The sequence below is a fragment of the Kineosporia sp. NBRC 101677 genome (assembly GCF_030269265.1).
In the GTDB taxonomy this organism is placed as follows: domain Bacteria; phylum Actinomycetota; class Actinomycetes; order Actinomycetales; family Kineosporiaceae; genus Kineosporia; species Kineosporia rhizophila.
Genome location: NZ_BSTA01000004.1, coordinates 618,306 through 675,976 on the forward strand (window position 1 = coordinate 618,306; position 57,671 = coordinate 675,976).

The following is a 57,671-nucleotide window of genomic DNA, read 5'->3' on the forward strand; positions in this document are numbered from 1 at the left end:
GTCGGTGTCGAACGAGCGCACGTCGCTGATCCGGTCGCCGACCAGGATCGTGCCCACGATGCCCGCCTCACCGCGCAGCGGGACCAGCACCGCGTCGCGCAGGTCGCGGTCGGCCAGCAGGGCGCGATGGCTGCGGTCGCCCCGGGGGATCAGCAGCGGGCCGCCGCTGTTGACCACCCCGGCCCAGCTCGGGTCGTTGGCCGCGGGCTCGCCCAGCCGGGCCCGGCGCAGCTTGTCGTTGGAGCCCCGGCTGTCGATCCGCAGGGGCTGGTGCCCGGCCTCGGAGGAGACGAAGACGATCTCGGCGTAGTCGGCCCGCAGCACCTCACGGGCGTGCTGGAGCACCCCGGTGAGGATCTCGTTGACCTCGGGCGTGCTGCTCACCGCGTGGCTGAACCGGTAGAGCCGCTCCAGGCTGAGGTGGCGCTCGGACAGGCTGGAGTAGCTGCGGTAGACCACCAGCAGCAGCACCATCGAGATCAGCAGGGGCACCGCGGCCTGGCTGCTGGCCGCCAGGGCGTGCACGGCGACCAGGGCGATGCAGGTGACCAGGGCCGAGGTGGCGGCCCCGCGCCCGGCCTCGACCAGGAAGTCACGGCGCTTGGTCTCACCGTCGACCACGGCGATCACCACGGTGACGGCCAGGGCCGAGAGCAGCCCGCCGCACACGGTGGCGACCAGGGCGGCGATCCAGGCCCGGTAGTCGATCGCCACGTCGCCGCCGCGGATCAGGTTGAACAGCATCAGGGCGAGCACCGACTCGGCGAACACCATGGAGGCGTTGAAGAACACCTTGACCGGGCCCTGCCGGCGCCAGAGGACCAGGGCGACCAGCACCCCGACCAGGCGCCCGGCCAGGAAGCCGCCGGGGGAGGCGAAGAACAGGCCGAGCACGGTGGCGATCTCGTTCATCGAGATGGCGCGGACCTGCCGGTGCCCGTTGACCTGCACCATCTGGACCACGATCTCGCAGGCCGCGGCCAGCGCGGCCACGCTGTACCAGTCCAGCCGCAGCAGCTCGCCGCGCCCGCCCACCTCCTGGGTGACCGGGCACAGCCAGACCAGCGCGCCGAACGCCACCAGGGTCAGGCTGACCCCGACGATACGCAGCGAGGTCGCCCGCGGCCGGGCCGGAGGGACACGTCGTGACTCCGAGCGACCCGGGCCCGCCAGGAGCGCGAGCGGGGACAGCTCGGTGAACCGGATGCCGAGGACCGCCATCCGTCACCCCCTGCGGTCGGGGGCGGCGGGCCCGGTCCGAGCGGGATTCGGTTCACCCTCGCCGGCCGGCCCGGTCTCCCGGACGCCTGCCATCAGCCCGCAGCCGGCATGTCGCCGGACCCAGAAAACAGTGCTTGAACTGTGAACATCCCCGTCCCCCGGTGATCACGCCCCTGTGATTCGGAGCGTAGCTGAACCGCCGATGCGCCAAGAGCGGAAGTCCGGACGAACCTGTGTCCGACACCTTACCCATAGTCATATTGCCCCCTGGAGATGTCGGCCACATTCCGTGGTCTCCGGAAGGCGCTGGGAAGCCGGGTCGTGCGGGAGGCCGGGCAGGGGGCTGACGCAAAGTAAGGGAAATTCGTGGGACAGGGTGTGACCTACGTCCTGTTCGAGTGACTTGGGGGAGGAGGTCGGGCCGACGAGAGGTGTTAGCTGAAGCACTTATGGGTGCAGAAACTGGTGCATGCAGGCTCTGCCTCCTGCCCGCCCCGTGCCCTGCACACCCTGCTCAGTGCTGACCCGCTTTCTCCGAGCGTGGTCCTGCTCACTCGCAGCCCCGGTGGGCGGTGTGACCTGCGACCCTCAGCGCCGCCGTAATCGCGGGGACGGAGCCGGTCAGCAATGGCGGTCGCCAGCTCCGATCACCGGCGCCCAGGCGATCTCCCCACACCCGCGCGCCTCTCCGCACTGGTCCTTCCGGGTGTCTCTCCTGCGGCCCCGGCCGGACGAGCCACCGCAGCCGATCTGCCCCCAGCGGCCCAGCGCAGCGTGCCTTCCTCGGCGGTGCAGATCCAGGCCGGTCCGTGTCTAGCCGCGAGAGACGAGCGCCACCGCAGTTCCGACCGGCCCTTATCGGTGACGCGTGGCCTGGCCCGGATGCCCAAGGCCGAGCGGCCGATTGCCCTTGCATGACCCCCGCCTGCCCAACCGTTGTGAGGCGGTGCGGATCGCCCGCCCCTCCGGGTTGCCCCGGTCCGACCAGCGCACTCCTGCACCTTGCCAACCGCTCATGGCGACGCCCCAGCGGCCGGGCTCGGTCCCGTCTGTCTCCCCGGCCCTGGTCCTGCTCGCCTCTTCCTGGCCCCTGCACACCTGCTTTCCCCACCCTCCGACCCCATGCGCCAAGGGCCACGCGGCGTGCGGATTTGGGCCCGCGGTCACCTACCGCTAATGTTCTCCGTGGGCAGCCGCCCAAGCGGTAGATCCGCCTCCTCGGAGAGGATCTAACACTCGGGCGGTTACCCCCATGGGGTATGGTGTAATTGGCAGCACGACTGATTCTGGTTCAGTTAGTCTAGGTTCGAGTCCTGGTACCCCAGCTCGGTAAGGTGGTCTCAAGGTGAGCATTTCGCTCACCGGCCGGACAAACCAGCCGATTCGATAGACAGCCGGGAGATCGGCTAGAATCGAATAGCTGACCTGGTCAGCAAGCAACAAGGCCCCGTTGTGTAGTGGCCTAGCACGTCGCCCTCTCAAGGCGGTAGCGCGGGTTCGAATCCCGTCGGGGCTACACCGAGATACGGCCCTCGACCACTTCTGGTCGAGGGCCGTAGTCATGTCCGGTAATCTCACGCCGGCCTGCGAGAACCCCTTTGGATGCTCGGGGGTGGGAGCACCATGCGGGAGCACCAGTGGAATCGACGGAGGGAAAGTTCATGACGGCGCAGATCGGCCAGATGGTCCGGGAGTTGCTGGCAGGCGATCTGAACGCCTACCCCGAGCGGATCAAGGCGCTGGACGAGCCCGGCTGGAACGCCTTCGGTGAGATCGTCGGCGCGGCCTTCTACCGTGCGGTCGCCCAGCTGCTCACCCCGCAGACCGACGTGTCCGCCTTCGTCGCCGCCGCTGCTGCCCCCTACGCGCAGACCCCGGTCGCGATCGACCCGGCCGCGGCCGAGGCCCTGGTGCGGTCCGTGCTCGGCGACGACGCGACCGTGGGTCAGGTGCTCGAGCAGCTCGACGAGCCCGACCTGGCCCGCATCGAGCTGGTCCTGCTGCGCCGCCTGATCGAGGACGGCAACGGCGCCATCAAGATCGACGCGCTGGTCACCTCGGCCCAGGACGAGGCCGCCGAGTTCAGCGGCGAGGCCGGAGCCTCCTGAACCCTTCTCGCACCTTCGAGCCCGTCTTCCGCAGTGGGGAAGACGGGCTCGAAGGTTTGCGGGACGAAGAGCCGCCTGGGCAGGCGGTCGCGGGCCTCGAACCAAGAGCCCCGTCACCGGGCGGTCCCGAGCCTGAAACGACCCGTTCCAGCTCAGGACCGGCTCAGGGGCAGGTCGTTCAGCAGCCCGCAATGGGCCTGCGCGAGGTGTACATCGCGTACACCTGGTACGCGGTGTACCCGATGTACACATCGTCGACCCGGGCTTGGCCGGCCCCCCGGGATCGGTGGCGGAAAAGTAAAAAAGCGCCCGATGACGGCCCGGACCTGCCGCAGACGCCATTCGCCGCGGCCCTGTGCGTCCAGGCCGTCTGAGATAGGTGACTGATCCAGAGGCAGGTCAGACAGACCATCTACGGCGACCGACGCACAAATTCCTGCTCCCCAGCCTTTCCGCGGCTGCCGAGACGGGCCGCTGAGACGGGCCGCTGAGACCGGCTGCCCGAGCCGGCAAAGGGAACCTGGCTGCGGAGGCCGGCCCGGGAACCGGCTAGGGCAACCGGGCTGCGGAGGCCAGCCCGGAAGCCGGCCAGAGGAACCGGGGTACGGAGGTCAGTCGGGAAACCGGCCAGAGGAACCGGGGTGCGGAGGCCGGCCAGGGAAACCGGGCTGCGGACGCCGGCAAGGGAAGGCGGCCAGGGAAACCGGTCAGGGAAACCGGGCTGCGGAGGCCAGCCAGGGCAACCCGGTTGCGGAGGCCGGCCAGGGAATCGGGCTGGGGACGCCGGCCAGGGAACCGGGCCAGGGGAACGCGGCTGCGGAGGCTGGCCAGGGGAATCGGGCTGCGGAGGCTGGCCAGGGGAACTGGGCCAGGGGAACGCGGCTGTGGAGGCTGGCCAGGGGAACTGGGTTGTGGGCGCGGGCCAAGGAACCGGGCCAGGGGAACGCGGCTGTGGAGGCTGGCCAGGGGAACTGGGTTGTGGGCGCGCGCCAGGGAACCGGGCCAGGGGAACGCGGCTGTGGAGGCTGGCCAGGGGAACTGGGTTGTGGGCGCGGGCCAAGGAACCGGGCCAGGGGAACGCGGCTGTGGAGGCTGGCCAGGGAAACCGGGTTGTGGGCGCCCGCCGGGGGGCAGGCCAGGGAAACCGGGCTGTCGGCTCCTGTCATGGAAACCGTCCAAGGGAACCCGGCTGTGGACGTCGGCCAGGGAACCCGGGTATGGACGCCAACCAGAGAAACCGAGACGTGGGCGCCTGCCATGGAAACGGCCAGGGGAACCGGGCTGTGGATGTCGGCCAGGGAAACCGGGCTGTGAACGCCAGCCAGGGCAACCGGTCAGGGAAACTTGGTGGCTGAGGCCGGCGAGGGGAAACCTGGTGCGGAGGCTGGTCAGGGAGACCTGGTGGCTGAGGCCAGGCAGGGGAACCGGCTGCGGAGGCTGGTCAGAGAAACCCGGTGGGCGAGGTCGGGCAGGGAAACCTGGTGGGCGAGACTGGCCAGGGAAACCCGGCCACCGAAGTCCACAAACGCCGTCTTCCGTGAGACCGACTGCCGCTCAAAGGTGACCGCCGGGCGCACGAACCTGGCCCCCAACTCAGTTCACGCAGCCAGCGGTACCCGGCCCGCTACGTCCTTCAATTCACCGTGACCCAGCGGTGAATCAGGCCTGGACCTGACCTCGGCGCAGCACCTCGGTGAGCCGGCCGGCGGCCGCGACCACGGCGGTGGCGTGCTGACGACCCGGCTGACGGGTGAAACGTTCGATCGGGCCGGAGATCGAGACGGCGGCCACCACCCGGCCGGACGGGCCGCGGACCGGCGCGGACACGGAGGCGACGCCGGGTTCGCGTTCGGCGATGCTCTGCGCCCAGCCCCGGCGACGTACCGCCGAAAGGGTGCTGGCGGTGAACTTGGCGCCGTTCAGCCCGCGGTGCAGGCGGTCCGGCTCCTCCCAGGCCAGCAGGGTCTGGGCGGCGGAACCGGCGTGCATCGACAGGGCCGAGCCGACCGGGATCGAATCGCGCAGCCCGACCGGCCTTTCCGCCGCGGCCACGCAGATGCGCTGGTCGCCCTGACGGCGGAACAGCTGGGCGCTCTCGCCGGTGTGGTCGCGCAGGGCGGCCAGGACCGGCCCGGCGGCGGCCAGCAGCCGGTCCTCCCCGGCCGCGGCGGCCAGTTCGCCCAGCCGGGGCCCGAGCACGAAACGGCCCTGCAGGTCACGGCTGACCAGCCGGTGGTGCTCGAGCGCGACCGCCAGGCGGTGCGCGGTGGGCCGGGCCAGACCGGTCGCGGTGACCAGCTGGGCCAGCGTGGCGGGACCCGCCTCGAGGGCGTCGAGCAGCACGGCTGCCTTGTCCAGGACGCCGACTCCGCTACTCTTGTCCATGGAGCGATACTGTCGTCTCACGAAGCGAGACGCAAGTCCGGCCAGCACCGGGCCCGGGAGAACCGGGATCGCACCGGCGGGCACTGTTCAGGTGCCCGCCGCAATCGCAACGGGCACCGAACCCGGATGGAGGCTGATCAACGTGGGCCGCACGCTGGCGGAGAAGGTTTGGCAGGCGCACGTCGTGCGCGCGGGCGAGAACGGCGAGCCCGACCTGCTCTACATCGACCTCCACCTGCTCCACGAGGTCACCAGCCCGCAGGCGTTCGACGGCCTGCGGATGGCCGGGCGCGGGGTCCGCCGCCTCGACCTCACCATCGCCACCGAGGACCACAACACCCCGACCCTGAACATCGACCGGCCGATCGCCGACCCGGTCAGCCGCACCCAGATCGAGACGCTGCGCCGCAACTGCGCCGAGTTCGGTGTCCGGCTGCACCCGCTGGGTGACATCGACCAGGGCATCGTGCACGTGGTCGGGCCCCAGCTCGGGCTGACCCAGCCGGGTATGACCGTGGTCTGCGGCGATTCGCACACCTCGACCCACGGCGCCTTCGGGGCCCTGGCTTTCGGTATCGGCACCAGCGAGGTGGAGCACGTCCTGGCCACCCAGACCCTGCCGCTGAAGCCGTTCAGGACCATGGCGATCAACGTGGACGGCGATCTGCCCGCCGGAACCAGTGCCAAGGACATCATTCTCGCGGTGATCGCGAAGATCGGCACCGGCGGTGGCCAGGGCTACGTCCTGGAGTACCGCGGTTCGGCTATCCGGGCGCTGTCCATGGAGGCCCGGATGACGATCTGCAACATGTCCATCGAAGCGGGCGCCCGGGCGGGCATGATCGCCCCCGACGAGACCACCTTCGAGTACGTGAAGGGCCGCCGGCACGCCCCCGAGGGCGAGGACTGGGACGCGGCGGTCGAGTACTGGCGCACCTTGCACACCGACGACGACGCCACCTTCGACACCGAGGTGTACCTGTCCGCACCCGACCTGGAGCCCTTCGTCACCTGGGGCACGAATCCCGGTCAGGGCTCTCCGCTCTCGGCGAACGTGCCGGACCCGGCCCAGATCGCCGACCCGGACGAGCGCGGCGCCGCCGAGCGGGCCCTGGCCTACATGGACCTGACCGCGGGCACCCCGCTGCGTGAGATCGCCGTCGACACGGTGTTCATCGGCTCGTGCACCAACGGCCGGATCGAGGACCTGCGGACCGCCGCGGCCGTGCTCCAGGGCCGGCAGAAGGCGGAGTCGGTGCGGGTTCTGGTCGTGCCCGGCTCGGCCCGGGTCCGGCTGCAGGCCGAGTCCGAGGGGCTGGACAAGGTGTTCACCGAGTTCGGCGCCGAGTGGCGGCAGGCGGGCTGCTCGATGTGCCTGGGCATGAACCCGGACCAGCTGGCCCCGGGCGAGCGCAGCGCCTCGACGTCGAACCGTAACTTCGAGGGCCGCCAGGGCAAGGGCGGCCGTACGCACCTGGTCTCGCCCGCGGTGGCCGCCGCCACCGCGGTCCGGGGCACGTTGTCTTCTCCGGCGGACCTGACCTCTCCCGGGTTCGAGGTCGCCTCCCAGGAGGGCGCTTCCGCCGCCCGGTGAACCTCGGCAGCTGACGCCCACCCCTCAAGACCTCACAGCTAAGGAACAGCGAAACCATGGAGAAGTTCAGCACCCACACCGGTATCGGGGTCCCGCTGCGCCGCTCGAACGTGGACACCGACCAGATCATCCCGGCGGTGTACCTCAAGCGGGTGACGCGCAGCGGGTTCGAGGACGGTCTGTTCTCCGCCTGGCGCCAGGACCCGGAGTTCGTCCTGAACCAGGACGCCTACAAGGCCGGTTCGGTGCTCGTGGCGGGCCCCGACTTCGGCACCGGGTCCTCCCGTGAGCACGCCGTCTGGGCCCTCAACGACTACGGCTTCCGGGTCGTCCTGTCGTCCCGCTTCGCCGACATCTTCCGGGGGAACTCCGGAAAGGCGGGCCTGCTCACCGGGATCGTCGAGCAGGCCGGGATCGAGAAGCTGTGGGCGGCGCTGGAAAGCCGCCCGGGCACTGAGGTGACGGTCGACCTGGAGGCCCGGACCGCCGTCTGCGGCGACCTGACGGTGCCGTTCGAGGTCGACGACTACACCCGCTGGCGGCTTCTGGAGGGCCTGGACGACATCGGGCTGACCCTCCGGCACGTCGAGGACGTGACTGCTTTCGAGTCGAATCGGCCACACTTCCTGCCGCGCACCCTGCCGGCCCGCTGAGGACCTCCTCGGCCGCAACCGGAATCATCATTCATTGCCGTAATTGATTGTGCGGTAATGATTCTCGAGAAACTCGGCGGTCCTTGCCGACTCCCGGAAGGGGGTCGGGAAGGGCCGCCGAGGGCCGTTTACAGGGCGCTTTTGCGTTGAGACACAACGACAAAACCTCACTCTGTATTGGATTTATAGGCCGGATTGCGTTTACCTTCATCTTCGACAGCGGGCATCCGTCTCGCTTCCATGTACCGGAGGATGAAGTGAACAAGGCAGATATCGTCGAGATTCTCCAGGAGCGCCTGGGTGGCCGTCAGGCCGCGGCCGACGCGCTGGACGCCGTGATCGACACGATCACCCGCGCCGTGGTCCGCGGCGAGAAGGTGACCATCAGCGGTTTCGGTTCCTTCGAGAAGGCCGTCCGCAACGCGCGCACCGGCCGTAACCCGCGCACCGGCGAGAAGGTCCGCATCAAGAAGACGTCCGTCCCGCGTTTCCGCGCCGGCACGTCCTTCAAGGCCTACGTGGCCGAGCCGCGCACCCTGCCGAAGCCGGTTGCCGGTTCCACCCGCGCCGCCACCACCCGTGGTGTCGCCGCTGCCGCCAAGGCCGCTGCCCCGAGCCGCGCCACCAAGGCTGCCGCCACCAAGACCACCGCCGCCAAGACCACGGCCGCGAAGAAGACCGCCACCAAGGCCACTCCGGCCAAGACCACGGCGGCCACCACCCGCACCACGGCGGCGAAGAAGACCACCACCGCCACCAAGGCCACCCCGGCGAAGACCACCACGGCCGCGAAGAAGACCGCGACCAAGGCTCCCGCCGCGCGCAAGACCACGGCCACGAAGACGGCTGCCACCCCGGCGAAGACCACCGCCGCCAAGACCACCGCGGCGAAGACCACCACCGCGCGCAAGACGGCCGCCAAGAAGACGGCGACCACGGCCAGCCGCACGGCGACCAAGGCCACCCCGGCCCCGACCGCCGCCAAGCGCACCACCACGCGTCGTCGCACCACCAGCGCCTGAGCACCACCACCCCTCCACCCGTGGCGGGCGTCCCGATCGGTCGGGACGCCCGCCACGGGGCTGTTTTGGGGGCCGACGGCACTGCCGCGCCACTGCCCCTTCAGGAAGCCGTGAGCAGCGCCGACAACTGACAGGTGAGCTTTTGTACGGCCCGGAATTGGTACCTGGCCCGACGTGGGCCACGATGTCTTCCATGAACGACGTACTCACCGTGCACGGCGGCACCCCGCTGGTCGGCAGCATCCAGGTCCGGGGTGCCAAGAACCTGGTTTCCAAGGCCATGGTGGCCGCGCTCCTCGGTGACGAACCGAGCGTGCTGCGTAACGTCCCGCAGATCCGCGACGTCGGTGTCGTGAGCGGTCTGCTCGAACTCCACGGCGTTCAGGTCGAGGAGATTCCCGGCCCCGAGGGCGAGCTCCGGCTGGACCCGAGCAATGTCATTCAGGCGCACGTCGCCGACATCGACGCCCATGCCGGTTCCAGCCGTATCCCCATTCTTTTCTGCGGCCCTCTGCTTCACCGGCTGGGCGAGGCATTCATTCCCGATCTCGGTGGGTGCCGGATCGGTGACCGTCCGATCAATTACCACATGGATGTGCTCCGGCAATTCGGTGCGGTGGTCGAGAAGGAGCCGAACGGAATCGCCATCCGGGCGCCCCAGCGGCTCAAGGGCACCAAACTCAACCTGCAGTACCCGAGTGTCGGCGCCACCGAGCAGGTGCTGCTGACCAGCGTGCTGGCCGAGGGCGTCACCGAGCTCACCAACGCGGCCATCGAGCCCGAGATCATGGACCTGATCGCGGTGCTGCAGAAGATGGGCGCCATCATCAGTGTCGACACCGACCGGGCGATCCGGATCGAAGGCGTCGACCGGCTCGGTGGTTTCACCCACCGCGCGATGCCCGACCGGATCGAGGCCGCCAGCTGGGCCAGCGCCGCGCTGGCGACCAAGGGCGACATCACCGTGCTGGGCGCCCGCCAGCAGGAGATGATGACGTTCCTCAACGTCTTCCGGAAGGTTGGCGGGGTCCTCGACATCGGCGACGACGGCATCCGGTTCAGCCACCCGGGCGGTGAGCTGAACTCGCTGGTGCTGGAGACCGACGTGCACCCGGGGTTCGCCACCGACTGGCAGCAGCCGCTGGTCGTGGCGCTCACCCAGGCCAGTGGCCTGTCCATCGTGCACGAGACGGTGTACGAGAACCGGCTGGGCTTCACCCACGCGCTGCGTGAGATGGGCGCCCAGATCCAGCTCTACCGGGAGTGCCTGGGCGGCCGGCCGTGCCGGTTCGGCCAGCGTAACTTCCAGCACTCCGCGGTCATCTCGGGCCCGGCCAAGCTGCACGGCGCCGACATCACGGTGCCCGACCTGCGGGGCGGTTTCAGCCACCTGATCGCCGCCCTGGCCGCCGAGGGCACCTCCCGGGTGCGCGGGATCGGTCTGATCGACCGTGGTTACGAGCACTTCCAGCAGAAGCTGCAGATGCTCGGCGCCAACTACGAGCGCTGAGCAGCCACTGCGACAGTTCCCCGGAAGCCGGTGGGTTTCCGGGGAACTTTCTTTTGTCAGTGCTTGAGGACTGGGGGCACCAGTGCGCGTCGCTCGCCTCGGGAATTGCTTACGGACGTTTGTGGGCGCGCACGGTTGTACGTCCAGTTGTGCGGGTGGTCAGTCCGGGGGAGCAGGCCGTCCGGCGGCCCCGATGGTTCCCAACGTCAGCCGCACTATTTCGGCTCCCTGGCGCTCGGCCGTCAGACGCTGGCCCGGGCGGAGGTGCCGCAGCCCGCTGTGCTCCAGCGCGCCCGGGCCGAACGGCAGCACCTCGCCGGAATCGGTGAGCACGGAGCCGGAACCGGTCTCGGCGTCGAAGCGGTACACGGTGGCCTGCACCCGGACAGCCTAGGGCCTGTCCGCAGCACAGGACCTGGACAATCGCCCACTGGACCCGGGGCCGGACACGTGCGGTCTCAGGCCCCCGGAAGCGCCTGGCCGGCAAGGAAGGCCAGGGTGCGCCGGCCCAGGCCGAAGGACTGGGCGACCTCGAGATCGGCCTGGGTGTCCACGTCCCGGCGCAGCGCGGGCAGGTCCAGATCCAGCCTCAGAGCACCCGACTCGGCGTGCCTGCTGGCCGACTCGGGGCCGAAGGCGGGCTGCATCCGCGCCGGGTCCAGGGCTGCCAGCAGCACCGTGCCCACGCCGTCCGCGTCCGGCACGAAGACCATCGACGGTGCAGTCGGACGGCCCTGCCGCGGCGTCGTGAGGGCCTTTCCGGCGTGCTGCAGGGCCAGATCCAGGTCTGCCGCCCGTAACGCCGGCAGATCTCCCAGCAGCACGGCACACGGGCCCTCAAGGCCGCGCAGCCCGTCCTCGATCGCCCCGGTCAGCCCTGAGCCGGGCCGGGACTCACCGCGCACCAGCGCTCCGGCCGAGCCGGCGGCCTGGGCCAGCCGGGGGTCGGGGGTGACCACGACCACCTCGGCCACCGCAGGCGTGGCCAGCACCGCGTCCAGGCAGTCGAGGGCGATCGCGACGGCCAGACCGGCCGGGGCGGCCAGCCGGGACTTGGCGTTCGGCCCGCCCTTGAGGGGCAGCACCATCCGCCAGCGGGTGCCGGGATCTGCGGCTTCATCAATCATGGGTTCGGGGACCGATCGACAGTGCGGTGGACAGGACGGTGGAACGGATCTGGGGAGCGGTGGACGGAACACCGGCCCGCAGGCGGCAAGATGGTGCGGTGCGTCGTGATCGGACGGCGGGCAGAGGCTGACGGGCTGACGGGCCGGACTCGGAAGGTGGAACGCTGGTGCGCAGGCGGAGGATGGGCCCGTGGTACCGGCTGGCCGTGATCGTGCTGAAACCGGTGCTGGTGCTCAGCACCAGGAGGAACTGGCGGGGCGCGCAGAATCTTCCGGCCACCGGTGGGGTGGTCACGGTGTCCAACCACATCTCCTACTTCGACCCGTTCACGTTCGCGCACTTCGTCTACGAGGGCGGCCGCCTGCCCCGCTTCCTGGCCAAGGAGAGCCTGTTCCGGTTGCCGCTGCTGGGCCGGATCGTGCGGGGGGCCGGGCAGATCCCGGTCCACCGCGAGACCCGCGACGCCGGCGCAGCCTACTCGGCGGCCGTCGCGGCCGTCCGGGCCGGGGAACTGGTGGCGATCTTCCCCGAGGGCACACTGACCCGGGACCCGGGTCAGTGGCCCATGCGCGGCAAGACCGGGGCGGTCCGGGTGGCCCTGGAGACCGGGGCGCCGCTGGTGCCGATCGCCCAGTGGGGCGCCCAGGAGATCCTGCCGCCCTACTCCAAGCGGCTGCATCTCTTTCCCCGTCACACCAGTTCGGTCGTCGCCGGCCCACCGGTCGACCTGAGTGCCTACCGCGACCGCCCGATCACCGTGCCGCTGCTGGTCGAGGCCACCGACTACGTGATGGACGTGCTCACCGGCCTGCTCGAGGAGATCCGCGGCGAGCAGGCCCCGGCCGAGCGGCACGATCCCCGCACCACCGGGAAACCCCGTATCGGGAACCCGAACCCGTCAGAGTCGAAGTGGAAGAGGTCAGGTCGATGAGTCGCGTCGCGGTGATGGGCACCGGATCCTGGGGAACGACGTTCGCCATGGTGCTCGCGGATTCGGGCGCCAAGGTGACGATGTGGGGCCGGCGGCCGGAGGTCTGCGCCCAGATCGCCGGGCAACACCGCAACCCCGACTACCTGCCGGGCCTCGACCTGCCGGAGACGATCGGCGCCGACCCCGATCCGGCGGTCGCCCTGGACGGCGCCGACATCGTGGTCCTGGCCGTGCCGGCCCAGACCCTGCGCGGGAACCTGGCCGCCTGGAAGCCGCTGATCGGCCCCTCGGCGGTCACCGTGAGCCTGATGAAAGGCGTTGAGAACGGCACCCTGCGGCGGATGAGCGAGGTGATCGGCGAGGTCCTCGAGATCGGGCCGGAGCGCAACACCGTGGTCTCCGGGCCCAACCTGGCCTCCGAGATCGCCGCCCGCCAGCCCACCGCCACCGTCGTGGCCTGCACCGACCACGACACCGCGGAAATGGTTGCGGCGGCCTGCTCGGCGCCGTACTTCCGGCCCTACACCAACCACGACGTGATCGGCGTGGAACTGTCCGGTGCGGTGAAGAACGTGATCGCCCTGGCGGTGGGCATGGTCGAGGGGATGGGCCTGGGCGACAACTCGAAGGCCTCGATCATCACCCGGGGCCTGGCCGAGATCACCCGGCTGGGGGTGGCTCTCGGGGCCGAGCCGGCCACCTTCGCCGGGCTCGCCGGGATGGGTGACCTGGTGGCCACCTGCGCATCGCCGTTGTCCCGCAACCGTTCCTTCGGGGTGCACCTGGGGCAGGGGATGAGCGTGGACGAGGTGGTCGCGATCACCGACCGCACCGCCGAGGGGGTCAAGAGTGCCGGGGCGATCCTCGGCCTGGCCCGGGCGCACGGCGTGGACATGCCGATCGCCGAAGCGGTGACCGGCGTGGTGAAGGGTGAGGTGCCGTTGTCGGAACTGGCTCAGAGCCTGCTCTCACGCCGTCGCAAGTCCGAGTTCGCCTGAGTCTCCTGGCACTGAGGGGCGGTGACCGCTGTGGCGGTCACCGCCGTCCTTAATTTGTGCCTGTAAGTACTTGAGGACGTTTGTCAGCTCGCCGATTCCAGGGCCTGCACCAGGTCGGCCCACAGGTCCTCGACGTCCTCGATCCCGGTGGAGAGCCGGATCAGGCTCTCCGGCACCAGGACCGACTCACCGCCGTGCCGGCGCCGGCGCTCCAGGCTCGACTCCACCCCGCCGAGGCTGGTGGTGTGCACCCACAACCGGGTGGCGGCACACACCTTCTCGGCGGCGGTGGCGTCGCCCGCCAGCTCGAACGACAGCATCCCGCCGAAACCCCGCATCTGGCGCTGGGCCAGCTCGAACTGCGGGTGCGAGGGCAGCCCGGGGTAGCGCACCCGGGTGACCGCGGGGTGATCGCCCAGCCGACGGGCCAGCTCGGCCGCGCTCGCGCTGGACCGCTCGATCCGCAGGGCGAGCGTGCGCAGACCGCGCAGGGCCAGCCAGGCCTCCATCGGGCCGGGGATCGCCCCGTTGATCGTGCGGTGACCGTGCAGGCGCGCCAAAAGGCCCTGCGGATCGTCGCTCTGCGCAACCACCAGACCGAGCAGCACGTCCGAGTGCCCGCTCAGGTACTTCGTGGCCGAGTGCACCACCAGATCGGCACCCAGTGACAGGGGCTGCTGCAGAAGCGGCGTGGCGAAGGTGTTGTCGACCGCGGTGAGCACCCCTCGCCCGCGGGCCGCGGCGATCACCGTGGCCAGGTCGGCCACGTCCATCATCGGATTCGTCGGGCTCTCCAGCACCACCAGGTCACCGGCGCCCAGGCCGTCCAGGGCGGCCACCACGACATCGGTGTCGGCGATCGGCACGGCCCGCACCGACAGCCGCCCGGCCTCGGCGAGTTCCCGGGCCAGCTGCGAGGTTCCGGAGTAGGGGATGTCCGGGATCACCACGGTTCCGCCCAGCGGCACCAGATTCAGCACGGCCGAGACCACCGCCATGCCCGAGGCGAACGACAGGGCGGGACCGCCCTCGAGCGCCCCGACCGCGTCCTCCAGGGCCGTCCACGAGGGGTTCCCCCAGCGGCCGTAGCCCAGATCGCCGCTCTGCGGGGCGAAGTCGGAGGCGGTGTAGGTGGAGGTGAACACCACGGGGACGTTCATCGGCTGGTTCGGGCTCGCGGGCGGGCGCCCCGCGGTGACCGCCACGGTGGCGGGAGCCAGTCCGTCCCGGGAAGTGTCGTCGTTCATGCGCACAGAGTAGGGCGCCCGGTGGGGCGGGGGATGCAGGGGTTCACCAGGACGGAGCCGGGCTGCGGGAGCGGTACTCTCCCCGGTCATGGAAGCTATCCAGCCCGTGGCTGCCACGGATGCCAGTGCGCCGTCCACCCGCCGCAAGCGGGTCGCGGTGCTCTTCGGCGGGCGCTCGAGCGAGCACGCGGTCAGCTGCGCCACCGCCTCCTCGGTGCTGCGCGCGATCGACCGCGACGCGTACGACGTGATCCCGATCGGCGTGACCCGCACCGGCCGCTGGGTTCTCGCCGCGGACGACCCGGAGCGCTGGGCGATCTCGGCCGGGGTGCTGCCCGAGGTCAAGGACGGCGACGGCCCGGGCGTGATCGCCCCGGTGCAGACCGGTGACCACGCCCTGCAGGTGCTCGAGCCCGGGCAGGTGCCCCGCGAGCTCGGCCAGGTCGACGTCGTGTTCCCGCTGCTGCACGGCCCGTTCGGCGAGGACGGCACGCTCCAGGGGCTGCTGGAGCTCACCGACGTCCGCTACGTGGGGGCCGGCGTGCTGGCCTCGGCGGCCAGCATGGACAAGGCGGTGATGAAGGTCATGCTGAAGGGCGCCGGCCTTCCGGTGGGCGAGTACCTGGTGGTGCGCCCGGGGCAGTGGCAGCGGGACCCCGAGGCCGTGCGCGACGACGTCGAGGAGCTCGGCTGGCCGGTGTTCGTGAAGCCGGCCCGGGCCGGCTCGAGCGTCGGCATCACCAAGGTCGACGGCCCGGACGAGCTCGACGCCGCGATCGCCGAGGCGCTGCGGCACGACCGCAAGCTGGTGATCGAGGCCGCGGTGGTCGGCCGGGAGATCGAGTGCGCGGTGCTGCAGGCGGCCGACGGCAGCTGCGCCACCAGCCTGCCCGGCGAGATCGAGTTCGTCGGCGAGCACACGTTCTACGACTTCGAGGCCAAGTACCTCGACGACGCCACCAAGCTGTCCTGCCCGGCCGACCTGCCGGACGAGGTGATCGCCCGGGTGCGGGAGCTGTCGGTGCGCACCTTCGAGGCGATGAACTGCGAGGGCCTGGCCCGGGTGGACTTCTTCGTCCAGGCCGACGGCAGCGTGGTGGTCAACGAGATCAACACCATGCCGGGCTTCACCAGCTCCTCGATGTACCCGCGGATGTGGGCGGCCACCGGGCTGGCCTACCCCGAGCTGATCGACCGGCTGATCCAGACGGCGCTGGGGCGGCCCACCGGGCTGCGCTGAGCGTTCTCCGCCGGACAGCGCACAGCGGTCGGTGCTCCCTGCGGGGAGCACCGGCCGCTGTGCAGTTTGTTCAGCTGGGTGAGGCGCTGGGGACTGTGTCGGCCAGGTCGTAGCAGCGGCGCTCGGTCTGTTCCAGGGGGGCCACCGCATCGTTCAGCTCGACCAGGGCGCTGGGGGCCTGGGTGCGGTCCACCGAGACGGGAACGGTCACCGTCACGGCCGGATCGCGGCCGTAGGTGAGGAAGGTGTAGCCCTCGGCGTTCTCCCGGAAGACCCAGGAGACGTCGTTGACCTCGATGCACTCGTCCGTGGTGGGCCCGGTCGGGGCCACTCCGCAGTTGAGCAGGATCGGGTCGTCCTCCGCGCCCCAGGCGGCGACGTTGGAGGGGTGTCCGGCACCGGTGACGCGGTTCTTGGAGAGCACCGTCCCGGGCAGCCGGCCGATCAGGTCGGTGCACTCGGGGCTGCTCGCGTCCGGGCCCTGGGTCACGGCGGCAGCCTGGGGCGAGGCGTCCTCGCCGGCCGAACCGGAGCCGCAGCCGGCCAGCGCACCCAGTGCCACCGGGACAGCGATCAGGGCCCGGCACCGAGGCCGGACCCTGAGCAGCCCACTGTCACCGAGGAGCTGGCGCATCAGCTCACAACTTCACGACGGTGCAGGTGAGCGTGCGGGTGATGCCCTTCACGTCCTGGATCTTGGCGATCACGCCCTGGCCCAGCTCGTCGACGGAGGGGGCCTCGATCCGGGCGATGATGTCGTAGGGACCGGTGACGTCCTCGGCCAAGGTCACACCCGGGATCTGGGCGATCTCGGTGACGATCGACGTCGACCGTCCGACCTCGGTCTGGATCAAGATGTAAGCCTGCACCACCACGTGTTTCTCCTGTCCGAACTGCCTGAGGGTCTCCAGAGGCTCCACGGTGCGGGCCGACCCAGACATTGGGCGGTCACGCTACCGTGTCGGTCCGCGGACGCAGCAGTGGGTTGGCCGGATCGTGGCTGAAGATTGGTGATGAAATTGGGCACGTCCGGGGAGCAACCGGTCGATTCCGACCCGACGGTCGGCACGCTGGGTGAGGATCCCCTCGTTGCCGGGGTGATCGGCCGCTACCCGTCGGCGCCCTGGCTGACGGTCGGCCCGGGTGACGACGCAGCCGTTCTGGACCTGTCCGGACGCTTTCCGGGGCCGCTGATCGCGTGCACCGACACGATCGTCGAGGGCCAGGACTTCCGGCGCGACTGGTCGACAGCCCGTGACATCGGTATCAAGATCGCGGCGCAGAACTTCGCGGACGTGGCGGCCATGGGTGGCAGGCCTCACACCCTGCTGGTGAGCCTGACCACTCCCGCAGATGTTCCCGCCGCGTGGGCCAACGAGCTGGCCGACGGACTGGCCGCCGAGTGCTCCCGGGCAGGTGCGGTGGTCGCCGGGGGAGACGTCTCGGCCGGCTCAGAGATCGTGATCGTGGGGACGGCGCTGGGCACCTTGGTCACACCCCGCGCGGTTCTGCGCTCGGGAGCCTCGGTGGGAGACGTGGTCGCGGTGACCGGTGGCAGTGGGCGTTCCGCCGCCGGCTGGGCCCTGCTGCGAGCCGGGCAGGGAACCGCCGCTGACCCGGTCCTGGCCGCCCTGCTCAGCGAGCACCGCGCCCCCGTGCCGCCCTACCCCGCCGGGGTGGAGGCCGCGCTGGCGGGGGCCAGCGCCATGATCGACACCAGCGACGGCCTGGTCCGCGACGCCCTCCGCATCGCCACCTCCTCGCAGGTGGTGCTCGACCTGTCGCCTTCCGCCCTGCTGCCCTCGGCCGACCTCCTGCACGCCGCCTCGGAGCTGGGACTGACGCCGGCGGACGCCCAGGAATGGGTACTCACCGGGGGAGAGGACCACGCCCTCCTGGCCTGCTTCCCCCCGGACGCTCGGATCCCGGCCCAGTTCAGCGTGATCGGCGAGGTAAGGGCTGCATCAGAGGCGGGCGTCTGGCTGGGCGGTGAGCCATTCACCGGCGAAGGCGGCTGGCGGCACTGGGCCTAAGGGGTGGAGGCTGGGCTAACCGGCCTGGGATACACGGTCGTGCCCCGGCACTACCCGAACCGCCATGCCCTAGGTCGCGACCGGCCGCGTGCCTTAGGCAGCAACCGGCCGCCATGCCCGGGGCCACTCCGGTCGCCCTGCCCCTGGGCCACAACTGGCCGCCACGCCCCGGACCGCCACCCCACCGGTCGCCACCCACCAGCACGTCCTCGGCCGCCATCGACCAGCGTTGGCCACGGGAACGAGCCCTTCGCGCGGTGAGTGTCTGTAGCTGAGGGTGATCGCAGGGGATGGAGGGAGTTTCTCGAGAGAACACTTGGACGTCCAAGTGTTCTCTCGAGAAACCCCTCTCCTCCCCACGGGTGCTCAGGGTGATCTGAGCTGGACGCATGGTGAGGTCCTTGGCTCCATTGGGTTCTCTGAGCCCCCTGGGCGCGACCGGCATCCTTCGGGCCGGGCAAAACGACGACCGCCGGGAGGCCCGAAGGCTCCCGGCGGTCGTGACGTTCAGTGGCGGGTCAGCGGCTGACCTTGCCCGCCTTCAGGCAGGAGGTGCAGACGTTGATGCGCTGCGGCGTACCGCCGATGGTGGTACGGACGCGCTGGATGTTCGGGTTCCAGCGACGCTTCGTACGGCGGTGCGAGTGCGAGACGCTGAAGCCGAAGCCCGGCCCCTTCTGGCAAACGTCGCAGTTGGCGGCCACGTTGATCTCCTGAGATATCGAACTGATGCTTGGTTGCGGGCGGTCGGATCTGCTGGCCCGGGTTATGCCGGGGGCAGCCGCAGGCAGCGATGACCTACCACGCTCGATGAGCAGAGTAGCCGAACGAGAAGCCCCAGCCCAAACCGGAGCCTACCGAGCCGGGGCCGGCCGGCGTCCCGGGGGTGACGAAGCCGGGCAGACTGTGTCGAGAGTGGGTGAACGCCACATGAATGGCAGGTGTGGCTGGGCGGCGGATACTGTCCGCGGAGGATGGCTGACCTGCCGGTCCCACGGGTGAGGGAGGAATGCGGTGCTGAGCGTTCTCGACCCACCGGCGGCGCGGCGTTGGGCGATGGCCGCGCTGGCGGCGCTCGCCGATGCCCGCGAGGAGATCGACGCCCTCAACGTCTTCCCGGTGCCGGACGGCGACACCGGCACCAACCTGTACCTGACCCTCGAGGCGGCGGTGGCCTCGGCGCAGACCCTCCCGGCCGACGCGCCGGTCGCGGCGGTGGCCGACGCCTTCGCCCGCGGAGCCCTGCTGGGTGCCCGGGGCAACTCCGGCGTCATCGGGGCGCAGCTGCTGCGGGGGTGGGCGCAGGTGCTCGCCGAGAACACCGAACTCACGGCCCAGACCGCGGTCGAGTGCTTCCGCCGGGCCGACGAGCAGGCCTGGAAGGCCGTGCACCATCCGGTCGAGGGCACCATCCTGTCGGTCAGCCGGGCGGCGGCCCAGGCCGCCCAGGCGGCTGCCGGGTCCGAGTTCGGGGCCGACCTGGAGGCCGTGGTCAGTGCGGCGGCCGAGGCGGCGCAGCTGGCGTTGGCCTACACCCCCGTTCAGCTGCCCGAGCTGGCTGCCGCCGGAGTGGTCGATGCGGGCGGGCGCGGGCTGGTCGTGCTGCTCGATGCGCTGGCCGAGGTCGTGCTCGCCGATCACACCCACCATCGGCCGAACCGGCGCCGCCGTCGTCCGGCCAACCTGCCGGCGCTCGACTTCGCCTCCTGTCACGGGGTCACGGCGGTCGCTCCGCTCACTCCGGCGGTGGGGGTGCCGGTGCTGGCCGGTCAGTCCTGGGGTGGGCCGGCCACGTCGGCTCGGGCTGGGCACTCAGGTCAGGCAGGGCATGCCGCGCGGGCGGGGCATCCAGTTCCGGCCGGGGAGCAGGTTCAGTCGGCGCACTCGGTGCAGCCGGGCCATCCGGTGCTAACAACTCACCAGATGCAGCCAATGCCAATTGCCCAGCCAGCGCACACGGTCCCGGCGGTGCCTGCCGGCGCCGGAGCAGGACGGCGGCACACGCGCGGCCGGGGAAGCGGGCGCGAGGGCTGGGCTGCGGTCTCCGAACCTAAAGACGCCGGTGCCAGGGTCGGGCGAACCGCCCACCGTCAGTCGGTGGCCGGCGAAGGAGCCGCGGCCGAAGCGCTGTCACAGCCGCTCGACGCGCTCACCGTTGCGCTGCCCGGCCCTCTGCCCGGGCCGCCGATCGCGACCGAGAGGCGCGCCGTCCCCGAGCCCCTGGGGGGCCGGGAGGTACCCCCGGTCCTCAAGCCCGAGAGCCCGGCCGCAGACCTCTACGAGCTGATGTTCCTGCTGGACACCGACCCGCAGGACGGCGACGCGCGGGTGGACGAGCTGCGCGAGCGCCTGGACCGGCTGGGCGACTCGCTGGTCATCGTCGGCGGCCCCGACCTGTGGCAGGTCCACGTGCACGTGGCCGACGCCGGGGCCGCGGTCGAGTCCGCAATCGCCGCCGGCCGCCCCCGGCAGATCCGGATCGCCCATCTGGCCGCCGCCCAGGCCACCGCGGGCGCGGCCCGGCCGCCGCACCGCACCCGCTCCACCGGTCTGGTCGCCTGCGCGGCCGGACCCGGCCTGGCCGAGTTGTTCGAGAGCACCGGGGCCACCGTCGTGGCCGGCGGTCCCGGGCGCCGTCCTTCCACCGCCGCCATCCTCGCTGCCATCCACCGCACCCGGGCCACCGACGTGGCGGTCCTGCCCAACGACGCCGACACCCTCAGCGTCGCCCGGATCGCCGCGGCCTCGGCCCGGGCCGAGGGGGTACGGGTCACCGTGATCCCCACCCGGGCCCAGGTGCAGGGGCTCGCCGCGGCCGCCGTGCACGATCGGGAGCGGCGCTTCGACGACGACGTGGTGTCGATGTCGGCCGCGGCCGGCGCCGCCCGCGACGGCGCGGTGACGGTGGCCGGGCGGAATGGACTCACCAGCGCGGGGGAGTGCAGGATCGGGGACGCGCTGGGCGTGCTCGACGGCGACTTCGTGGTGATCGGCCAGGACCTGGCCGCCGTCGCGGTCGAGGTGCTGGACCGGCTGCTGGCCTCGGGCGGGGAGCTGGTCACCATCGTTGTCGGTGCCGGCGGGCATGATGCCCTTGCGCGCACGGTTGCGGCGCACGCCCGTGGTCTCGGCCGGGGCCTGGAGGTGAACGTCGTCGACGGCGGTCAGCCCCGGTACCCGCTGCTGATCGGGGTGGAGTAGACACACGCGGACAGGGGTGAGCACGCGATGGCGACGGCCGGGCCGACCGAATCGATGCCGGAACGACTCAGAGAACCTCTGGTCAAGGTGCTGGGCGCGCGTACCGCCAACGCGCTGGCCCGCGAGCTGGGTCTGGAGACGGTGGGCGACCTGCTGCGCCACTACCCGCGGCGCTACATGGAACTGGGCGAGCTCACCCCGATCGACTCGCTGCCCGAGGACGAGCCGGTCAGCCTGGTCGCCGAGGTCAAGAAGGTCGACGTGCGGGAGATGAAGACCCGGCGCGGCAAGATCATGAACGTGGTGGTGACCGACGGCCACGGCATGCTCGACCTGACCTTCTTCAACAACGTGCACAAGCCGCAGAAAGAGCTGAAGGTCGGCCGGCGGGCCCTGTTCAGCGGCAAGGTCTCGCGGTACCGGGACGGCAAGCAGCTCGCCCAGCCGATGTACGAGCTGCTCGACGAGGAGACCGGCAACGACGAGGCGAAGCTGCAGGAGCGGCTGGAGATGCCGCTGCCGATCTACCCGGCCACCGGCCGGTTCCCCTCGAACAAGATCCGTGACTCGCTGCGGCCGATCCTCGACACCCTGCCGGCGCACCTGCCCGATCCGGTCCCGGCCAAGGTCCGGATGAAGCTGGGCCTGATCGACCTGACCTCCGCGCTGCGCCAGATCCACCGTCCGGGCGACCGGGCCCAGCTGGCCGCGGCCCAGCGGCGGCTGAAGTTCGAGGAGGCCTTCATCCTGCAGTCGCTGCTGGTCTGGCGGAAGGCGGTGGACCGGCGCCAGCAGGCCACCCCGCGGCCCTACGTGTCCGGCGGCTTCCTCGACGCGCTCGACGAGCGGCTGCCGTTCGAGCTCACCGAGGGCCAGAAGAAGGTGGGCGAGGAGATCGCCGCCGACCTGGGCCAGGAGTACCCGATGCACCGGCTGCTGCAGGGTGAGGTGGGCTCGGGCAAGACGCTGGTGGCGCTGCGGGCGATGGCCCGGGTGGTCGACTCCGGCGGTCAGGCCGCGCTGCTGGCCCCCACCGAGGTGCTGGCCATGCAGCACCACCGCTCGATGACCGCGATGCTCGGCGACCTGGCCGGGGGCGGTCTGCTCGGCGGGCACGAGCGCGGCACCCGGGTCACCCTGCTCACCGGCTCGATGAACACCGCGGCCCGGCGGAAGGCGCTGCTCGAGGCGGCCTCCGGCGAGGCCGGCATCGTGGTCGGCACGCACGCCCTGATCCAGGAGACGGTGCAGTTCTCCGACCTGGGCCTGGTGGTGGTCGACGAGCAGCACCGGTTCGGGGTGGAGCAGCGGGACGCGTTGCGGCGCAAGGGCGAGAACACCCCGCACCTGCTGGTGATGACGGCCACGCCGATCCCGCGCACGGTGGCCATGACGGTGTTCGGCGACCTGGAGACCTCGGTGCTCGACCAGCTCCCGGCCGGGCGCAGCGAGATCGTCACCCACGTGGTGCCGGCCCGCGACGAGCGCTGGCTCACCCGGACCTGGCAGCGGGTCGCCGAGGAGTGCCGGGCCGGGCACCAGGCCTACGTGGTCTGTGCGCGGATCGGCTCCGACGAGGTGGAGGAGGAGTTCGTCGCCGAGGAGGGGCTGCACGTCGTCTCCGACGCCGAGGCGGCCACGTTCGACCTGAAGCTGGGCGAGGAGCGGCGCCCGGCCGCCGCCGTGCTCGACGTGCTGGCCGCGCTGCGGGTGCAGCCCGAGCTCGACGGCCTGGTGATCGAGATGCTGCACGGCCGCATGCCCGCCGACGAGCGGGAAGAGGTGATGCGCCGCTTCGCCGCCAACGAGATCCACGTGCTGGTGGCCACCACGGTGATCGAGGTCGGGGTGGACGTGCCGAACGCCACCGCAATGGTGATCACCGACGCCGACCGCTTCGGCGTCTCGCAGCTGCACCAGCTGCGCGGCCGGGTCGGCCGGGGCCGGGCACCGGGCATCTGCCTGCTGCTCACCGACGCCGGGGCGGGGGTCTCACGCGAGCGGCTGCAGGCGGTGGCGAGCACGCGGGACGGCTTCGAGCTGGCCCGCATCGACCTGGAGACCCGGCGGGAGGGCGACGTGCTCGGCTCCCGGCAGTCCGGGGTCGGCAGCTCGCTGAAACTCCTGCGGGTGCTGCGCGACGAGAAGGTGATCGCGGTGGCCCGGGAAGAGGCGACCCTGCTTCTGGACGAGGACGTGCGGCTGCGCGGGTATCCCGAGTTGATCGAGGCGTTGCGTCCGTGGGTCGGTTCCGACCGGGCCGCCTTCCTGGACAAGGGGTGAGGCGCCGCGTGAGCGGGACCCGCCCTGCGTCCGTCCAGTCCTTACAACCTCAGGAAGACGCATGACCCGCATCATCTCCGGCTCGGCCGGCGGCCGGCGCCTGCTCGCGCCCAAGGGCGACGCCACCCGCCCCACCAGCGACCGGGTGCGCGAGGCGCTGTTCGGGGCACTGGAGGCCCGCGGTCTGATCGAGGGCGCCCGGGTGCTCGACCTGTTCTGCGGGTCGGGGGCGCTGGGGCTGGAGGCGATGAGCCGGGGTGCGGCCTCGGCGGTGCTGGTCGACGCGGGCCGCCCGGCGGTCGAGGCGGCCCGCACGAACGTGGCCACGCTCAAGTTCACGCAGGCCTCGGTGGTGCTCTCGCCCGTGCAGAAGTTCCTCGAGAGCCGGTCGGTGACGCCGGTCGACCTGGTTCTCGCCGATCCGCCCTACCCCATGGACGAGGCCGGACTCGGGGCGATGCTCACCTCGCTGGCCGAGCGGGGGTGGCTGGCTCAGGAAGCCACGGTGGTGCTGGAGCGCAGCGGCCGCTCGCCCGAGCCGGAGTGGCCCAAGGGCATGTTCCGCGAGGCGCTGCGACGCTACGGCGAGACCGCGGTGTGGCAGGCGGTGTGGGATCCGGAGACCGGGCCGGGGCATGAGTCTGGTGGTGGAGGGGGCCCGGTGGCCGAGTGAATCCGGCCTGGTGAATCCGGCCGGGTGAATCCGGCCGGGTGATGTGGGGGCCTGACGTGCGGGCGTGACAGGAGGCCGGGGGGTGAGTGCGGTGAGGTGAGTCCGGCGGCGGGAGCCGGCAGCGGCGTGAGTTGGGCGGTGGAGGCGGCCCGGTGGTCGAGTGAATCCGGCCGGGTGATGCGGGGGCCTGACGTGCGGGCGTGACGGGAGGCCGGTGAAGTGGGTCCGACGCTGGCGTGAACCGGGTGGCGGCGTGAACCGGGTGGCGGCGTGAGATGGGTGGCGGCGTGAACCGGGTGGCGGCGTGAGATGGGCCGCAGTTGAGCGGCGGGCCGACCGGCTACCGTCACTCCTGTGACTCGTCTGACTCGCCGCTGCGTGTGCCCCGGCAGTTTCGACCCGGTGACCAACGGGCACCTCGACGTCATCCGCCGGGCCGGGGTCCTCTTCGACGAGGTGATCGTGGCGGTGGCGGGCAACCCGGCCAAGCGGTCCATGTTCACCGTGGCCGAGCGGGTCGAGCTGATCCGGCAGAGCCTGGACGGGATCACCAACGTGACGGTGGCCACGGTCGAGGGTGGTCTGCTGGTCGACTTCTGCCGCCAGGTCGGCGCCGGGGCGATCGTCAAGGGCCTGCGGGGCGGCACCGACTTCGCCTACGAACTGCCGATGGCCCTGATGAACCGGCACCTCAGCGAGGTCGAGACGGTCTTTCTGCCCGGTGAGCCCAGGTTCGAGCACGTTTCGAGTAGTTTGATCAAGGAAGTCGCCGCGCACGGGGGCGACGTGTCCGGTCTTGTCCCGGAGCATGTCCTGGCGCGCCTCCTGGCACGAGTCGGACGGGTTGGTCAGACTGAAAACGGTCAGCCCGATGCGGCCGGTTAAGCACTTCGCGTAACCCTACGGTTACTCTGAGTTAATTAGCCACTTCCTCCCGCATCGGACCGAAGCGGTGGAGGGAGGTCATCGGTGAGTCTTCGCCGAACCTTGGACGCAATGGGCGCGATGGTGGAGCGGGCTTCGTCGGTGCCCCTCTCGGCGTCCTGCATGGTCAACCGCGCCGAGATGCTGGCCCTGGTGGAACGGGCCCGCGCCGAGCTGCCGGTGGAGCTCGACCAGGCGGCCGAGCTGCTGGTCGCGCACCAGGAGGTGATCTCCCGGGCCGAGACCGAGGCGGAGCAGCTGCTGGCCCAGGCGCAGGCCGACGCCGAGCGGATGATCATGGAGACGGCGCTGGTGGCCAGTGCCCGGGCACGCTCGGAGCAGATCCTCGACGCCGCCCGCGCGGAGGCCGCCCGGCTGCTGCGCGAGTGTGACCTGTACTGCGACAACCGGCTCGCTGCGCTGGAGGACGACCTGCACCGCACGCTCGGGCAGGTGCGCCGCGGGCGGGACCGGCTGCGCGACCGGAGCGAGCTGGACTACCTCGACCCGCTGCCGGACGAGGCCGATCCGGAGGGTCGCGACGTGCAGGCCGAGTACGAGCAGGCCGTGGAGCGCGAGCCCGAGGAGGAGCAGTGGCGCCCGGCGCGCTCCCGGGACGAGGCCTACGACCAGTACGAACAGGTCGCCGTGGCCTCCGAGGACGCGTACGACCAGGAACGCGAGAACCAGGCCGAGGTCGACCGGGCCGGGGCACCGGGCGGGGCCCAGGGGCCGGCACCGGACGAGCCGGAACCGGCCGTCCCCGAAGGTGACACCCCCGACACTGCCGGTGCCGATCTCACTGGCCCACCCGCGTCCTCAGGTAGTTCCGAGGAGAACCCGCAACCGCGCGTCCCGGCCGGTATCGGTACTGGTCTGGCCACCGGCCCGGAGAGACGGGTGCTCGACCTGACCGCGATCGAGCGCGCCGCCGAGCGTTCCGGTTTGGGATAAGGCCACGACCTGAAGTAGCCTTGCGAGCTGGTCTTACTGTGTCGGCCCGGTCGGGTGCGCGGTACCTCCTCCCGGAGGTCCCACCACCCAGGGCCGGACGCGTCCGTTCTGTGCTTGTAAGGAGTGCACCATTCGTCTGAACGCCCGATCGCCCTACGTTCTCGACACCCGGGAACTCGGCCGGCGCCCGGGCATGATGCGAAAGGTCAAGCGGACCGTCCCGGCCCCGGCCGAGCTCGGCACCGAGGTGATCGGCGTCCCAGAGGGCTCCGACGTCGAGCTGGATCTCCGGCTCGAGGCGGTGATGGAGGGTGTGCTGGTCAGCGGCACGGTCTCGGCCACGGCGGTGGGTGAGTGCATCCGCTGCCTGGACGAGGTCCGGCTGGAACTGGAGGTCCGGATCGGGGAGCTGTACAGCTACCCCGAGAACCGGGTCGCCGAGGACCAGGACGAGGACCGGCAGGAACTCGAGGACGAGATGATCGACCTCGAGCCCGGCCTGCGCGACGCGGTGGTTTCCGAACTGCCGTTCCAGCCGGTCTGCCGGGAAGACTGCCCAGGTCTGTGCTCCGAGTGCGGGGCGCGGCTGGCAGACGACCCGGGCCACAGTCACGAGGTGACCGACCCCCGGTGGTCGGCGCTCCAGGGCATCCTGACCGATGGGATGCCTCAGGAAGATTCCGGCCCGTCCACGGTGGGCGGCCCGGACGAAACGAAGGAGAGCTAGGCGTGGCCGTTCCGAAGCGGAAGATGTCCCGCAGCAACACGCGGTCCCGCCGGGCGCAGTGGAAGGCGACGCCGACGGCGCTCACCGCCACGACGTCGGGTGGCACCACCACCTACTCCCGGCCGCACCAGGCGCGCGTCGTCACCGACTCCGCCGGCACCCCGCTGTACCTCGAGTACAAGGGTCGCAAGGTCAAGGACCTCTGAGTCTGAGCATGACGGCCGGGCAGGCGTCTGACGAGGGAGCTGTCGTTCCCCCGTCAGGTCAGGAAGCCCACGTAGCTGTGACTGACCCCGACGACGCACTGCCCGACGGCCTGGACGCCGAGGCGCTCGCCAAGCATCTGAAGCTTGTCGAGGTCCTCGGCGTCCAGGTCAGTCATGGCCTGCTGTTCCAGGCGCTGACCCACCGCTCGTACGCGTACGAGAATGGTGGGCTGCCGACCAACGAGCGGCTGGAGTTCCTGGGCGACTCCGTGCTGGGCCTGGTCGTGACCTCGGCCCTGTACCGCCGTCATCCCGACCTGGCCGAGGGGCAGCTGGCCAAGCTGCGCGCCGCGGTGGTCAACATGCGGGCGCTGGCCGGTGTCGGCCGCCGTCTCGACCTGGGCCAGTACCTGATGCTGGGCCGCGGTGAGGAGGCCAGTGGTGGGCGCGACAAGTCGTCCATCCTCGCCGACACCGTGGAGGCCCTGATCGGCGCGGTCTACCTGGAGTCCGGCATGGAGGTGGCGAGCCTGCTCGTGCACCGCCTGGTCGACCCGTTGCTGGCCACCAGCGCGGAACTCGGCGCCGGCCTCGACTGGAAGACCAGCCTGCAGGAGCTCACCGCGATGGAGGGGCTCGGGGTGCCGGAGTACGCGGTCACCGAGGAAGGCCCCGACCACGCCAAGATCTTCCACGCCTCGGCCCTGGTGCAGGGCATCGGGCGGGGCGAGGGCAGTGGGCGCTCCAAGAAGGAGGCCGAGCAGGAGGCTGCCGCCGCCGCGTTCGGCCGGCTCACCGCCGAACGGGCCGAGAAGGCCGCCGCCGAGAAGGCCGACGGGAAGCCGGACGGCGACCCGAAGAACCAGAACGGCTGAGCGGTGCCGGAACTGCCCGAGGTCGAGGTGGTGCGGCGCGGGCTGGCCCGCTGGACGATCGGCGCCACCATCGACGACGTCGAGGTGCTGCACCCGCGCCCGGTGCGCCGGCACGAGGCCGGCATCGACGACTTCGTGGCCCGGCTCAGCGGGGTCACCGTGCTCGACGCGGTGCGCCGCGGCAAGTTCCTCTGGCTGACTCTCGACTCGGGCGAGGCCCTGCTGGCCCATCTCGGGATGAGCGGCCAGTTGCTGCTCGAGGCGCCGGACGCCCCGGACGAGAAGCATCTTCGGGTGCGCCTGGGGATGCGTGGCGGTACCGGGCGGGAGCTGCGGTTCGTCGACCAGCGCATGTTCGGCGGCCTGGCCGTGGTCGAGATGGTCAAGACACCGGACGGTGGGCCGGGTGGTCTGGGCGGGGTGCCGGCCGACGACGGTGAACTGCCGGTCGGGCGGCCGGAAGAACCCGTGGGTGAAGGCCCGGTCGAGGGGGAGTACGCGGCCGAACAGGCGCTGATCCCGGTGCCGGTGGCCCACATCGCCCGCGATGCTCTGGATCCGGTGCTGGACGTGGACCTGCTGGCGGCCCGTCTGCGCCGCCGCGAGACCGGCCTGAAGCGGGCCCTTCTCGACCAGACGCTGATCTCGGGCATCGGCAACATCTACGCCGACGAGGCGCTCTGGCGGGCCCGGCTGCACTACGCGCGGCCCACCGAGACGCTGAACCGGCCCACCCTGAACCGGCTGCTGGCCCACGCCCAGGACGTGATGCGCGAGGCACTGGCCCAGGGCGGCACCAGCTTCGACAGTCTGTACGTCGACGTGAACGGCCAGAGCGGTTACTTCGAGCGGGGTTTGGACGTCTACGGGCGCGAGGGCGAGGCCTGTCACCGATGCGGTGGCCCGGTCCGGCGGGAGAGCTTCATGAACCGCTCGTCGTTCTTCTGCCCCAAGTGCCAGCCCCGGCCCCGCAACGCCCGCTAGTCCAGCCGGTAGCCGTAGCCGCGCAGCGTGACCAGGCGGTCGGCGTGCCGGCCGAGCTTCACCCGCAGCCGCCGCACGTGCACGTCGATGGTGCGGTCGCCGGATATGTAGCCGGTGTGCCACACCGCCCGCATCAGCTCGTCACGGCCCAGGGCCTGACCCCGGTGCCGTTCGAGAAAGGCCAGGAGGTCGAACTCGCGACGGGTGAGCTCGACCGGCTCACCGTCGAGTTCGAGCGTGCGGCGCGTGGTGTCCACGTCGAACGGCTCGCCCGAACCCGGAGCTCGCGGGGTGGCCGCCGGAACCGGGGCCAGCGCGGTGACCGCGGCCGTCTCCTCGTTCGGGGTACCCCAACGCCGTTGGCCCACGAGTGAACTCGCCGACCCGTTGGCCGGGCTGCTCACCGGGGTGCCGGCCGAGCCGGGGGCGGAGACCGGGCGGGTGGGACGGGCCGGCTCGCGCAGTTCGATCTCGACGCTGGTGACCACGTCCGGCGCCACCGCGTGCACCAGATCCTCGACCGCCCGGGCGATCCCGCGCAGGTCGGGGCCCGGCTGGGTGGCGCGGGGGCTCTGCCCGTCGGCGCTCACCTCGCGCCCGCCTCGCCGGCCGTCGGCCGTGGCGCCCGGCACACTGAGCCGCACGACCAGCCCAGCCTGCGGGGAGGGGTCGGCTCGATTGGCATCTGTTCCCGGTGAGGTCAGCATTGAGAAGCTCCGGTCGCGTAGATCAGCAAAGCACCGCCCGCGACGCCTGGAACACCTCCCGGCCGGAGCCCGGCCGGTTGTCATTCGCGGGCGTCGGCCCAGATCAGCTACGAGGTCAATAACTCATGAGATCGAGTGAAGCACTCGTTCGGCCGCTCTACAAGTAACTCTATCGGATTGGTCTAGAATTTCTCTGATCCTGACCCCGGAGGCGTTGAGATGGCTCTGCCCGATTTCTTTCTGCTCGGCGCACCGAAGGCCGGCACCACTGCCCTGCACGCCGCGTTGGCGCAGCATCCGCAGCTGTTCCTGTCGGCGGTCAAGGAGCCGAAGTTCTACATGTGCGACGGGCGGCCGCCGCCCCGCTCGCAGCAGCGGGGGCCGGGAGACGCGCACAGCGCGCAGGAGTGGGTGTGGCGGCGCGGTGAGTACGAGGCGCTGTTCGACGTGGCGCCGGCCGGCACGCTCAAGGGCGAGAGCACGCCGTTCTACCTGTACGACCGGCAGGCCCAGCGCCGCATCGCCGCCGACGTGCCGCACGCCAGACTCCTGGTGGTGCTGCGCGACCCGATCGACCGGGCGTACTCCAACTGGATGCACCTGCGCTCGGACGGCCTGGAACCGATCGCCGACTTCGCCGAGGCCTGGGCCGCCGAGGACGAGCGGGTCGCGGCCGGCTGGGCGCCGTTCTGGCACTACCGCCGGCTCGGTCTGTACGGCGAACAACTGCGCGACCTGATCGAACTGTTCGGCCGTGACCAGGTGCACGTGCTGCGTTACCGCGACCTGGTCGAGACGCCCGAGGCGGCGCTGGGCAAGGTCTGCGCCTTCCTCGGGGTCGAGCCGGGCCAGATCGAGCAGCCCGCCCGCGAGAACTCCCGTTCCTACGTGCCTCCCGGCCGCCGCACCGAAGCACTGTCCCGGGTGGTCCGGGCCGGCGCCGCCGCCGGTGCCTACCTACCGCCGCAGGTGTGGCGGCAGGTGAGTGAGCCCCTCCTGCGTTACCTGCAGAAGGGCGGCGCCCGCCGGCCGGTGCTCGACGCGTCGGTGCGGATGCGTCTGGTCGAGGCGTACCGGGAAGACAACGCCCTGCTCAACGAGCTCGCCGGGCAGTCGTTCTCCGACTGGATGGGAACCACGTCGAGGGGGCAGTTCGCCCCTTCGGCGACCGAGAGTTGAGTAGCCCCCACCCACCAAGGCGACTTACGGACGTCCGTGCTCACCGACGTCTTAAATCTGGGCTTTTGGTCGCCGTCGGGTGAGCAGAATGAGGACGACGGCGACGGCCAGCCCCAGCGCGGTTTCGGCCAGGCGGTCGCCGGCGGTGGCGAAGGGGTCGCTCTCCACCGCCAGGTGCTGCATCAGCAGCGCCAGGGGAGTGATCCCGACAACCGCCAGACCGTAGTTGCGGGCCACGAACAGTTCGGCCCAGGTCTGGGCGATCAGGGCTAGGACGAGGGTTGTCACCACCCCTGGGTCGAACGAGAGGATCGCGACGCTCAGGAGCACCCCGGCCAGCGTGCCCCAGATCCGGTGCATGGCACGGGCGATCCGCTGCGTACTGCTCGGCCCGGTCAGCGGGACCACCGCCGAAACCATTGCCCAGTAGGGATGTGCGCCCCCGGCGGTCAGCGCAGTCGCTCCGGCGACCACCGGGGCAGCCGCGTAGACGATCAGATCGCCCCGTACACCTTCGGAGCCGAAGAGCTCGGCCCGGCTGAGCAGTGGCCGGGCCGCGTGCTTCTGCCGTTCGCGCCCGGCCGGGAACAGCTGCCCGGTCTGACCTACGAGCACTGCGAAGACCGCGGCAGCGGCACTCACCCCTACAGCGACCGGCAGCATGTTCCATGACTGGTGATGTGCCGAGCACGCGCTCACGGCGAACACCGGGAAGAGAGCTCCCGGGGGCACCCAATGCCGCCAGCGCGAGACCAGGTACGCAAGGACGCTGGTGACGGCAGTGGCGGTGATGGCCAGCCAGGAGCCGCCGATCGCGCCCGCCAGCACACCGAGAGCGACCGCACCGACCAGGAACAGCCCGGCCTCGGTCTGCATACGCAGGCGCGCGGCGTAGACCGAGTGCCGGCCGTAGAGGCTGTTGAAGGCCCCGAAGCTGGCGAACAAGGTCAGGTCGGCCCGGTCGAGGGCGAGAAGGACGGCCACCGGCGCACCCACCGAGACAACGGCGCGCAGTGCTCCCCAGTGAGCGTGCTCGTGCGGCCGGAGCTCCGTCAGACCCCAGCTGCGCACGATCGACCGCGGGGAAGAGTGAAGCTCTGACACCCGTCCATGGTGCACCCGGCGGCCGTCCTGCGCGGTGGGGGCTACTCCGGCTTGACCAGCTCGGTGCGCAGGTCGTGCGACCCGTCCGGCAGCGCCGCCTCGTAGTACAGGCGTCGTGAACCGTCCGGCAGGTCGACCACGTCGAGGTACCTAAGGGCGTGGTCGCCGTGGGGGGATCGGGCCACCGGCTGCTCACCGATCGCAGCGAACGTGCCCACGCTGGGACCCTGGGCCGGACCCTGGGCCACTCCGGTGCGCTCGAACCAGTTCTCCGCCGAGGTGGCCCGGCCGTCGTAGTAGGCGACCAGCCGATCCCCCTGCGCGGTCACCGCCGTGATCCGCGCTCCACGCGCGTCCCAGGCGCCGGGCCGCCCCTCGATCGCGACCGGGCCGACGTCCCAGGTCAGCCCGTCCTCGCTGGTCGCGAAGCGGGAGTTCATCCGGTCCGTGGCGTCCGGGTCGTCCAGCGGGTGGCAGCACACCCACATCCGCCAGCCGTTCTCGTCGCGGTGCACCACCGGGTCCTTCACCCCGGTCAGCTCGTCGCCGGGCAGGACCATCGTGCGCTTGCCGGTGGGCAGGTCGACCACGTCGGTCGCGTCCAGCGCCTCGATCCACCAGTGCTTGGAGTTGGGCGTGGAGCAGCTCAGGTACAGCCGCCAGCCGCCGTCCCCGGTGGTCAGCAGGGCCGGGCGCTCGAGCGAGGCGGCGCCGAAGATGTCCCGCCCGACCGAGGCCACCGTCTCGAAGTTCACGCCGTCGTCGCTGCGGGCGAGCGTGACCGCCACGCCACGACCGGCGTCCAGCGGGCGGCGGACCCGGTAGGCCAGCCAGAACACCCCGTTCTCGAAGCAGACACTGGGGGCACCGGTCCAGTACCCCGGGCCCGACCCGGGTGCGTCCACACAGACCTGCGAGGCCGGGTGGTCCGGGACGGTGATGCCGGAGAGCGCTTCGGATGAGGTGGAACGAGTGGCCGAGGTCATGGTGGGGCTCTTCCTCCAAGCGGTTTCGCCCTGTTGCGAGCAGCCGAGGTGATGGGCCGGTCCGATCGCGGCCCAGTGTGCCAGCACTGCGGCGGGGTGGTGCGCCACGACGGATACCCTGGGACGTCCGCATCAGCTCAAGGAGAGCGCCGCCCGTGCACCTGAAGACCCTGACCCTGCGCGGGTTCAAGTCGTTCGCCTCCGCCACCACGCTGCGTCTGGAGCCGGGCATCACCTGCGTGGTGGGTCCCAACGGCTCGGGCAAGTCGAACGTGGTCGACGCGCTGAGCTGGGTGATGGGCGAGCAGGGGGCCAAGAGCCTGCGCGGCGGCAAGATGGAGGACGTCATCTTCGCCGGCACCTCCGGCCGCCCCCCGCTGGGTCGCGCCGAGGTGGCCCTGACCATCGACAACACCGACGGCGCGCTGCCGATCGACTACACCGAGGTCACGATCTCGCGCACGATGTTCCGCTCCGGCGGCAGCGAGTACGCGATCAACGGCTCCCCGTGCCGCCTGCTCGACATCCAGGAGCTGCTGTCCGACTCCGGCATCGGCCGCGAGATGCACGTGATCGTCGGGCAGGGGCAGCTCGACGCCGTCCTGCACGCCACCCCCGAGGAACGCCGCGCGTTCATCGAGGAGGCGGCCGGGGTGCTCAAGCACCGCAAGCGCAAAGAGAAGGCGATCCGCAAGCTCGACGCCATGCAGGGCAACCTGCAGCGCCTGGCCGACCTCACCACCGAGATCCGGCGTCAGCTGAAACCGCTGGGCCGGCAGGCCGAGGTGGCCCGCAAGGCCCAGGTGGTGCAGGCCGACCTGCGCGACGCCAAGGCCCGGCTGCTGGCCGACGACCTGGTCACGCTGACCGGGCAGATCGCCGCCGAGCTGGCCGACGAGGCCGCGGTGCTGGAACGGCGCTCGGCGGTGGAGCAGGAGCTGACCGACACCCGGGCCCGGCTCTCCGCCCTGGAGCTGGCCACCAGTGCGGCGGCCCCGCAGCTCTCGCACGCCCAGAACGTCTGGTTCCAGCTCTCCTCGCTGCGCGAGCGCACCCGGGGCACCAACAGCCTGGCCGCCGACCGGCTGCGGCTGCTGTCGGAGTCGGCGCCGGACGAGCGGCAGACCGGGCGCGACCCGGAGGACCTGGAGGCCCAGGCCGCGCTCGTGCGCGAGCAGGAGGAGGAGCTGCAGGCCGAGGTCGAGGGCGCCAACGAGCTGATGCTGATGGCCGAGGACCGGCGCCGGGAGGCGGAACGCGCGGCCCGGACCGAGGAGCAGCGGCTGGCCGAGGAGGCCCGGCGGGCGGCCGACCAGCGTGAGCAGTTGGCCCGGCTGGCCGGCAAGGTCGGGGCGCAGCGCAGCACGGTGAACGCGTCGGCCGAGGCGGTCGAGCGGCTCTCGGGCACCATCACCGACGCCGAGCAGCGGGTTTCCGAGGCCGCGGCGGCCGTGGCGGCGCTGGACTCCCAGGTTCCCGACGACGGCGGGGCGGCCCAGGCGCAGGCCGAGCAGGCCGAGGCCCTGCAGGTCGAGGCCGAGCAGGTGGCCGAGCGGATCGCCGCCGACGAGGCCGCGCTGGAGGCGGCGCAGGCCGACCTGACCGCGCTGAACCGGGAGCTCGAGGCACTGCGGCACACCGAGCGCGAGGCGCACGGCGAGCGTAAGGAGTGGGCGGCCCGCCGGGACACGCTGGCTCTGGGGCTGCGGCGTAAGGACGGCGCCGGTGCGGTGCTGGCCGCCGGGGACCGGGTGCCCGGGTTGATCGGTTCGCTCGCGGCGGTGCTGGCTGTGGAAACCGGATTTGAGACGTCGGTGGCGGCGGCCCTGGGGCCGGCCGCCGAGGCGGTGGCGGTGCACGACCTGACCGGAGCCCTGGCCGCGCTCGACTACCTGGCCGCCGAGGACGGGGGCCAGGCGGTGCTGGTCCCGGCCGGCAACGCGGGGCGCACCGGCACGGTGGCCGACGCGGACCCGGCCGGCTGGCCCACCCTGCCGCCCGGCGCCCGCTGGGCCCGGGCCCTGGTGCGCGAGCCGATCGAGCTCACGGCCGCGATCGACCGGCTGCTGCACCGGGTCGCGGTGGTCACCGACCTGCGGGCGGCGGCCGACCTGATCCGGCTCTGGCCCGAGCTGCGGGTGGTCACCACCTCCGGTGAGCTGGTCTCGGCCTCGTTGGTGCGGGGTGGGTCGGCCTCCGCGCCGTCCCCGATCGAGACCCAGGCCGCGGTCGAGCAGGCCGAGGAACGGGTGTCGGCGGCGGCCGAGAAGGCGGAGAACGCCGGGTCGGCGCTGAGCGAGGCCCGCGACCGGCAGACCGAGGTGCAGCAGCGGGTCCGTGATCTTCAGGGGTCGGTCAAGCAGGCCCAGGGCGACCTGCGGCGGGTCGAGGGCCGGCTCAGCGAGCTGGAGGGCCGCCGGGCCCAGGCCGAGGCAAAGCTGGCCGCCGAGCGCGGTCGGCTGGCCGGTACCGCGCGGGCGGCCGAGGCCGAGGTCGAGCGGTTGCGGGGGCAGCGCGAGCGGGCGGTGCAGTCGGCCGAGAGCGCCCGTGAGGCCCTGTTCGAGCTGGAGGCCCAGCTGGAGGCCGCTTCCGAGGCGGCCGCGGCGGCGGACGAGGAGCCGGACACCTCCGAGCGCGACCGGCTGGTCGAGGCCGCCTCGCGGTTGCGGAGCGAGGAGACCGACGCCCGGCTGGCCCTGCGCACCGCCGAGGAGCGGGCCCGGGCGGTGGCCGGTCGTTCCGAGCAGCTGATGCGCCGGGCCGCGGAGGAGCGGGCGGCGCGGGCGCGGGCGGTGGCCCGGGAGGAGCGCCGGCAGCGCCAGATGCAGATCGCCCGGGCGGTGCTGGCCGGTGGCGAGTACCTGCTCGTCCTGCTGGAGAAGTCGCTGGCCACGGCCGCACAGGAGCGGCTGCGGCTGGAGGCCGAGCGGGACGCCCGCAACGCCGAGCTGCAGGTGGTGCGCGAGGGGGAGCAGAGGCTGGCGGCGGAGCAGTCCCGGCTGATCGACTCGGCCCACCGCGACGAGGTGGTGCGCACCGAGCAGCGCCTGCGGATCGACGCCCTGCGCCAGCGCAGCGTCGACGAACTGGGCATGGACCCGGACGTGCTGATCGAGGAGTACGGCCCACACCAGCTGGTGCCGCCGAGCCCACCGGCCCCGGGCGACCCGGAGCCCGAGACCCCGCCCGAGCCGGTGCCCTACCACCGGGCCACCCAGGAGAAGCGGCTGCGCCGGGCCGAGCGCGGGCTCAACCTGCTGGGCACGGTCAACCCGCTGGCCCTGGAGGAGTTCGCGGCGCTGGAGGAACGGCACACGTTCCTGAACAAGCAGCTCGACGACCTGAAGGTCTCCCGGCGCGACCTGCTGCAGATCATCGAGGACGTGGACCGGCGGGTGGAGGAGGTCTTCACCGAGGCCTTCAACGACACCGCCCGCGAGTTCGTCGGGGTGTTCCAGCGGCTCTTCCCCGGCGGCGAGGGCAAGCTGATCCTCACCGACCCCTCGAACATGCTGACCACGGGCCTGGACGTGGAGGCCCGCCCGCCGGGCAAGAAGGTCAAGCGGCTGTCGCTGCTGTCCGGTGGCGAGCGCTCGCTCACCGCCGTCGCCCTGCTGGTCTCGATCTTCAAGGCCCGGCCGAGCCCGTTCTACGTGATGGACGAGGTGGAGGCGGCGCTCGACGACACCAACCTGGGCCGGCTGATCGGGATCTTCCAGGAGCTGCGGGAGTCGTCGCAGCTGATCGTGATCACGCACCAGAAGCGCACCATGGAGGTGGCCGACGCCCTGTACGGCGTCACCATGCGGGGCGACGGGGTGACCACGGTGATCAGTCAGCGGCTGTCGGACGACGGTGATTCGGACTCGGGTTCGGGGCGGCGGCGCCCGCCGGCGAGTGCTTCGGCCGGGGTCGGCGAGGTTGTCGGTGATGCTGGGGAAGCGGGTGTGCACACAGAGTCCGGCGGGACGGCAGACCGGGTGATCGACCTCGATGCGGTGCCCGTGGACCCGGCCTCCGGCAACGGCTGACTCGCCCATGATGCGGGCCTGAGGCGCGCATGACATCGTGAAGGCCTTCGGGTGCATCCCGAGGGCTTTTTCGATTACCCGGCCGAGGGCCGTTTTTCGCTGTGCCCGGGAAACGTGAAGGGTAACGGCCGACCATGGTCAGCAGTTCCCGTTGCGGGCTGGGACTTTTCCGGTAATCGCCGGTGTCGTTCCTGTGACTGCTCCATCGGGGCGAAGCCCGGCCGGATTTCCGGGTGCATCGCCGTGACCAGCGTCATCCTGTGAAAGCCGTTGTCTCGCCGATGCTTTTGCCGGTCAATCACAGGCACGGATTCGGTCACGTGTCCAGTCCCGGCGGACCGAAGTGATGCGATCGCAACAATTGGCAGGGCCGTTCCCATTGGGCCGGAGCGAAATACCTCGTAACGTAGACATGTGCTTGCCGCGATCGTGGGACTCCTGCTCATCCTGACCATTGCGATCGGATTCCTCTACCTGATCGCCGCACCTCAATTACGCTCGGGCAGAAAGATTCTCACGCCCGAGGGCGAACGGGCGGTGAAGACGGCGGCCTCGGCCCCGGTGGCTGCCGGCCGGGGCACGGTGCGCGGTGTCATCGCCTCGTGGCGCGCATCGATCGCGACGGCCCAGTGGTTCCAGCGCATCTGGCACCCGGTGAGCGAGGCCATGCACAGCGCGCTCGACCGTCTGGAGGACCGGGAGAACCCGGCCGGCCCGGCGGCCAAGAACGGCGCTCGCCCGACCGTCCTCGGGGCGGCCGACCTCACCGCGCGCCTGGGGCGCACGCAGCCCCGGGGCCACACCCGTTCGGCCACGGCCGCCGGTGGCCGCACCCACCCGGCGTCCGCATGGCTCGGCAACACCGGCGAGATCGCGATGCGTGACATCGCGGTGCCCACCGATCCGGAGATCGCCGACGACGGCGACCGCCCCTTCGCCGAGGCCGAGATCACCCGGCCGATCGCTCCTGTCCCCGGGGCCGTCCCCGCCTCGGCGGGCGCCCGCTCCACCGCCCACGCACCGCGCACCCCGGCCCGTGGCGTCACCACGCCCGGCGTCGCCGCGGTCGCGGCCGCTCCGGCGTCCCCGAAGCAGAGCGACGCCAAGAAGACCGTCCGGCACAACGAGCCCCAGCCCGCTGCGGCCAAGGTCGCGGCCGACGCCCCCGCCTCCTCCGGTGGTGCTGCCTCGTCCGGTGGTGCTGCCTCCTCCGGGGGTGCTGCCGGTTCCGGGGGCGCGAACGTCGGTGCTGGTCAGGGTGGGGTCCGCCACTCCAGCGGCCCGGCCCGCCCGGTGGCCAAGCCCAAGGGCCCGCGTCGCGACAAGTTCGACGTGGCCGCCATCATCGGCAGCCGCAGCCGGATCAAGGAGGCCGCCGCCCGGGTCGAGGCGGCCCAGCAGGAGGCGGCCCGGGCCGAAGCCAAGGGTGCCGCTCAACCCGAGGCCCAGCCGGAATCGGCCGAAGCCAAGGCAGCCGCGCCGGCCAAGCCCACCGCCGCCGCGCAGCCGGCCAAGGCCCGCCCGCAGAGCACCGGCCCGGCCCGGCCGAAGCCGGCTGCGGTCGACCCGGCCGACGAAACGGTCATGATCCAGCCGGTCAAGGCCCCCGTCGCGTCCCGCACCGCAGCCGCCGCCGTCACCTCCACCGCCCCCCGCAGCTCGGCCTCGGTCAAGAACCCGGCCCCCGCTCGGGCCAAGCAGTCGGCGAGCTCCTCTGCTGCTGCGGCCAAGGCCCCCGCTGCCCCGGTCACCCCCGCCGACGAGACCGTGCGCATCCAGCCGGTCAAGGCTCCCCTCGCTCCTGCCGCCACTCCTGCCGCTGTCGCCGCCGAGGACGAGACGGTGATGATCGCTCCGGTCCAGGAGCCGGTTGCCAAGCCTGCTCCTGCTGCCGAGGACGAGACGGTGATGATCGCTCCGGTCCAGGACCCGGTAGCCAAGCCTGCTCCTGCTGCCGACGACGAGACCGTGATGATCGCTCCGGTCCAGGAGCCGGTCGCCCGGACCACCCCGGCGCCGACCACTGGCAAGCCCAGCCCCGCGAAGCCCGCCACTTCGAACCCGGCCCCCGCCAACTCGGCCGGCGCAAAACCCGGCGCTGGGAACCAGGCCGCGGGGAAGCCTGCCGCGGGGAACCCGACCGTTGCGAAGCCGACCGCGGGCAAGCCTGCCGCGGGGAATCCAGCCGCGGGGAATCCAGCCGTTGCGAAGCCGACCGTTGGGAAGCCTGCCGCGGGGAATCCAGCCGCTGCGAAGCCGGCTGCTGCGAACCTCGACGCCGGTTCATCAGCCTCCCCGAACGCCGTGCCGTCCAAGCCGGCCACGCCCCGATCGGTGACACCCGTCGACCCCTCCGACGAGACCGTCATGATCCCCCCGGTCGCCGCCACCCCGCCCCGCCCCACCACCCCCGGCCAGGCCCACACGACCCAGGCCGGACCGGCCAAGACCCCGAAGGCCAACCCCGACGAAGTCGTGATCATGGCCCCGATCCGCGAGCCGATCGCGGACGGCCGGTCCACCGCGGCCACTGGCCCGGCCGCCCGCCCCGGAATCACCGGCCCCGTGGGTGGCGTGGCCAAGCCCGCCGGCCAGGCGAAGCCCGAGCCGAGCGCGACCCCCGCGTCCAGCCCTCGGCCCACAGCCGGAGCATCCGCAGCGAGCGCCCAGCCTGAAGCTAAGCCCAGCGCCAAGGCGACCCCGCAGCCCAAGGCCAGCCCCGAGCCGAAACCGAGCACCCCTGCAGCGGCCGGTGCGCGGTCCGCGACCAGCGCCGAACTCAAGGCGGCCACCGAGTCCAAGACGGACACCGGGTCCAAGGCAGCCACCACGTCCGGGGCAGCCGCCAAGCCCAAGGCGGCCACCGAGCCCAAGGCGGCCACCGAGTCCGGTGCAGCCGCGACACCGAAGGCGCGTACCGAATCCAAGGTGGCCACCGAGTCCACGGCGTCCGCCAAGCCCAAGGTGGTCGCTGACTCAGTGGCGACCACCACGTCCAAGGCAGCCGCTGAGTCCAAGGTGGGTACCGAGTCCGGGGTGGCCACTGAGTCCAAGGCGGCCACCGAGTCCCAGGCGGCCACCGAGTCCCAGGCGGCCACCGAGTCCCAGGCAGCGGTTGAGTCCGAGACGGGCACGGGGTCGAAGGCCGGCGCGTCCGGTACTGAAGCCAGCACCGGGATCAAGGTCGAGCCCCGGACTGATATCAAGCCCAGCACCGGCATCGAGCCCAAGTCTGAGGTCAACACCGAGTCCGGGCCCGTGGCCAGCGCCAAGCCGGCCGCTGGTCCCAGGCCGACCACGGGCGTCGACTCCAAGACCGCTGCCCAGACCGCCGCCGAGCCGAAGGCCACCGCGGAGCCCGCAGGGGCTGGGAACGAGTCGGCTACAGACGCTGCCGCAAACCAGAAGCCAGCGACCGACTCCAAGTCCCAGACCGCCCCCAAGCCGCAGCCCGCATCCACGGGCGACGGCCAGCCCGCTGCCGCCGCGGCGACCGAGGTCATGACGCCGGTCCCGGACGCCGGGGCCGACCAGACCATCGCGATGCCGCCCGTCCCCGATGCCGCCATCGAGGAGACGGCGCTCATTCCGCCGGTTCAGTCCGAGGTGGACGAGACCGCGGTGCTCGAGCCGGTCGAGGCTTCGGCGTCGTCGGGTCCACAGCAGCCCGGCAAGGCGCACAACAAGAACCGGTCGCGGGGCAAGAAGCCCAGGGGCGGCAAGGTTCGTAACGGTCGCTGAGTTCGATCTGGCGGCGGGCGGTCACACCGCCCGCCGCCTCTGTTTTGGCCTTGTCCCGGTTCTTGCTGGCACACAGGCACAAAGTTCAGCCGTACGCGCCCGCCCTCGCTCCGTGACTCCACCCCCGATATCTGGGTGACTCGGCGCGCTGTAGGTACCCGGCGCGGGCGTCCCGGCGGTCGGGCTGGCATGCTCAGGTACGCCGACACGTCATCTACTTCGGCGTCGGGGGCCCGGCGCCGTCCTGTGCCTGAGGAGGCTCGCCCGGAGTGGACACCGTCCAGTGGATCATTCTCGTCGCCATCGTCGCGCTGGCGGCGCTCGGCGGTACCGTCGGCCTGCTCGCCGGCCGCGGGCGTCAGCAGCCGCCGTCGCTGCCGCCGGTCAAGGGCACCCCCACCCTTGAGCGCCGGGCCCCGAGCACCGGCGAGGGGGAGGGGGCCGGCGGAGTCGGCGTCCTCGAGCCTGAGCCGCAGGCCACCGTCGAGGCCCCCGAGATCGAGGTGCCCGAGGTCGCCGAGCCGGCCCTCCTCGTCCCCGAGCTCGACCGCCCGGAGGCCCCGCGTGGCCGTCTGGTCCGCCTGCGCGCCCGGCTCGCCCGCTCCAACGCCCTCGGCCGCGGTCTGCTGGAACTGCTCAGCCGCGACAAGCTCGACGCCGACACCTGGGACGAGATCGAGGAGACGCTGCTTCTGGCCGACCTCGGCATGGACCCGACCACCGAGCTGATCGACCGCCTGCGCGAGCGGGTCTCCGCGCTCGGGGTGCGCGACGCCGACCAGGTCCGCGCCCTGCTCCGGGAAGAGCTCAAGGCGCTGGTCGACCCGGGCGAGGGCCTGGACCGCTCGCTCGCCGTGGAGCACGCTCCCGGTCGCCCGGCCGTGATCATGGTGGTCGGCGTGAACGGCACCGGCAAGACCACCACGGTGGGCAAGCTGGCCCGCGTGCTGGTGGCCGAGGACAAGGACGTGGTGCTCGGCGCGGCCGACACCTTCCGCGCGGCCGCCGCCGACCAGCTCGCCACCTGGGGCGACCGGGTGGGCGTGCCGACGATCCGCAGCGACCGCGACGGCGCCGACCCCGCCTCGGTGGCGTTCGACGCGGTCAAGGCCGGGATCGAGACCGAGGCCGACGTCGTCCTCATCGACACCGCCGGCCGGCTGCAGAACAAGGTCGGCCTGATGGACGAGCTGGGCAAGGTCAAGCGGGTGGTGGAGAAGCACGGGCCGGTCGACGAGGTGCTGCTGGTCCTCGACGCCACCACCGGCCAGAACGGCATGCAGCAGGCCAAGGTGTTCAGCGAGGTCGTCGACGTCACCGGGATCGTGCTGACCAAGCTCGACGGCACGGCCAAGGGCGGCATCGTGGTCGCCGTGCAGCGCGCTCTCGGCGTGCCGGTCAAGCTCGTCGGTCTCGGCGAGGGCCCGGACGACCTGGCCCCCTTCGAGCCCGAGGCCTTCGTCGACGCCCTGCTCGCCTAGATCCCGAACCCCGCTCTGCCGCTAGGTGTGCCCAGTTTGTCCGCCGCCCTCCCCCTCCCACCCGGGAAGACGAGGGCGGCGGAGGCAAACGTGAGGCCATAAGCGTTCGGGTGCAGTAGAAGTGCAAGAGCCCACCAGAGGACGTCCGTGAGCCAATCAGGAGACTGGCTCACCAACGTCCTCTGGTGGGCCTTTCAGTTCTGCGGACACCAACGCCGCGACAGGGCGTGGAACGCGAGCTTGGGCTCCCAGTGCCAGTTCTTCCCCTGGCCGACGGCCTTGACGATGGAATAGCTGGCGGTGTCGTAGTCGTAGCGCGGCTCGGTGGGGTTGTGCTGCGAGTCGGGGCTGACGAAGTCGTAGACCGTGGCCGCGTGGATGCCGGCCTCGGCGAAGACGTCGTAGAGCCGGACGAGGTGGTCGGCCTGGACCTTCTCACTGCGCACGATGCGGGCCGGCACCTCGGCCGGATCCTTCTCGTAGTCCACGACGTTCCAGCCCATTCCGCCGGCCTCGGGAGCGCCGACGAAGGTGCAGGAGCCGAACTCCTGCACGATCACCGGTTTTCCGTGGGCCTGGTAGGTCCGCAGGTCACGCAGGTAGTCCCGACGCTTGCGGTGGTGGCTGTAGTAGTTGACGCTGACCAGGTCGAACAGCTTCCAGTCGACCTCGTCGTCCTCGGCCGCGCCGTAGGTCAGCCGGCCCTTGAACACGCGACGGCCGGTGCGCGCGCTCAGGCCGATGAAGCGTTGCAGTTCACGGCTCATGTGCACCGCATCGAAGTTGCCCTTCAGCAGGTTCTGAACCCGTTCCAGGGCGTTCTCCCCGGGCACGATTCCCGGTACGAAGAGCCAGAACTCGCAGCCGACGCTCAGGCGCACCCGTGCGCCGTCCTTACGTAGTTGTTCGGCCACCCGGCCCGACTCGGCCAGGTGCTCCAGGATCTCGGCCTCCGGCACATCGCCGAGCCGGGGCTGCAGGAAAACGGTCAGGCCGCGTTCGGCGGCCTCGGTGGCTGTGGCGGACAGCCGTTCCACCCCGTCGCCCATGACTGCGACGGTGTTTGCGTGAAGACGTTCGCGGATGGCTTTCATGTCACTGCGCATCCGCCGCGCTTCCCAGCCGGTCGTCGGGCTCTCGCCGCTGTTGACGCCATAGGTAACCCCGCGGAAGGGGACGTCGCGCCGCTTGCCCTTCGCGTCGGCCGAGCCGGGCCAGGCCTGGGCGACTGCGGGGGTGGACGTGACGGCCAAGCCGGCCAGGGCGGCGCCACGTAGGAGCTGACCACGTGTGATGTCCATACCCGGCAGTCTGCGAAGCGGGCGGGGGTAGGCGCCTCCGTCGCGGGTAGGGGATCGCCGGGGCCTCGGGTGGAGATTGAGACATCACCAAGTTGATCTCTGCGTGACCCCCGGCCAGGCCCGGCAACGTTCCGATCACCATTGGGTCACATGCGGGCTGCGGCGGGCTCCGGGGCTGGCGCGGATACCCCCGAACGGGTTAACGCCCAGCACGGGTAACTGAGCGGAAACATCCCGCCGCCAAACGTTACGGGGCGGAAATCCTGCGGGTGCCACGAGGAAACCGGCGCACAGCAATTTCTTCTGTGAGCGATCGACTCCGTTCAGGGGTCGGTCCCCGCCGCGGTCACCCTGAGCTGCGGCGCCCAGAACACACGATGGTCCCGATGACGGCCCCTTCACCGAGGGGCGGTTCTCCTCGAAGGGGTGCGGATGGATACCGGCGACACCGCGTGGGTGATGACGAGCGCTGCGCTCGTGCTGCTCATGACTCCAGGTCTGGCGTTCTTCTACGGCGGCATGGTCCGCACGAAGAGCGTTCTCAACATGATGATGATGAGCTTCGCCGCGCTGGGCATCGTGACGGTGCTGTGGGTGCTCTACGGCTACTCGCTGGCGTTCGGCGACGACCTCGGCGCCGGTCTGGTCGGTGACCCGAGCCAGTTCTTCGGCCTGTCCGGCCTGATGGCCGAGGACCAGCTGGTCTTCACCGTCCCGGCGATGGCCTTCGTCGGCTTCCAGTGCGTCTTCGCGATCATCACGGTCGCGCTGATCTCCGGGGCGATCGCCGACCGGGCCAAGTTCGGCGCCTGGTGCCTGTTCGTCGCGGTCTGGGCCACGATCGTCTACTTCCCGGTGGCGCACTGGGTGTTCGCGTTCGACGGGGCCACCGCCGGTGCGGAGAGCCTGGGCGGCTGGATCGCCAACGACCTGAAGGCGCTCGACTTCGCCGGTGGTACCGCGGTCCACATCAACGCCGGTGCCGCGGGCCTGGCCCTGGCCCTGGTGCTGGGCAAGCGGGTCGGCTGGCCCAAGGAGCCGTTCCGCCCGCACAACCTGCCGTTCGTGATGCTCGGCGCCGGTCTGCTGTGGTTCGGCTGGTTCGGCTTCAACGCCGGCTCGGCCCTGGGTGCCAACGGCATCGCCGCCACCGCGTGGGTCAACACCATCGCCGCCACCGCCGCCGCTCTGCTGGGCTGGCTGGTCGTCGAGCGTTTCCGCGACGGTCACCCGACCTCGCTCGGTGCCGCCTCCGGTGTGGTCGCCGGTCTGGTCGCCATCACTCCGGCCGCCAACTCGGTCAGCCCGGTCGGCGCGGTCATCATCGGTGTGGTCGCCGGCGTGCTCTGCGCCCTGGCGGTCGGCCTGAAGTACCGCTTCGGCTACGACGACTCGCTCGACGTGGTCGGCGTGCACCTGGTCGGTGGCCTCTGGGGCACCCTGGCCATCGGCCTCTTCGCCACCTCGACGGCCCCGGCCGGCGTGGACGGCCTGTTCTTCGGCGGCGGCGTGGACCAGCTCTGGCGCCAGGCCGTGGGCGCGTTCGTCGTCCTTGCCTTCTCCTTCGTCCTGACCTACATCATTGGTCTGGCCATCCAGAAGACCATCGGGTTCCGCCTGGACGAGGAGTCCGAGGTCGAGGGCATCGACGGTCACGAGCACGCCGAGTCCGCCTACGACTCCTCCACCGGTGGGGGTTCCTCCCGCCCGGTGGTCGCCGCCAAGAAGACTGCTGAGAGCGAGGTCCCGGCATGAAGCTGGTCACCGCGGTGATCAAGCCGCACAAGCTGGACGAGGTGAAGGCCGCACTGGAGACCTTCGGGATCCAGGGCATGACGGTCAGCGAGGCCAGCGGTTACGGCCGCCAGAAGGGCCACACCGAGGTCTACCGGGGCGCCGAGTACACCGTCGACCTGGTGCCGAAGTCCCGCCTCGAGGTCCTGGTCGACGACACCGACGTGGTGGACGTGGTGGACGTGGTCGTGAAGGCCGCCGCCACCGGCCGCATCGGTGACGGCAAGGTCTGGGTCACCTCGGTCGACGACGTGGTCCGGGTGCGCACCGGCGAGCGCGGCGCGGACGCCCTGTAAGCAGGTCAGTGACACCGGAGACTCCCGGTACCCGCAGGGGTGCCGGGAGTTTCCGTTACCGGCCGAAGGTCCCGCCGGGGCGGGCTCGGGAAGAAAGGTGAACGGTGACGGCTGGCCAGTTCGACGGCCTGGAAGAAGATCCCGCCCTCGAGGAGAGGGAGAACGCGGAGGATCTGGCCCAGGCGGCCCTGCACGCCGCCCGTGACCTGAGAAAGGACAGGCTGGCGCTGGCCCTGCGCTCGGGAACCCCGGGCAGCCCGGGTGCCGAGCGCCGCCGCACGCTCACCGAAATGGTCGAGCGGGCGCTGCGACTGGACTGGGAAGCCGCGGTCGCGCCGTTGCACGAACGGCCGAAGCGCCGCCGCCAGAGCGGTCTCGACGGCCTGGCCCTGGCCGCCGTCGGCAGTGTGGCCCGAGGGCAGGCCGGCCCGGCCAGCGACCTGGACCTGGTGCTGCTGCACGACGGCCGCCGCCTTCCGGCGGACGAGGTGGGGGAGCTGGCCCAGCGACTGTGGTACCCCCTGTGGGACGGCGGGCTGAGGCTCGACCATTCCGTGCGTACCCCCACCCAGTGCCGCGAGGTCGCGGCCGCCGACCTGTCCGCCGCCATCGGCATGCTCGACCTGCGGGTCGTCGCCGGTGACGCGGCGCTGGTCGTGAAGACTCGGACGTCACTGCTCAGCGACTGGCGCGGAGGTATCCGGCGCCGTCTGCCGCAGGTCCTGGACTCCCTGGCCGAGCGCGCCGAAAGGTACGGCGAGGCGGCCCATCTGCTGGAACCCGACCTCAAGGACGCCCGTGGTGGGCTGCGCGACGTCACGGTCCTGCGTGCCCTGGCCGCCAGCTGGGTCACCGACCGCCCGCACGGCTCGGTGGACGAGGTGCACGAACTTCTGCTCGACGTCCGGGACGCCCTGCAGGCGGTCACCGGCAAGAGCAACGACCGGCTGCTGCTGCCCGAACAGGACGCGGTGGCCGTGCTCTGCGGCCTGACCGATGCCGACGAACTGCTGGCCCGGGTGGCCGACTGCACCCGGTCGATCGCCTACGCCGTGGACGTAACGGCTCGCCGGGCCCGCCAGTCGCTCCCCGCACGTCGACTGCGACCTGGCCCCCGACGTCCTCGGTTGAGGCCCTTGGGGCACGGGCTGGTGGAGCACGACGGCGAGGTCGTGCTCGGCGTCGGGGTGGAGGCGGCCCAGGACCCGGTGCTCCCGATCCGCGCCGCCGCCACCGCCGTGCGGGTCGGCCTGCCGCTCAGCCCGGTCACCGTCGAGCACCTGGCCCGGGACTGCCCGCCGCTGCCCGACCCCTGGCCCACCGCGGCCCGCGACGAGTTCGTCGCCATGCTGGCCGGCGGCCCGCACCTGGCCCAGGTCTGGGAGTCGCTCGACCGGGCCGGGGTGATCACCCGCTGGATCCCGGAATGGGTCTCGGTGCGGAACCGTCCGCAGCGCAACGCGGTTCACCGGCACACGGTGGACCGGCACCTGATCGAGACGGTCATCCAGATCCAGGGGGCGCTGCGCGACACCTCCCGCCCCGACCTGCTCGTGCTGGCCGCGTTGCTGCACGACATCGGGAAGATCGCCGGGGCGCAGGACCATTCGATCACCGGCGGGCCGATCGCCGGGAAGATCGCCCGCCGGATGGGGCTGGGCGACGAGGACAGCGACCTGCTCGAGCGGCTGGTCCGCGAGCACCTGACCCTGATCGAGCTGGCCACCCGGCGTGACCCGGACGACCCGGGCACGGTGGAGGCCCTGGTCAACGCGGTCGGCGAGCGCCAGGAGACGTTGCTGCTGCTACGCGCTTTGACCGAGGCCGATGCCGTCGCGGTGGGGGCGGTTGCCTGGACGGCCTGGCGGGCGCGCCTGGTCGACGATCTGATGGCCCGCGCGGCCACGGCACTGCGCGGTCAGGAGCCGCCCGGCCCGGCGCCGATCGCGGAGGCGGAGGTCGAGCTGGTCCGGACCGCACTGGCCGACGGACGTCCGCGGGTGGCCGTCACGCCGATGGACGAGCTGCACGTGGTCACCGTGGTCGCCCCCGACCGGCCCGGCCTGCTGGCCGAGATCGCCGGTGTGCTGGCCAGTTTCCGGCTCACCGTGAAGTCCGCGCTGGTGCGCACGGTGGCGGCCGAGCACCTGGGCTCACCGGGCCTGGACATCGCAGTGGACACCTGGTGGGTCGAGAGCCGCGGTGACATGCCCCCGCCGGAACTGCTGGAGCAGCACCTGCGCCGGCTCAGTGAGGGCGACCAGAGCGTGCTGGAGCCGCTGATCCGCCGGGACGCGGGCTTCCGTACCCGCTCCGGCGCCCCGGCTCGCCCCCGGGTGGTGCTGCTGCCCGGCGCCTCCCAGGAGGCGACCGTGCTGGAGGTACGGGCCGCCGACCGCCCGGGGCTCATGCACGCGATCGGATCGGCGCTCGCCGGGGTAGGCGTGGATCTGCGCTCGGCGCACGTGGCCACTCATGCCGGGCAGGCGGTGGATGTGCTGTACGTGTGCGAACGGGGTGGGGGGCCGCTGTCGCCTCCGCGGGTGGCCGAGACGGTTTCAGTGCTTGTGGACGCGGGGCTGGTACCGAACGCGGGTTAGTTCGGCTGGGCGGTGGTCGGGTCGAGGCAGACCCGGTAGCCCTCGAGAGCGACGGTGTGAGTCTGGCTCTCCTTGTTCACCGTGCCGCTGACCGCGCCATTCAGGCAGAGCGAGTCGCCGTAGACCGTTCCGTGCCAGGAGAGCGGTTCGATGCCGGAGAAGGTGTTGCGGTACTCGGCGCCCGGGGCGGTCGACCGGGTGCCAATTCCGGCGACCAGGTCCTGGGACTCGCAGCCGGTGGCCGGCGTGGATTCCTGCCAGTCGCCGCGGATCGGCTCGGCGCAGGTCTCGGTGGCCCAGAACTGGCTCAGGTCGTAGGTGTCGAGAACGACCGCCGGGGCGTCGTCGCCGCATCGTTCGGCGCTGCGTACGGTCAGCGAGACGTCGGACAGTTGCGCCGAGGTCCAGCCCGGCCCACCCAGACTCCAGGCGGGGGAGCGGTAGGTGGCGCTCAGCGTTCCCGCGAGGGTCAGGTCAAGGCAGGCGCCCGCGTCGGTGACCTCGTGCGGCAGCCGCACCGAGTAGTCGCGGGTGTAACGACCGTCCGCGAGACCGCCGCCGGGGTTCCAGGGGTGGATGAAGCCGGCCGCCACGACCAGGAGCGCCAGGACCGGCACGCCGATCGCGACGCTGATCAGGCCCCAGCGGCTGTTCCGGCCCGCCGGTCGCTCGGGGCGCTTCTCCACGCTCACGGTCACGCTGGTCACCTCTCGTCAGGGTCGCCTGGTGGCAGGCGCGCGGTCCAGGGGTTGGACGAGGATCGGCGACCCCGCGTTGCATTAAGCTGTTGGGGTGTTCGCCACCCTTTCCGACCGCCTGACCGCCACGTTCAAGTCGCTGCGCGGCAAGGGCCGGCTCTCCGAGGCCGACGTCGACGCGACGATCCGCGAGATCCGCCGCGCGCTCCTCGACGCCGACGTGGCGCTGCCCGTCGTGCGTCAGTTCACCGCGCGCATCCGCGAGCGCACGGTCGGCACCGAGGTCTCCCAGGCGCTGAACCCGGCGCAGCAGGTCGTCAAGATCGTCAACGAGGAGCTCATCGGCATCCTCGGCGGCGAGACCCGGCGGCTGCGCCTGGCCAAGAACCCGCCCACGGTGATCATGCTGGCCGGTCTGCAGGGTGCGGGTAAGACCACCCTGGCCGGAAAGCTCGGCCGCTGGCTGCGCGAGCAGGGCCACACGCCGCTGCTGGTGGCCTCCGACCTGCAGCGCCCCAACGCCGTCACCCAGCTCGAGGTGGTCGGGCAGCGGGCCGGGGTGCCGGTGTTCGCCCCCGAGCGCGGGGTCTCCGAGGGCCAGGGCGTCTCCGGCACCAGCCAGGGCGACCCGGTGCAGGTGGCCCGCGACGGTGTTGCCTTCGCCCGCGACAAGCACCACGACGTGGTCATCATCGACACCGCCGGCCGCCTCGGCGTCGACGGTGAGCTGATGCAGCAGGCCGCCGACATCAAGGCCGCCACCAGCCCCGACGAGGTCCTCTTCGTCGTCGACGCGATGATCGGCCAGGACGCGGTGAACACCGCGATGGCGTTCATGGAGGGCGTCGGCTTCACCGGGGTGGTGCTGTCCAAGCTGGACGGTGACGCCCGCGGTGGTGCCGCGCTGTCGGTCGTCGGGGTCACCGGTCAGCCGGTGATGTTCGCCTCCACCGGCGAGAAGCTGGAGGAGTTCGAGCTCTTCCACCCCGACCGGATGGCCTCCCGCATCCTCGACATGGGTGACATCCTCACCCTGATCGAGCAGGCCGAGAAGGCGTTCGACGCCGACCAGGCCGAGAAGATGGCGGCCAAGTTCGCCGACGGCGACGACTTCACCCTGGAAGACTTCCTCGCCCAGATGGCGGCCCTGAAGAACATGGGCTCGCTGAAGAAGATGCTGGGCATGCTGCCGGGCATGGGCGAACTGCGCGAGCAGCTCGACAACTTCGACGAGCGCGAGATGGACCGGGTCGAGGCGATCATCAAGTCGATGACGCCGCTGGAGCGCCGGCAGCCCCGGGTGCTCAACGGCTCGCGCCGGCTGCGCGTCGCCAAGGGTTCCGGCACCCAGGTCAGCGAGGTCAACACGCTGATCGAGCGGTTCGGCGAGGCGCAGAAGATGATGCGCCAGATGCGCAACGGCGGCGGGCTGCCCGGCATGCCGGGGATGCCTGGTCTGCCGGGGATGCCGGGCGGCAAGAAGAGCAAGGGCAAGGCCAAGAACACGGCCCCGCGCAAGGGCAAGGCCAAGTCGGGCAACCCGGCGAAGCGGGCCCAGCAGCTGGCCGAGGGCAACAAGCCGGGCGGTCCGGCGCAGTCCGGGGGCGCGTTCGGGATGGGCGGCCAGCAGAACGTCGACCCGGCGAACCTGCAGCTGCCGCCCGGGTTCGAGAAGTTCCTCGGCCGCTGAGGCCGGTCAGGCAGAACGCCGGACGGTACGGCTGAGGCAGCAACGGGTGTGAGCACTGGGCCGGGCCGGTTGTGGTCCCGGCACTGCACCTGAGTCAACCTTCGGTTCGGCGTGGCGTGTTTCCCAGGGCGGGCGGGGGTGGCGGTGGTGCTCACACGTAAGGCTTTGCGCGCGCGTCGGGGTGGGGCGAATTCAGCCACGGGGCGGCCGGGCGAGGTGTTCCGGTGCGGGTGACTCGGCTGGCCGGCCCGGTGCTCGTCGGGCCGGACGAGGTTCGGGCCGGCGCCTGGGTGGTGGGCGGCCGGATCACCTTCGAGCGGCCCACCTCGGCCGGGGTGCACGAGAGCGTGGTCGAGGGCTGGGTGCTGCCCGGCCTGGTCGACGCGCACAGCCACGTCGGCCTCGACCAGCACGGCCCGGTCGACGCGGCCACCGCCGAGCAACAGGCACTCGACGACCGTGACTCCGGGGCCCTGCTGCTGCGCGACGCCGGTTCGCCCACCGACACCCGGTGGATCGACGAGCGCGAAGACCTGCCGGTGATCGTGCGGGCCGGGCGGCACATCGCCCGCACCCGCCGCTACCTGCGTAACTACGCGCACGAGATCGAGCCGGACCAGCTGCCCGCGATGATGGCCGCACAGGCCCGCCTGGGTGACGGCTGGGTCAAGATCGTCGGCGACTGGATCGACCGCGCCAGCGGTGACCTGGCCCCGTGCTGGCCGCTGGATGCGCTCACCGCGGGAATGGCCGCCGCCCATGCCGAAGGCGCCCGGGTCACCGCGCACTGTTTCGGCGAAGAGTGCCTGCCCGACCTGCTGGCCGCCGGCATCGACTGCATCGAGCACGCCACCGGTCTGAGCGATGCAGCCCTGACGGCGGCGGCTGCCCGCGGGGTGCCGATCGTGCCCACCCTGATCAACATCGCCACCTTCCCGCAGATCGCCGCTCAGGCCGAAGGCAAGTTCCCGGTCTACGCCGCCCACATGCGCTCGCTGCACGCCCGGCGCTACGAGACCGTGAAGAACGCCTTCGACGAGGGGGTGCCGGTGTTCTGCGGCACCGACGCCGGCGGGAGCCTGCCGCACGGGCTGATCGCCTCCGAGATCGCCGAGCTGCACGCCGCCGGGCTGTCCCGGGTCGAGGCGCTGGGCGCGGCCTGCTGGTCGGCCCGGTCCTGGCTGGGGAGGCCGGGGCTGGTCGAGGGAGCATCGGCCGACCTGGTGGTGTACGCCACTGATCCACGGGATGACCTGCGGGTTCTCACCGACCCGCGAGCCGTGGTGCTGAGGGGTAACCAGGTCGGCGGGTGATCCCGGCCGCCGGGGAGACCGGTTGGCAACGTCAGGCCCGGTGATCTGGCACAATGGTCGGCTGAACCCGGCCGGTGCGGACCCTCTCACCGCAGGCGATGCCGAGTCCTAGGCCAACCCGAAGCGCCGGAAACCCACCCGGTGCGCCGGCACGGCCGCATCCATGCATATGAGGAGTCCACACCAGTGGCAGTCAAGATCCGTCTCAAGCGGATGGGCAAGATCCGCGCCCCGCACTACCGCATCGTCGTCGCCGACTCGCGCACCAAGCGTGACGGCCGCGCGATCGAGGAGATCGGCCGGTACCAGCCCACGTACGACCCGTCGGTCATCGAGATCGACAGCGAGCGCGCCCTGTACTGGCTCGGCGTCGGCGCGCAGCCGACCGAGCAGGTCCTCGCCCTCCTCAAGGTGACCGGCGACTGGCAGAAGCACAAGGGCCTGCCGGGCACCGAGGGCACCCTGCGCGTCGGCGAGAAGAAGGTCGAGGACCGTTCCGGCTTCGCCGAGGCGAAGGGCCTGAACGAGAACGAGGCCAAGACCCTGCGCACCAAGCGCGAGGAAGAGAAGAAGGCCAAGGCCGAGGCGAAGGCCGAGGAGAAGCCGGCCACCACCGAGGCTGCTGCCGAGGCCCCGGCCGAGCAGGCCTGACGTGCTCGTCGACGCGCTGGAGCACCTGGTGCGCGGCATCGTCGCCCACCCGGACGACGTGGTCGTGCGCAATCGCTCGCTCCGCCGGGGTTCCCTGCTCGAGGTCCGGGTTCACCCCGAGGACCTCGGCCGGGTGATCGGCCGTTCCGGTCGCACCGCCACCGCGCTGCGCACCGTGGTCAAGGCGATCAGCAACGGTGAGCCGGTCCGGGTGGACGTCGTCGACGTCGACCGCGGCCGCTGACCAACCCGTACAGGAGCACTGTTTCACCATGCGTCTCGTGGTAGCCCGGATCGGTCGCGCCCACGGTCTGCGTGGTGAGGTGAGCGTCGAGGTCCGCACGGATGCGCCGGACCAGCGGTTCGTCAAGGGAGCCGTCCTCCACGTGGAGGACGGCTCCCTCAGCCGTTCCCTGACCCCGGTCGACGTGCCCACCACCCTCACCCTGGCCCGGGTGCGGGACAACAACGGCACCCTGTTGCTCACCTTCGAGGAGGTGGGCGACCGCACCACGGCCGAGGCCCTGCGCAACGCCCGGCTCGAGGTCGAGGTGGCCGAGGCCTCCGACGAGCCGGACGCCTGGTACGACCACGAGCTGGTCGGCCTGACCGCGGTGGACCGGCAGGGCGAGAAGCTCGGCGAGGTGGTCTCCGTGCAGCATCCGGGGGCGCAGGACCTGCTGGTGATCCGCACCCTGCACAGCGGCGACCGGCTGGTGCCCTTCGTCGGGGCGATCGTTCCCGAGGTCGACGTGGCCGGTGGACGGATCGTGCTCGACCCGCCGGCCGGGCTGCTGGAAGACCCGGAAGAGTAGATGCGCGTCGACATCGTCTCGATCTTCCCCGAATACCTCGCCCCGCTTGATCTTTCGCTGATCGGCAAGGCCCGGCGCAGCGGGCTGCTCGAGCTCGCCGTGCGCGACCTGCGCGAGTTCACCCATGACCGGCACCGGACGGTGGACGACGCGCCCGCCGGCGGGGGAGCGGGCATGGTGATGAAACCCGAGCCGTGGGCCGAGGCGCTCGACGCAGTCCTCACCGACGCAGTCCCCACCGACGCAGGACGAGCCTCTGCGCCCGAGGCCGCACACTCGTCCTCAGTTCTGGCGGGCCCGATGCGAACGCTCCCCGTCGGATCGCCGCCCGAGCTCGAGTCCGCCCTTCCCGCTGAGCCGGCCCCGACGTCCCCACTTCTGCTTGTGCCCAGCCCCTCCGGTCGTCCGTTCACCCAGGCCATGGCCCGGGAACTGGCCGCCGAGCCGTGGCTGATCTTCGCCTGCGGCCGCTACGAGGGCATCGACGAGCGGGTCTACGAACACGCCGCGACGCGCCTGCGGGTGCAGCCGGTCAGCCTGGGCGACTACGTGCTCAACGGGGGCGAGGTGGCTGTCCTGGCCATCGTCGAGGCCGTGGCCCGGCTGATCCCGGGGGTCATCGGCAACGCCGAGAGCCTGGTCGAGGAGAGCCACGAGGACGGCCTGCTGGAGTACCCGGTGTACACGAAACCGGCCTCCTGGCAGGGACGGGACGTACCCCCGGTGCTGATGTCCGGGCACCACGCCCAGATCGAGCGCTGGCGCCGGGACGAGCGTCTGCGCAGGACCTCCCGGCGGCGGCCCGACCTGATCGCCCGGCTCGACCCGGCCCAGTTCGACAAGAAGGACCGGGCCGTCCTGGCCGAGGAGGGGTGGACCGTGGAGGGTTCCCGATTTCAGCCCCTGACCGCCCCTGTGGCAGACTGACCCTTCGTGCCGCCTGTCGGCTGCGCCCCTGCCACAGGGGGAGAGCGCGGAACCGACACGAGAGCCGGCAACGAACCGTGAACCCGCAGAACCTTCTACCTGCGCGGGTGGCCTGTGGCATCCGCGAGAGAGCGACAGTGCCATGCACGCACTCGACAACATCGACGCAGCATCGCTGAAGAGCGACGTCCCCCACTTCCGGGCCGGTGACACCGTCAAGGTTCACGTCCGCGTGGTCGAGGGCAACCGCTCCCGTGTGCAGCTCTTCCAGGGCGTCGTGATCCGCCGCTCGGGCGGCGGCGTCCGCGAGACCTTCACCGTCCGCAAGGTCAGCTTCGGTGTGGGTGTCGAGCGCACCTTCCCGGTGCACACCCCGATCATCGAGAAGATCGAGGTGGCCACCCGCGGTGACGTCCGCCGCGCGAAGCTCTACTACCTGCGCGCGCTGCGCGGCAAGGCTGCCAAGATCAAGGAGAAGCGCGACGCCGTCCCGGCGCGCTGATCCGAGCCTGTTCCGACGGTTCCGGCCCTGGCTTCCCGGTGGGGAGCCGGGGCCGGTCCGCTTTGTCCCCGCCCGGGCTGCCCCGGGCACAGGTGGGGATGAGAAGCTGTGAATCGCCTCCCGGGCCGCCAGGTGAGCGTGGTTCGGCGGCGTGGTCGGCGGGCGCGTGCGAGGATCGGCGTGTTTTCTTCAGAGTTTCAGATCTGCCCGGATCCGGGCGGTTGACCGAAGGGGTGGGTTCGGGTGCTGACCGGCCGTGCCGTGCCGACGTCGCCCCGTCCGGCGGTGCCTGACCGTTCGGGGGCCGGCCCTCTGCGCCGGGCCGCCACCGGCCTGGTCGCCGTGGCCGTGACGATCGCGCTGATCAGGGCGTTCGTCATGCAGTCGTTCGTGGTGCCGTCGGGTTCGATGGAGCCGACCGTGCAGATCGGCGACCGGGTGCTGGTCTCCCGCCTCTCGTACCTGGCCTCGGACATCGAGCGCGGCGACGTGATCGTGTTCGACGGCGCCGGGGTGTTCGACCCGGAGGACGACGGCCCGGACACGCTGCTGGCCGGGGTCGGCCGGTTCGTGGCCTCGGCCTTCAGCATGCCGGTCGGCTCGCGCGACTACGTCAAGCGAGTGATAGGTCTGCCTGGTGATCACGTGGTGTGCTGTGACTCACAGGGCCGCCTGACGGTCAACGGCGAGCCGGTCGACGAGCCCTACGTGGCCGAGGGGAACAAGCCCAGCGAGGTCGCCTTCGACATCGAGGTGCCCGAGGGCCGGTTGTGGGTGATGGGTGACCATCGCGCCGACTCGGCCGACTCCCGGGCCCATCTGGGCTCGCCGGGAGGTGGCACGGTGCCGGTCGGCAACGTCGTGGGCAAGGTGGTGGGTATCTACTGGCCGATGTCACGGGTCGGTGGCCTGGACAACGGCAACGGGAGCGGTGAGTGAGGGGCTCGAGCCAGGGCGACGCGTGGGACGACCAGACCACGCCGATGGATCCGTGGAACCCCGACACCGGAGTGGAGCAGACCCGGGCCGAGGACACGGCGGTCGAGGAGCCCCCGGCCGAGAAGCGCCCGGCCACGCCGATGTCGGCCCTCTGGGGGCTGATCCGAGAGCTGGCCATGGTGCTGGTGATCGCCCTGGGGCTGTCGCTGCTGATCAAGACCTTCCTGGTGCAGGCGTTCTTCATCCCGTCCCCGTCGATGGAGAACACGCTGCTCACCGGTGACCGGGTGCTGGTCAGCAAGCTGACGCCGGGGCCGTTCGACCTCAAGCGCGGCGACATCGTGGTGTTCAAGGACCCGGGCGGCTGGCTCGACCAGAGCACCGCGGCACCGGTGAGCGACCTGCACCGGGTGCTCAGCTTCGTCGGCCTGGTGCCCAGCAACTCCGACGACCACCTGATCAAGCGGGTCATCGGCCTGCCCGGCGACACCGTGGCCTGCTGCGACGACCAGGGCCGGATCACGGTCAACGGGGTGGCGATCGACGAGCCGTACCTGTACCCGGGCGACGAGCCGAGCGACAAGACGTTCTCGGTCAAGGTCCCGGCCGGGCACATCTGGGTGCTGGGCGACCACCGCTCGGTCTCCCAGGACTCGCGCTACCACCCCGACGTGAACAACGGCATGGTGCCCAGCTCGAACATCGTCGGCCGCGCCTTCGTCAACGTCTGGCCGCTGGACCGGCTCGGCCTGCTGCGGAATCCGTCCTCCACGTTCGCCAACGTCCCGGCCCCGTGACCTCGGGCGTGAACACGCACCGCGCCGCCGGCCCGTCGGAGCCGGACGAGGGGGAAGACGCCTGGCGCCGCGCCCGGCGGACGCCGGCCTCCCGCCCCCGCGGCCCGAGCCGCCGGGAGGTGCTCGACGCCGAGCGGGTGCGGGCCGGCAAGCCCCCACGCGAGCGCAGGCCCCCGAGCAAGTTCCGCCCTCTGGCGCACCGGCCCAAGCCGGACGACCCGCCGCTCACCCCGGTCCAGGCCGCGGGCTACCTGGTGCGCGAGGTCTTCCTGGTGATGAGCATCGCCCTGGTGCTGTCGCTGATCATCAAGACGTACCTGATGCAGGCCTTCTTCATCCCGTCCTCCTCGATGGAGGACACCCTGCAGATCGGCGACCGGGTGCTGGTGAGCAAGCTGACCCCGGGCCCGTTCAGCCTGCAGCGTGGCGACATCGTGGTGTTCGAGGACCCGGGCGGCTGGCTGCCCCCGGCCCCCGCCAAGGAGGCGCGCAGCCCGGCCGTGGAGAAGGTGCACGGCGCCCTGATGTTCGTCGGCCTGATGCCCAGCGATGCCGACAACCACCTGATCAAGCGGCTCATCGGGCTGCCCGGCGACCGGGTGGTGTGTTGCGACGACCAGGGCCGGATCACCGTCAACGGGGTGCCGGTGGACGAGCCCTACATCAAGCCGGGGGCTGCTCCGAGCGAGGAGAAGTTCGAGGTCACGGTGCCTCAGGGGCACGTGTGGGTGCTCGGCGACAACCGCGGCGACTCGGCCGACTCGCGCTACCACCGCGACAACGCCGACGGAGGGGTGCCGATGGGGAACCTGGTCGGGGTGTCGTTCGCCCGGGTCTGGCCACTGGGCCGGATGGGTCTGCTGACCAATCCCTCGTCGGTGTTCGAGAAGGTGGGACAGCCGTAGGACGTCACCCGTTCCGCAGCCGTGACCACGGAAACATGCGCAACTGGGGTCTCTTCGCGCAGAGAACCGGCTCAAGTCCGGTAGCGTCGGGCAGTCCGCAAGATTCCGGCTTCTCAGACTTCAGGTGGTGAGTGGGCGATGACCCCGGCGTCCAATCCCGCATCCGAGCCGTCGGCGCCGGTGACCAAGAAGGTTCTCGCCCGGCAGGCCGCGGCGCAGCGGGCCAAGGCCCGTAAGGCGGAGGCCAAGAAGGCGTTGCTGAAGAAGCTCTCGGCCCAGCCGCCCACGCTGCGCGAAGAGCGCAAGCTGCTGCGCGA

Annotated in this window: 49 protein-coding genes and 2 tRNA genes (2 of these 51 cut by a window edge); 38 read left to right on the forward strand and 13 right to left on the reverse strand. The window is 71.4% G+C overall.

What is annotated here, in order from left to right; translation table 11 throughout:
* Positions 1-1,221 carry the 5' end (the start) of a putative bifunctional diguanylate cyclase/phosphodiesterase gene (locus QSK18_RS15510; RefSeq protein ID WP_285619822.1) on the reverse strand. It extends 1,389 nt beyond the left edge of the window, so only the first 1,221 of its 2,610 coding nucleotides appear in the window; its start codon is at positions 1,219-1,221; the stop codon falls past the left edge of the window.
* A gap of 1,253 nt (positions 1,222-2,474) precedes the next feature.
* Between QSK18_RS15510 and QSK18_RS15515 the strand changes: the two genes are divergently transcribed.
* The 3 genes from QSK18_RS15515 (at position 2,475) to QSK18_RS15525 (ending at position 3,329) form a co-directional block, all read left to right on the forward strand.
* Positions 2,475-2,546 (forward strand) — tRNA-Gln (locus QSK18_RS15515).
* 118 nt (positions 2,547-2,664) lie between these two features.
* Positions 2,665-2,737: transfer RNA gene (locus tag QSK18_RS15520), tRNA-Glu, on the forward strand.
* A gap of 145 nt (positions 2,738-2,882) precedes the next feature.
* Positions 2,883-3,329 carry a hypothetical protein gene (locus QSK18_RS15525; protein WP_232815358.1) on the forward strand — a complete coding sequence of 149 codons (447 nt, stop codon included), beginning with the start codon at positions 2,883-2,885 and terminating at the stop codon, positions 3,327-3,329.
* Positions 3,330-4,988: 1,659 nt separating this feature from the next.
* Here QSK18_RS15525 and QSK18_RS15530 read toward each other — a convergent pair.
* Complete coding sequence (locus QSK18_RS15530) at positions 4,989-5,714, reverse strand: IclR family transcriptional regulator (RefSeq protein ID WP_232815357.1); 726 nt, start codon at positions 5,712-5,714, stop codon at positions 4,989-4,991.
* 142 nt (positions 5,715-5,856) lie between these two features.
* Between QSK18_RS15530 and leuC the strand changes: the two genes are divergently transcribed.
* The 4 genes from leuC (at position 5,857) to murA (ending at position 10,493) form a co-directional block, all read left to right on the forward strand.
* Positions 5,857-7,308: a 3-isopropylmalate dehydratase large subunit gene (gene leuC / locus QSK18_RS15535; protein WP_285619827.1), complete on the forward strand. Its 1,452-nt coding sequence runs from the start codon at positions 5,857-5,859 to the stop codon at positions 7,306-7,308.
* Between the two features lie 56 nt (positions 7,309-7,364).
* Positions 7,365-7,961, forward strand: coding sequence for a 3-isopropylmalate dehydratase small subunit (gene leuD, locus QSK18_RS15540; protein ID WP_232815355.1), 597 nt, complete (start codon positions 7,365-7,367; stop codon positions 7,959-7,961).
* 257 nt (positions 7,962-8,218) lie between these two features.
* Complete coding sequence (locus tag QSK18_RS15545) at positions 8,219-8,983, forward strand: HU family DNA-binding protein (RefSeq protein WP_232815354.1); 765 nt, start codon at positions 8,219-8,221, stop codon at positions 8,981-8,983.
* 193 nt (positions 8,984-9,176) lie between these two features.
* Complete coding sequence (murA, locus tag QSK18_RS15550; protein WP_232813599.1) at positions 9,177-10,493, forward strand: UDP-N-acetylglucosamine 1-carboxyvinyltransferase; 1,317 nt, start codon at positions 9,177-9,179, stop codon at positions 10,491-10,493.
* A gap of 159 nt (positions 10,494-10,652) precedes the next feature.
* On the opposite strand, the gene QSK18_RS15555 is transcribed toward murA, so the two are convergent.
* Together QSK18_RS15555 and cofC are read right to left on the reverse strand one after the other, a co-directional pair.
* Positions 10,653-10,874: a hypothetical protein gene (locus QSK18_RS15555; protein WP_232813598.1), complete on the reverse strand. Its 222-nt coding sequence runs from the start codon at positions 10,872-10,874 to the stop codon at positions 10,653-10,655.
* Between the two features lie 77 nt (positions 10,875-10,951).
* On the reverse strand, positions 10,952-11,620 hold the full coding sequence (gene cofC, locus QSK18_RS15560) for a 2-phospho-L-lactate guanylyltransferase (protein ID WP_285619836.1): 669 nt from the start codon (positions 11,618-11,620) through the stop codon (positions 10,952-10,954).
* Positions 11,621-11,787: 167 nt separating this feature from the next.
* On the opposite strand from cofC, the gene QSK18_RS15565 reads away from it, so the two are divergent.
* Together QSK18_RS15565 and QSK18_RS15570 are read left to right on the forward strand one after the other, a co-directional pair.
* Positions 11,788-12,552 (forward strand): lysophospholipid acyltransferase family protein, encoded by a 765-nt coding sequence (locus QSK18_RS15565; protein WP_285619838.1) that lies wholly within the window; start codon positions 11,788-11,790, stop codon positions 12,550-12,552.
* Positions 12,549-13,550: an NAD(P)H-dependent glycerol-3-phosphate dehydrogenase gene (locus QSK18_RS15570; RefSeq protein ID WP_285619840.1), complete on the forward strand. Its 1,002-nt coding sequence runs from the start codon at positions 12,549-12,551 to the stop codon at positions 13,548-13,550. Before QSK18_RS15565 ends, QSK18_RS15570 begins: the two co-directional genes overlap by 4 nt.
* An 83-nt stretch (positions 13,551-13,633) precedes the next feature.
* Here the strand turns inward: QSK18_RS15570 and QSK18_RS15575 are convergent, their stop codons facing one another.
* Positions 13,634-14,797 carry a trans-sulfuration enzyme family protein gene (locus QSK18_RS15575; RefSeq protein WP_285619844.1) on the reverse strand — a complete coding sequence of 388 codons (1,164 nt, stop codon included), beginning with the start codon at positions 14,795-14,797 and terminating at the stop codon, positions 13,634-13,636.
* An 88-nt stretch (positions 14,798-14,885) separates the two neighbouring features.
* Here QSK18_RS15575 and QSK18_RS15580 point away from each other — a divergent pair, with 88 nt between their 5' ends.
* Positions 14,886-16,037 (forward strand): D-alanine--D-alanine ligase family protein, encoded by a 1,152-nt coding sequence (locus QSK18_RS15580; protein ID WP_285619845.1) that lies wholly within the window; start codon positions 14,886-14,888, stop codon positions 16,035-16,037.
* Positions 16,038-16,107: 70 nt separating this feature from the next.
* On the opposite strand, the gene QSK18_RS15585 is transcribed toward QSK18_RS15580, so the two are convergent.
* Entirely contained in the window at positions 16,108-16,671 is a 564-nt protein-coding gene (locus QSK18_RS15585) for a DUF3515 domain-containing protein (RefSeq protein WP_232813592.1), read from the reverse strand.
* A gap of 4 nt (positions 16,672-16,675) precedes the next feature.
* On the reverse strand, positions 16,676-16,909 hold the full coding sequence (locus tag QSK18_RS15590; RefSeq protein WP_232813600.1) for an Lrp/AsnC family transcriptional regulator: 234 nt from the start codon (positions 16,907-16,909) through the stop codon (positions 16,676-16,678).
* Positions 16,910-17,050: 141 nt separating this feature from the next.
* Between QSK18_RS15590 and QSK18_RS15595 the strand changes: the two genes are divergently transcribed.
* Complete coding sequence (locus tag QSK18_RS15595) at positions 17,051-18,070, forward strand: thiamine-phosphate kinase (RefSeq protein ID WP_285619850.1); 1,020 nt, start codon at positions 17,051-17,053, stop codon at positions 18,068-18,070.
* A 518-nt stretch (positions 18,071-18,588) separates the two neighbouring features.
* Here QSK18_RS15595 and rpmB read toward each other — a convergent pair.
* Positions 18,589-18,774, reverse strand: a complete 186-nt coding sequence (gene rpmB, locus QSK18_RS15600) for a 50S ribosomal protein L28 (protein ID WP_231445270.1) — start codon at positions 18,772-18,774, stop codon at positions 18,589-18,591.
* Between the two features lie 310 nt (positions 18,775-19,084).
* On the opposite strand from rpmB, the gene QSK18_RS15605 reads away from it, so the two are divergent.
* From QSK18_RS15605 to QSK18_RS15645, 9 genes are all read left to right on the forward strand, one after another.
* Positions 19,085-21,271: a DAK2 domain-containing protein gene (locus QSK18_RS15605; RefSeq protein WP_285619853.1), complete on the forward strand. Its 2,187-nt coding sequence runs from the start codon at positions 19,085-19,087 to the stop codon at positions 21,269-21,271.
* A gap of 27 nt (positions 21,272-21,298) precedes the next feature.
* Positions 21,299-23,554 carry an ATP-dependent DNA helicase RecG gene (recG, locus tag QSK18_RS15610; RefSeq protein WP_232813589.1) on the forward strand — a complete coding sequence of 752 codons (2,256 nt, stop codon included), beginning with the start codon at positions 21,299-21,301 and terminating at the stop codon, positions 23,552-23,554.
* 61 nt (positions 23,555-23,615) lie between these two features.
* Entirely contained in the window at positions 23,616-24,227 is a 612-nt protein-coding gene (rsmD, locus tag QSK18_RS15615) for a 16S rRNA (guanine(966)-N(2))-methyltransferase RsmD (protein ID WP_285619856.1), read from the forward strand.
* Between the two features lie 354 nt (positions 24,228-24,581).
* Positions 24,582-25,112: a pantetheine-phosphate adenylyltransferase gene (gene coaD / locus QSK18_RS15620; RefSeq protein ID WP_232813587.1), complete on the forward strand. Its 531-nt coding sequence runs from the start codon at positions 24,582-24,584 to the stop codon at positions 25,110-25,112.
* A gap of 84 nt (positions 25,113-25,196) precedes the next feature.
* Positions 25,197-26,105 (forward strand): ATP synthase subunit B family protein, encoded by a 909-nt coding sequence (locus QSK18_RS15625; RefSeq protein WP_232813586.1) that lies wholly within the window; start codon positions 25,197-25,199, stop codon positions 26,103-26,105.
* Between the two features lie 193 nt (positions 26,106-26,298).
* A complete protein-coding gene (locus tag QSK18_RS15630; RefSeq protein ID WP_285619857.1) occupies positions 26,299-26,832 on the forward strand; it encodes a YceD family protein in 534 nt (177 codons plus the stop codon).
* Positions 26,833-26,834: 2 nt separating this feature from the next.
* Positions 26,835-27,038 (forward strand): 50S ribosomal protein L32, encoded by a 204-nt coding sequence (rpmF, locus tag QSK18_RS15635; RefSeq protein WP_052533759.1) that lies wholly within the window; start codon positions 26,835-26,837, stop codon positions 27,036-27,038.
* A 77-nt stretch (positions 27,039-27,115) separates the two neighbouring features.
* On the forward strand, positions 27,116-27,913 hold the full coding sequence (gene rnc / locus QSK18_RS15640; protein ID WP_232813584.1) for a ribonuclease III: 798 nt from the start codon (positions 27,116-27,118) through the stop codon (positions 27,911-27,913).
* 3 nt (positions 27,914-27,916) lie between these two features.
* Positions 27,917-28,897 (forward strand): Fpg/Nei family DNA glycosylase, encoded by a 981-nt coding sequence (locus QSK18_RS15645; protein ID WP_232813583.1) that lies wholly within the window; start codon positions 27,917-27,919, stop codon positions 28,895-28,897.
* Here QSK18_RS15645 and QSK18_RS15650 read toward each other — a convergent pair.
* On the reverse strand, positions 28,894-29,604 hold the full coding sequence (locus QSK18_RS15650) for a winged helix-turn-helix domain-containing protein (RefSeq protein ID WP_232813582.1): 711 nt from the start codon (positions 29,602-29,604) through the stop codon (positions 28,894-28,896). The genes QSK18_RS15645 and QSK18_RS15650 overlap by 4 nt on opposite strands.
* Before the next feature lie 219 nt (positions 29,605-29,823).
* On the opposite strand from QSK18_RS15650, the gene QSK18_RS15655 reads away from it, so the two are divergent.
* On the forward strand, positions 29,824-30,783 hold the full coding sequence (locus tag QSK18_RS15655; protein WP_232813581.1) for a sulfotransferase family protein: 960 nt from the start codon (positions 29,824-29,826) through the stop codon (positions 30,781-30,783).
* Between the two features lie 51 nt (positions 30,784-30,834).
* Here QSK18_RS15655 and QSK18_RS15660 read toward each other — a convergent pair whose 3' ends face one another.
* On the reverse strand, positions 30,835-31,887 hold the full coding sequence (locus QSK18_RS15660) for an FUSC family protein (RefSeq protein WP_232813580.1): 1,053 nt from the start codon (positions 31,885-31,887) through the stop codon (positions 30,835-30,837).
* A 41-nt stretch (positions 31,888-31,928) separates the two neighbouring features.
* Positions 31,929-32,873, reverse strand: a complete 945-nt coding sequence (locus QSK18_RS15665; RefSeq protein WP_285619868.1) for a hypothetical protein — start codon at positions 32,871-32,873, stop codon at positions 31,929-31,931.
* A 155-nt stretch (positions 32,874-33,028) separates the two neighbouring features.
* On the opposite strand from QSK18_RS15665, the gene smc reads away from it, so the two are divergent.
* The 3 genes from smc to ftsY all read left to right on the forward strand — a co-directional run bounded on the left by smc (position 33,029) and on the right by ftsY (position 42,126).
* Positions 33,029-36,904, forward strand: coding sequence for a chromosome segregation protein SMC (gene smc, locus QSK18_RS15670; RefSeq protein WP_285619871.1), 3,876 nt, complete (start codon positions 33,029-33,031; stop codon positions 36,902-36,904).
* Between the two features lie 414 nt (positions 36,905-37,318).
* Positions 37,319-40,645: a hypothetical protein gene (locus QSK18_RS15675; protein ID WP_285619873.1), complete on the forward strand. Its 3,327-nt coding sequence runs from the start codon at positions 37,319-37,321 to the stop codon at positions 40,643-40,645.
* A gap of 269 nt (positions 40,646-40,914) precedes the next feature.
* A complete protein-coding gene (ftsY, locus tag QSK18_RS15680) occupies positions 40,915-42,126 on the forward strand; it encodes a signal recognition particle-docking protein FtsY (protein WP_232813576.1) in 1,212 nt (403 codons plus the stop codon).
* 194 nt (positions 42,127-42,320) lie between these two features.
* Here the strand turns inward: ftsY and QSK18_RS15685 are convergent, their stop codons facing one another.
* Entirely contained in the window at positions 42,321-43,427 is a 1,107-nt protein-coding gene (locus QSK18_RS15685; protein WP_285619876.1) for a glycoside hydrolase family 113 protein, read from the reverse strand.
* 432 nt (positions 43,428-43,859) lie between these two features.
* Between QSK18_RS15685 and QSK18_RS15690 the strand changes: the two genes are divergently transcribed.
* The 3 genes from QSK18_RS15690 to QSK18_RS15700 all read left to right on the forward strand — a co-directional run bounded on the left by QSK18_RS15690 (position 43,860) and on the right by QSK18_RS15700 (position 48,117).
* Positions 43,860-45,182 carry an ammonium transporter gene (locus tag QSK18_RS15690; protein WP_232813574.1) on the forward strand — a complete coding sequence of 441 codons (1,323 nt, stop codon included), beginning with the start codon at positions 43,860-43,862 and terminating at the stop codon, positions 45,180-45,182.
* On the forward strand, positions 45,179-45,517 hold the full coding sequence (locus QSK18_RS15695) for a P-II family nitrogen regulator (RefSeq protein WP_232813573.1): 339 nt from the start codon (positions 45,179-45,181) through the stop codon (positions 45,515-45,517). The genes QSK18_RS15690 and QSK18_RS15695 overlap by 4 nt, the downstream gene beginning before the upstream one ends.
* 104 nt (positions 45,518-45,621) lie before the next feature.
* Positions 45,622-48,117 (forward strand): [protein-PII] uridylyltransferase, encoded by a 2,496-nt coding sequence (locus QSK18_RS15700; RefSeq protein ID WP_232813572.1) that lies wholly within the window; start codon positions 45,622-45,624, stop codon positions 48,115-48,117.
* Here the strand turns inward: QSK18_RS15700 and QSK18_RS15705 are convergent.
* Positions 48,114-48,824: a hypothetical protein gene (locus QSK18_RS15705; protein WP_232813571.1), complete on the reverse strand. Its 711-nt coding sequence runs from the start codon at positions 48,822-48,824 to the stop codon at positions 48,114-48,116. The genes QSK18_RS15700 and QSK18_RS15705 overlap by 4 nt on opposite strands.
* Before the next feature lie 85 nt (positions 48,825-48,909).
* On the opposite strand from QSK18_RS15705, the gene ffh reads away from it, so the two are divergent.
* From ffh to QSK18_RS15760, 11 genes are all read left to right on the forward strand, one after another.
* Positions 48,910-50,505 (forward strand): signal recognition particle protein, encoded by a 1,596-nt coding sequence (gene ffh / locus QSK18_RS15710; protein WP_232813570.1) that lies wholly within the window; start codon positions 48,910-48,912, stop codon positions 50,503-50,505.
* 224 nt (positions 50,506-50,729) lie between these two features.
* The gene (locus tag QSK18_RS15715; RefSeq protein WP_285619882.1) at positions 50,730-51,818 is read left to right on the forward strand and encodes an amidohydrolase family protein; all 1,089 of its coding nucleotides are present in this window, start codon (positions 50,730-50,732) and stop codon (positions 51,816-51,818) included.
* 186 nt (positions 51,819-52,004) lie between these two features.
* Positions 52,005-52,469 (forward strand): 30S ribosomal protein S16, encoded by a 465-nt coding sequence (rpsP, locus tag QSK18_RS15720; protein WP_232813568.1) that lies wholly within the window; start codon positions 52,005-52,007, stop codon positions 52,467-52,469.
* Between the two features lies 1 nt (position 52,470).
* Positions 52,471-52,713, forward strand: a complete 243-nt coding sequence (locus QSK18_RS15725; RefSeq protein WP_052533772.1) for an RNA-binding protein — start codon at positions 52,471-52,473, stop codon at positions 52,711-52,713.
* A gap of 28 nt (positions 52,714-52,741) precedes the next feature.
* Positions 52,742-53,284, forward strand: a complete 543-nt coding sequence (gene rimM / locus QSK18_RS15730; RefSeq protein ID WP_232813567.1) for a ribosome maturation factor RimM — start codon at positions 52,742-52,744, stop codon at positions 53,282-53,284.
* Positions 53,285-54,211 carry a tRNA (guanosine(37)-N1)-methyltransferase TrmD gene (trmD, locus tag QSK18_RS15735; protein WP_285619885.1) on the forward strand — a complete coding sequence of 309 codons (927 nt, stop codon included), beginning with the start codon at positions 53,285-53,287 and terminating at the stop codon, positions 54,209-54,211.
* A gap of 142 nt (positions 54,212-54,353) precedes the next feature.
* Positions 54,354-54,713 carry a 50S ribosomal protein L19 gene (gene rplS, locus QSK18_RS15740; RefSeq protein WP_232813565.1) on the forward strand — a complete coding sequence of 120 codons (360 nt, stop codon included), beginning with the start codon at positions 54,354-54,356 and terminating at the stop codon, positions 54,711-54,713.
* A 285-nt stretch (positions 54,714-54,998) separates the two neighbouring features.
* A complete protein-coding gene (gene lepB, locus QSK18_RS15745; protein WP_232813564.1) occupies positions 54,999-55,652 on the forward strand; it encodes a signal peptidase I in 654 nt (217 codons plus the stop codon).
* Entirely contained in the window at positions 55,649-56,449 is an 801-nt protein-coding gene (gene lepB / locus QSK18_RS15750; protein WP_232813563.1) for a signal peptidase I, read from the forward strand. The genes lepB (QSK18_RS15745) and lepB (QSK18_RS15750) overlap by 4 nt, the downstream gene beginning before the upstream one ends.
* An 8-nt stretch (positions 56,450-56,457) precedes the next feature.
* Positions 56,458-57,354 (forward strand): signal peptidase I, encoded by an 897-nt coding sequence (lepB, locus tag QSK18_RS15755; protein ID WP_285619888.1) that lies wholly within the window; start codon positions 56,458-56,460, stop codon positions 57,352-57,354.
* Between the two features lie 138 nt (positions 57,355-57,492).
* A protein-coding gene (locus tag QSK18_RS15760; protein ID WP_232813561.1) for a ribonuclease HII crosses the window boundary here: on the forward strand, positions 57,493-57,671 show its 5' portion. Its footprint extends 910 nt past the window's final position; only the first 179 of its 1,089 coding nucleotides appear in the window; it begins with the start codon at positions 57,493-57,495; its stop codon lies beyond the right edge, outside the window.

Excerpts from the sequence above, each read along its gene's own strand:
- QSK18_RS15580 (WP_285619845.1), top strand. The coding sequence starts at position 14,886 with ATGGAAGCTATCCAGCCCGTGGCTGCCACGGATGCCAGTGCGCCGTCC.
- QSK18_RS15525 (WP_232815358.1), top strand. The coding sequence starts at position 2,883 with ATGACGGCGCAGATCGGCCAGATGGTCCGGGAGTTGCTGGCAGGCGAT.
- cofC (WP_285619836.1), bottom strand. The coding sequence starts at position 11,620 with ATGATTGATGAAGCCGCAGATCCCGGCACCCGCTGGCGGATGGTGCTG.
- rplS (WP_232813565.1), top strand. The coding sequence starts at position 54,354 with ATGCACGCACTCGACAACATCGACGCAGCATCGCTGAAGAGCGACGTC.
- QSK18_RS15595 (WP_285619850.1), top strand. The coding sequence starts at position 17,051 with ATGAAATTGGGCACGTCCGGGGAGCAACCGGTCGATTCCGACCCGACG.
- QSK18_RS15655 (WP_232813581.1), top strand. The coding sequence starts at position 29,824 with ATGGCTCTGCCCGATTTCTTTCTGCTCGGCGCACCGAAGGCCGGCACC.
- QSK18_RS15695 (WP_232813573.1), top strand. The coding sequence starts at position 45,179 with ATGAAGCTGGTCACCGCGGTGATCAAGCCGCACAAGCTGGACGAGGTG.
- rsmD (WP_285619856.1), top strand. The coding sequence starts at position 23,616 with ATGACCCGCATCATCTCCGGCTCGGCCGGCGGCCGGCGCCTGCTCGCG.
- QSK18_RS15650 (WP_232813582.1), bottom strand. The coding sequence starts at position 29,604 with ATGCTGACCTCACCGGGAACAGATGCCAATCGAGCCGACCCCTCCCCG.
- QSK18_RS15585 (WP_232813592.1), bottom strand. The coding sequence starts at position 16,671 with ATGCGCCAGCTCCTCGGTGACAGTGGGCTGCTCAGGGTCCGGCCTCGG.
- QSK18_RS15570 (WP_285619840.1), top strand. The coding sequence starts at position 12,549 with ATGAGTCGCGTCGCGGTGATGGGCACCGGATCCTGGGGAACGACGTTC.
- QSK18_RS15575 (WP_285619844.1), bottom strand. The coding sequence starts at position 14,797 with ATGAACGACGACACTTCCCGGGACGGACTGGCTCCCGCCACCGTGGCG.
- trmD (WP_285619885.1), top strand. The coding sequence starts at position 53,285 with ATGCGCGTCGACATCGTCTCGATCTTCCCCGAATACCTCGCCCCGCTT.
- rimM (WP_232813567.1), top strand. The coding sequence starts at position 52,742 with ATGCGTCTCGTGGTAGCCCGGATCGGTCGCGCCCACGGTCTGCGTGGT.
- recG (WP_232813589.1), top strand. The coding sequence starts at position 21,299 with ATGGCGACGGCCGGGCCGACCGAATCGATGCCGGAACGACTCAGAGAA.
- QSK18_RS15630 (WP_285619857.1), top strand. The coding sequence starts at position 26,299 with ATGATGCGAAAGGTCAAGCGGACCGTCCCGGCCCCGGCCGAGCTCGGC.
- QSK18_RS15685 (WP_285619876.1), bottom strand. The coding sequence starts at position 43,427 with ATGGACATCACACGTGGTCAGCTCCTACGTGGCGCCGCCCTGGCCGGC.
- leuD (WP_232815355.1), top strand. The coding sequence starts at position 7,365 with ATGGAGAAGTTCAGCACCCACACCGGTATCGGGGTCCCGCTGCGCCGC.
- murA (WP_232813599.1), top strand. The coding sequence starts at position 9,177 with ATGAACGACGTACTCACCGTGCACGGCGGCACCCCGCTGGTCGGCAGC.
- QSK18_RS15690 (WP_232813574.1), top strand. The coding sequence starts at position 43,860 with ATGGATACCGGCGACACCGCGTGGGTGATGACGAGCGCTGCGCTCGTG.
- QSK18_RS15665 (WP_285619868.1), bottom strand. The coding sequence starts at position 32,873 with ATGACCTCGGCCACTCGTTCCACCTCATCCGAAGCGCTCTCCGGCATC.
- QSK18_RS15530 (WP_232815357.1), bottom strand. The coding sequence starts at position 5,714 with ATGGACAAGAGTAGCGGAGTCGGCGTCCTGGACAAGGCAGCCGTGCTG.